Origin of the sequence: Paenibacillus praedii (genome assembly GCF_049725345.1) — a bacterium.
In the GTDB taxonomy this organism is placed as follows: domain Bacteria; phylum Bacillota; class Bacilli; order Paenibacillales; family Paenibacillaceae; genus Pristimantibacillus.
In genome coordinates this window covers 1-57,454 of sequence record NZ_JBMWAM010000028.1, presented here as the reverse complement: position 1 = coordinate 57,454, position 57,454 = coordinate 1, and the positions used below count along the sequence as shown (strand labels likewise).

At 47.6% G+C, this 57,454-nt stretch carries 53 protein-coding genes and 2 pseudogenes; 42 read left to right on the top strand and 13 right to left on the bottom strand.

What is annotated here, in order from left to right; translation table 11 throughout:
• Positions 1-366: 366 nt before the first annotated feature.
• The 12 genes from ACO9K6_RS19655 (at position 367) to ACO9K6_RS19600 (ending at position 13,650) form a co-directional block, all read left to right on the top strand.
• Positions 367-2,109, top strand: coding sequence for a sensor histidine kinase (locus tag ACO9K6_RS19655; protein WP_424769236.1), 1,743 nt, complete (start codon positions 367-369; stop codon positions 2,107-2,109).
• Complete coding sequence (locus tag ACO9K6_RS19650; protein ID WP_424769235.1) at positions 2,102-3,700, top strand: response regulator; 1,599 nt, start codon at positions 2,102-2,104, stop codon at positions 3,698-3,700. Before ACO9K6_RS19655 ends, ACO9K6_RS19650 begins: the two co-directional genes overlap by 8 nt.
• A 29-nt stretch (positions 3,701-3,729) precedes the next feature.
• Positions 3,730-5,082 (top strand): extracellular solute-binding protein, encoded by a 1,353-nt coding sequence (locus ACO9K6_RS19645; protein ID WP_424769234.1) that lies wholly within the window; start codon positions 3,730-3,732, stop codon positions 5,080-5,082.
• A gap of 305 nt (positions 5,083-5,387) precedes the next feature.
• Positions 5,388-7,229 carry an ABC transporter substrate-binding protein gene (locus ACO9K6_RS19640; protein ID WP_424769233.1) on the top strand — a complete coding sequence of 614 codons (1,842 nt, stop codon included), beginning with the start codon at positions 5,388-5,390 and terminating at the stop codon, positions 7,227-7,229.
• A 92-nt stretch (positions 7,230-7,321) separates the two neighbouring features.
• Positions 7,322-8,332: an ABC transporter permease gene (locus ACO9K6_RS19635; RefSeq protein ID WP_424769232.1), complete on the top strand. Its 1,011-nt coding sequence runs from the start codon at positions 7,322-7,324 to the stop codon at positions 8,330-8,332.
• Position 8,333: 1 nt separating this feature from the next.
• The gene (locus ACO9K6_RS19630) at positions 8,334-9,170 is read left to right on the top strand and encodes an ABC transporter permease (RefSeq protein ID WP_424769231.1); all 837 of its coding nucleotides are present in this window, start codon (positions 8,334-8,336) and stop codon (positions 9,168-9,170) included.
• A gap of 4 nt (positions 9,171-9,174) precedes the next feature.
• A complete protein-coding gene (locus ACO9K6_RS19625) occupies positions 9,175-10,230 on the top strand; it encodes an ABC transporter ATP-binding protein (RefSeq protein ID WP_424769230.1) in 1,056 nt (351 codons plus the stop codon).
• Positions 10,217-11,017 carry an ABC transporter ATP-binding protein gene (locus ACO9K6_RS19620; protein WP_424769229.1) on the top strand — a complete coding sequence of 267 codons (801 nt, stop codon included), beginning with the start codon at positions 10,217-10,219 and terminating at the stop codon, positions 11,015-11,017. Before ACO9K6_RS19625 ends, ACO9K6_RS19620 begins: the two co-directional genes overlap by 14 nt.
• Positions 11,018-11,195: 178 nt before the next feature.
• Positions 11,196-12,092: a hypothetical protein gene (locus tag ACO9K6_RS19615; RefSeq protein WP_424769228.1), complete on the top strand. Its 897-nt coding sequence runs from the start codon at positions 11,196-11,198 to the stop codon at positions 12,090-12,092.
• Between the two features lie 189 nt (positions 12,093-12,281).
• A complete protein-coding gene (locus ACO9K6_RS19610; RefSeq protein ID WP_424769227.1) occupies positions 12,282-12,578 on the top strand; it encodes a hypothetical protein in 297 nt (98 codons plus the stop codon).
• Positions 12,579-12,613: 35 nt separating this feature from the next.
• Positions 12,614-12,925, top strand: a complete 312-nt coding sequence (locus tag ACO9K6_RS19605; protein WP_424769226.1) for a DUF1806 family protein — start codon at positions 12,614-12,616, stop codon at positions 12,923-12,925.
• Positions 12,922-13,650 (top strand): PIG-L family deacetylase, encoded by a 729-nt coding sequence (locus ACO9K6_RS19600; RefSeq protein WP_424769225.1) that lies wholly within the window; start codon positions 12,922-12,924, stop codon positions 13,648-13,650. Before ACO9K6_RS19605 ends, ACO9K6_RS19600 begins: the two co-directional genes overlap by 4 nt.
• A 3-nt stretch (positions 13,651-13,653) precedes the next feature.
• Here ACO9K6_RS19600 and ACO9K6_RS19595 read toward each other — a convergent pair whose 3' ends face one another.
• Both ACO9K6_RS19595 and ACO9K6_RS19590 read right to left on the bottom strand, forming a co-directional pair.
• Positions 13,654-14,811, bottom strand: a complete 1,158-nt coding sequence (locus tag ACO9K6_RS19595; protein WP_424769224.1) for an acyl-CoA dehydrogenase family protein — start codon at positions 14,809-14,811, stop codon at positions 13,654-13,656.
• A 172-nt stretch (positions 14,812-14,983) separates the two neighbouring features.
• Entirely contained in the window at positions 14,984-15,247 is a 264-nt protein-coding gene (locus tag ACO9K6_RS19590) for a late competence development ComFB family protein (protein WP_424769223.1), read from the bottom strand.
• A gap of 228 nt (positions 15,248-15,475) precedes the next feature.
• Between ACO9K6_RS19590 and ACO9K6_RS19585 the strand changes: the two genes are divergently transcribed.
• The 7 genes from ACO9K6_RS19585 (at position 15,476) to ACO9K6_RS19555 (ending at position 24,955) form a co-directional block, all read left to right on the top strand.
• Positions 15,476-17,662, top strand: coding sequence for a hypothetical protein (locus ACO9K6_RS19585; protein ID WP_424769222.1), 2,187 nt, complete (start codon positions 15,476-15,478; stop codon positions 17,660-17,662).
• 103 nt (positions 17,663-17,765) lie between these two features.
• Positions 17,766-19,067 carry an ABC transporter substrate-binding protein gene (locus ACO9K6_RS19580; protein WP_424769221.1) on the top strand — a complete coding sequence of 434 codons (1,302 nt, stop codon included), beginning with the start codon at positions 17,766-17,768 and terminating at the stop codon, positions 19,065-19,067.
• 54 nt (positions 19,068-19,121) lie between these two features.
• On the top strand, positions 19,122-19,991 hold the full coding sequence (locus ACO9K6_RS19575) for a carbohydrate ABC transporter permease (RefSeq protein WP_424769220.1): 870 nt from the start codon (positions 19,122-19,124) through the stop codon (positions 19,989-19,991).
• Positions 19,988-20,791: a carbohydrate ABC transporter permease gene (locus tag ACO9K6_RS19570; RefSeq protein WP_424769219.1), complete on the top strand. Its 804-nt coding sequence runs from the start codon at positions 19,988-19,990 to the stop codon at positions 20,789-20,791. Before ACO9K6_RS19575 ends, ACO9K6_RS19570 begins: the two co-directional genes overlap by 4 nt.
• A 35-nt stretch (positions 20,792-20,826) precedes the next feature.
• On the top strand, positions 20,827-22,413 hold the full coding sequence (locus ACO9K6_RS19565) for a response regulator transcription factor (protein WP_424769218.1): 1,587 nt from the start codon (positions 20,827-20,829) through the stop codon (positions 22,411-22,413).
• The gene (locus ACO9K6_RS19560) at positions 22,410-24,134 is read left to right on the top strand and encodes a cache domain-containing sensor histidine kinase (RefSeq protein ID WP_424769217.1); all 1,725 of its coding nucleotides are present in this window, start codon (positions 22,410-22,412) and stop codon (positions 24,132-24,134) included. Before ACO9K6_RS19565 ends, ACO9K6_RS19560 begins: the two co-directional genes overlap by 4 nt.
• 119 nt (positions 24,135-24,253) lie before the next feature.
• The gene (locus ACO9K6_RS19555) at positions 24,254-24,955 is read left to right on the top strand and encodes a metal-dependent hydrolase (protein WP_424769216.1); all 702 of its coding nucleotides are present in this window, start codon (positions 24,254-24,256) and stop codon (positions 24,953-24,955) included.
• A gap of 130 nt (positions 24,956-25,085) precedes the next feature.
• On the opposite strand, the pseudogene ACO9K6_RS19550 reads toward ACO9K6_RS19555, so the two are convergent.
• Positions 25,086-25,177, bottom strand: a pseudogene (locus ACO9K6_RS19550) (hypothetical protein); the annotation flags it as partial.
• Between the two features lie 99 nt (positions 25,178-25,276).
• Here ACO9K6_RS19550 and ACO9K6_RS19545 point away from each other — a divergent pair.
• Positions 25,277-26,419, top strand: a complete 1,143-nt coding sequence (locus tag ACO9K6_RS19545; protein WP_424769215.1) for an MFS transporter — start codon at positions 25,277-25,279, stop codon at positions 26,417-26,419.
• Between the two features lie 109 nt (positions 26,420-26,528).
• On the opposite strand, the gene ACO9K6_RS19540 is transcribed toward ACO9K6_RS19545, so the two are convergent.
• From ACO9K6_RS19540 to pdxR, 5 genes are all read right to left on the bottom strand, one after another.
• A complete protein-coding gene (locus tag ACO9K6_RS19540) occupies positions 26,529-27,569 on the bottom strand; it encodes an LLM class flavin-dependent oxidoreductase (RefSeq protein ID WP_424769214.1) in 1,041 nt (346 codons plus the stop codon).
• 53 nt (positions 27,570-27,622) lie between these two features.
• Entirely contained in the window at positions 27,623-28,588 is a 966-nt protein-coding gene (locus ACO9K6_RS19535; protein ID WP_424769213.1) for a TIGR03571 family LLM class oxidoreductase, read from the bottom strand.
• Positions 28,585-29,688, bottom strand: a complete 1,104-nt coding sequence (locus ACO9K6_RS19530) for an NADH:flavin oxidoreductase (protein ID WP_424769212.1) — start codon at positions 29,686-29,688, stop codon at positions 28,585-28,587. Before ACO9K6_RS19530 ends, ACO9K6_RS19535 begins: the two co-directional genes overlap by 4 nt.
• Before the next feature lie 224 nt (positions 29,689-29,912).
• Positions 29,913-30,215: an ArsR/SmtB family transcription factor gene (locus ACO9K6_RS19525; RefSeq protein WP_424769241.1), complete on the bottom strand. Its 303-nt coding sequence runs from the start codon at positions 30,213-30,215 to the stop codon at positions 29,913-29,915.
• Positions 30,216-30,256: 41 nt separating this feature from the next.
• Positions 30,257-31,693: a MocR-like pyridoxine biosynthesis transcription factor PdxR gene (pdxR, locus tag ACO9K6_RS19520; protein WP_424769211.1), complete on the bottom strand. Its 1,437-nt coding sequence runs from the start codon at positions 31,691-31,693 to the stop codon at positions 30,257-30,259.
• 255 nt (positions 31,694-31,948) lie between these two features.
• On the opposite strand from pdxR, the gene ACO9K6_RS19515 reads away from it, so the two are divergent.
• From ACO9K6_RS19515 to ACO9K6_RS19470, 10 genes are read left to right on the top strand one after another with little or no spacing between them, the layout of a single operon-like run.
• Entirely contained in the window at positions 31,949-33,073 is a 1,125-nt protein-coding gene (locus tag ACO9K6_RS19515; protein WP_424769210.1) for an MSMEG_0568 family radical SAM protein, read from the top strand.
• A 14-nt stretch (positions 33,074-33,087) separates the two neighbouring features.
• Positions 33,088-33,573, top strand: a complete 486-nt coding sequence (locus ACO9K6_RS19510; protein WP_424769209.1) for an MSMEG_0567/Sll0786 family nitrogen starvation N-acetyltransferase — start codon at positions 33,088-33,090, stop codon at positions 33,571-33,573.
• The gene (locus ACO9K6_RS19505; protein WP_424769208.1) at positions 33,530-34,486 is read left to right on the top strand and encodes an amidohydrolase family protein; all 957 of its coding nucleotides are present in this window, start codon (positions 33,530-33,532) and stop codon (positions 34,484-34,486) included. Before ACO9K6_RS19510 ends, ACO9K6_RS19505 begins: the two co-directional genes overlap by 44 nt.
• Before the next feature lie 55 nt (positions 34,487-34,541).
• On the top strand, positions 34,542-35,054 hold the full coding sequence (locus ACO9K6_RS19500) for an MSMEG_0572/Sll0783 family nitrogen starvation response protein (protein WP_424769207.1): 513 nt from the start codon (positions 34,542-34,544) through the stop codon (positions 35,052-35,054).
• Positions 35,055-35,094: 40 nt separating this feature from the next.
• Complete coding sequence (locus ACO9K6_RS19495; RefSeq protein ID WP_424769206.1) at positions 35,095-36,018, top strand: methylenetetrahydrofolate reductase; 924 nt, start codon at positions 35,095-35,097, stop codon at positions 36,016-36,018.
• Positions 36,019-36,048: 30 nt separating this feature from the next.
• The gene (locus ACO9K6_RS19490) at positions 36,049-37,215 is read left to right on the top strand and encodes an MSMEG_0565 family glycosyltransferase (RefSeq protein WP_424769205.1); all 1,167 of its coding nucleotides are present in this window, start codon (positions 36,049-36,051) and stop codon (positions 37,213-37,215) included.
• Complete coding sequence (locus ACO9K6_RS19485; RefSeq protein ID WP_424769204.1) at positions 37,190-38,152, top strand: sll0787 family AIR synthase-like protein; 963 nt, start codon at positions 37,190-37,192, stop codon at positions 38,150-38,152. Before ACO9K6_RS19490 ends, ACO9K6_RS19485 begins: the two co-directional genes overlap by 26 nt.
• Positions 38,109-39,755 carry a nitrilase-related carbon-nitrogen hydrolase gene (locus ACO9K6_RS19480; protein ID WP_424769240.1) on the top strand — a complete coding sequence of 549 codons (1,647 nt, stop codon included), beginning with the start codon at positions 38,109-38,111 and terminating at the stop codon, positions 39,753-39,755. Before ACO9K6_RS19485 ends, ACO9K6_RS19480 begins: the two co-directional genes overlap by 44 nt.
• 4 nt (positions 39,756-39,759) lie before the next feature.
• Positions 39,760-40,314 carry an NADPH-dependent FMN reductase gene (locus tag ACO9K6_RS19475; RefSeq protein ID WP_424769203.1) on the top strand — a complete coding sequence of 185 codons (555 nt, stop codon included), beginning with the start codon at positions 39,760-39,762 and terminating at the stop codon, positions 40,312-40,314.
• A 17-nt stretch (positions 40,315-40,331) separates the two neighbouring features.
• The gene (locus ACO9K6_RS19470) at positions 40,332-41,288 is read left to right on the top strand and encodes a sugar phosphate nucleotidyltransferase (protein WP_424769202.1); all 957 of its coding nucleotides are present in this window, start codon (positions 40,332-40,334) and stop codon (positions 41,286-41,288) included.
• 50 nt (positions 41,289-41,338) lie between these two features.
• Here ACO9K6_RS19470 and ACO9K6_RS19465 read toward each other — a convergent pair whose 3' ends face one another.
• Positions 41,339-42,442 (bottom strand): metallophosphoesterase, encoded by a 1,104-nt coding sequence (locus tag ACO9K6_RS19465; protein WP_424769201.1) that lies wholly within the window; start codon positions 42,440-42,442, stop codon positions 41,339-41,341.
• A 215-nt stretch (positions 42,443-42,657) separates the two neighbouring features.
• On the opposite strand from ACO9K6_RS19465, the gene ACO9K6_RS19460 reads away from it, so the two are divergent.
• Positions 42,658-44,214 (top strand): sensor domain-containing diguanylate cyclase, encoded by a 1,557-nt coding sequence (locus tag ACO9K6_RS19460; protein WP_424769200.1) that lies wholly within the window; start codon positions 42,658-42,660, stop codon positions 44,212-44,214.
• Between the two features lie 24 nt (positions 44,215-44,238).
• On the opposite strand, the gene ACO9K6_RS19455 is transcribed toward ACO9K6_RS19460, so the two are convergent.
• The 3 genes from ACO9K6_RS19455 to ACO9K6_RS19445 are packed head-to-tail and all read right to left on the bottom strand — an operon-like array spanning position 44,239 to position 48,003.
• The gene (locus ACO9K6_RS19455) at positions 44,239-45,336 is read right to left on the bottom strand and encodes a GerAB/ArcD/ProY family transporter (RefSeq protein ID WP_424769199.1); all 1,098 of its coding nucleotides are present in this window, start codon (positions 45,334-45,336) and stop codon (positions 44,239-44,241) included.
• Positions 45,337-45,362: 26 nt separating this feature from the next.
• Positions 45,363-46,439 carry a Ger(x)C family spore germination protein gene (locus ACO9K6_RS19450; protein ID WP_424769198.1) on the bottom strand — a complete coding sequence of 359 codons (1,077 nt, stop codon included), beginning with the start codon at positions 46,437-46,439 and terminating at the stop codon, positions 45,363-45,365.
• 25 nt (positions 46,440-46,464) lie between these two features.
• Positions 46,465-48,003, bottom strand: a complete 1,539-nt coding sequence (locus ACO9K6_RS19445; RefSeq protein ID WP_424769197.1) for a spore germination protein — start codon at positions 48,001-48,003, stop codon at positions 46,465-46,467.
• 174 nt (positions 48,004-48,177) lie between these two features.
• Between ACO9K6_RS19445 and ACO9K6_RS19440 the strand changes: the two genes are divergently transcribed.
• Positions 48,178-48,444, top strand: coding sequence for a hypothetical protein (locus ACO9K6_RS19440; protein ID WP_424769196.1), 267 nt, complete (start codon positions 48,178-48,180; stop codon positions 48,442-48,444).
• Between the two features lie 95 nt (positions 48,445-48,539).
• Here ACO9K6_RS19440 and ACO9K6_RS19435 read toward each other — a convergent pair whose 3' ends face one another.
• Complete coding sequence (locus ACO9K6_RS19435; protein ID WP_424769195.1) at positions 48,540-48,704, bottom strand: hypothetical protein; 165 nt, start codon at positions 48,702-48,704, stop codon at positions 48,540-48,542.
• A 231-nt stretch (positions 48,705-48,935) separates the two neighbouring features.
• On the opposite strand from ACO9K6_RS19435, the gene nikR reads away from it, so the two are divergent.
• The 10 genes and pseudogenes from nikR to ACO9K6_RS19385 all read left to right on the top strand — a co-directional run bounded on the left by nikR (position 48,936) and on the right by ACO9K6_RS19385 (position 57,191).
• Entirely contained in the window at positions 48,936-49,385 is a 450-nt protein-coding gene (gene nikR, locus ACO9K6_RS19430; RefSeq protein WP_424769239.1) for a nickel-responsive transcriptional regulator NikR, read from the top strand.
• Positions 49,386-49,573: 188 nt separating this feature from the next.
• Entirely contained in the window at positions 49,574-51,118 is a 1,545-nt protein-coding gene (locus ACO9K6_RS19425; RefSeq protein ID WP_424769238.1) for an ABC transporter substrate-binding protein, read from the top strand.
• 19 nt (positions 51,119-51,137) lie between these two features.
• Complete coding sequence (locus ACO9K6_RS19420) at positions 51,138-52,133, top strand: ABC transporter permease (protein ID WP_424769194.1); 996 nt, start codon at positions 51,138-51,140, stop codon at positions 52,131-52,133.
• Positions 52,130-52,990, top strand: coding sequence for an ABC transporter permease (locus ACO9K6_RS19415; protein WP_424769193.1), 861 nt, complete (start codon positions 52,130-52,132; stop codon positions 52,988-52,990). Before ACO9K6_RS19420 ends, ACO9K6_RS19415 begins: the two co-directional genes overlap by 4 nt.
• 43 nt (positions 52,991-53,033) lie before the next feature.
• Positions 53,034-53,957: an oligopeptide/dipeptide ABC transporter ATP-binding protein gene (locus ACO9K6_RS19410; RefSeq protein ID WP_424769192.1), complete on the top strand. Its 924-nt coding sequence runs from the start codon at positions 53,034-53,036 to the stop codon at positions 53,955-53,957.
• Positions 53,947-54,564, top strand: coding sequence for an ABC transporter ATP-binding protein (locus tag ACO9K6_RS19405; protein WP_424769191.1), 618 nt, complete (start codon positions 53,947-53,949; stop codon positions 54,562-54,564). The genes ACO9K6_RS19410 and ACO9K6_RS19405 overlap by 11 nt, the downstream gene beginning before the upstream one ends.
• Positions 54,565-54,738: 174 nt before the next feature.
• Positions 54,739-55,818: an AI-2E family transporter gene (locus tag ACO9K6_RS19400; protein WP_424769190.1), complete on the top strand. Its 1,080-nt coding sequence runs from the start codon at positions 54,739-54,741 to the stop codon at positions 55,816-55,818.
• A gap of 134 nt (positions 55,819-55,952) precedes the next feature.
• Positions 55,953-56,783: a uroporphyrinogen-III synthase gene (locus ACO9K6_RS19395; protein ID WP_424769189.1), complete on the top strand. Its 831-nt coding sequence runs from the start codon at positions 55,953-55,955 to the stop codon at positions 56,781-56,783.
• An 87-nt stretch (positions 56,784-56,870) separates the two neighbouring features.
• Positions 56,871-57,088 (top strand): annotated as a pseudogene (locus ACO9K6_RS19390) (spore germination protein); the annotation flags it as partial.
• On the top strand, positions 57,081-57,191 hold the full coding sequence (locus ACO9K6_RS19385; RefSeq protein ID WP_424769237.1) for a CLC_0170 family protein: 111 nt from the start codon (positions 57,081-57,083) through the stop codon (positions 57,189-57,191). The pseudogene ACO9K6_RS19390 and the gene ACO9K6_RS19385, both read left to right, overlap by 8 nt.
• The last annotated feature ends 263 nt before the right edge of the window (positions 57,192-57,454 follow it).

Here is a 57,454-nt window from a genome sequence, read left to right as displayed (position 1 = left end):
TAGTTCTAGATTGAATTTAGTCAAAAAAACTGCACCTCCAATCGTTAGATGGTGTCTAACAATTGGGGTGCAGTTCAGGCCATGTTGCTGCCAGCAGAGCTGTCTTTTCTCTTTACATTTGTTTTAGTGCGCATTAAACTAGGTTTTATTAAATTTGTGTTGTTCCGAGAACGAATCATGCGTTTGCTGCCGCAGGATTCTCTGATGTTTAGGTTCGATATCGCCTATACAGAGAGTATATATTAAGAATTAGCAGAAGGAGCTCAAGCCATAAGCGGCGAACTATATATTGAAAGCGTGTTCACGAGGATTGTAATCGCATATGCTCAGCTGTGAATCCCTTACCGAATTGGCGGAGTTGATCGCGTGGAAAATAAAAGGTTTTTCAGCATTCGATCCAAGGTTATGCTGTTCTCCGTTGTCTTAGCCATCTGCCCTTTATTAATCGTCAGCGGATTTTCGTATTTTGAATCCACTCGCGTAGTTCGCAATCAGGTTATCGATCTGAATCTGGTGAATGCGAAACAGATTGCGAATCATTTGGATATGATCATCAACGACGTCAACACCATTTCGTTAAACCTTATTCAGAATGACGAAGTGGCCGCCTATCTTCACTCTCCAAGCGCTGAATTCAAACAGCAAAACTACTCGCGAATGGTCTCCATTTTGAATGACCAAACCTTCAATAAAAAATATATATACTCCATTTACGTACAGGATCTTAGCGAAAAGGGCTTCGATAACAGAGGGGCGGTCAATCTTGTCCCAAGCGATAGGCTACTTCAGGCCAAAGCCTTAAAGGGCAAGGACAGCTGGTATGATGATACGGTCTTCGTGCAAAACAAAGAAGTAAAAGTGATTACCATGATTAGGGACATACGGGACATTCATCATGTCAGCCGATCCTTAGGCATATTGAAAATTAATGTGCTCGAAAGCAGCATAAGAGATTTATACCAAACCGATTCGCAGGAAAAGAGACTTTTTTATCTGATTAACGATGAAAATGTCATTTTATCGACGGTTTCTTCCGAGCTGATCGGCAGCCGTATCGCGCCTTCATTTATTCATCCGGACATGGATCGCCGACCGGAGGGGTATTTCAACACGGACATCGACGGAACGAAGCACTTAGCGGTGTTTCATCGAATGAAATCGCAAAATTGGCGTATCGTGGAATTGACTCCCAATGAATTGATATTGAAGCCGGGCAATGTGATCAAGAGAGCCACGTTTTTTTCGATAGTAGTCAGCTTCGCCATTTGTTTGGCCGTTATCCTCCTTTTTGCAGCAAGAGTGCTTACGCCATTAAAGCAAATCCGAGTGCTCATGAGGCGCGTGGAACGCGAAAACTTCGATACCGAAATGAAGGTGCGGGGAAATGACGAGATTACTTTATTGGCGATTGGCTTCAATCAAATGTCCCAGAAACTAGATGAGCTGATCAATGAGGTTCACGTTTCGAAAATGAAGCAAAAGGAGGCTCAATTAAAAGCGCTTCAGGAGCAAATCAATCCCCATTTTCTGTACAACACGCTCGATCTCATCTATTGGATGAGCAGGATGGAGAATGCCTTTGACACCTCGGTTATGATCAATTCCTTATCCCAGCTGTTCCGGATCGGGCTCAACAGCGGCAGCCGGTTCACAACGGTAAGAAAAGAAGTTGAACACCTTGAACATTACATCTTGATCCAGCAGAAACGGTATGAGGAATCGATCTCCTTCACGATGAATATTGAGACGGAGACGCTGGATTGCACGGTGACCAAAATGGTGCTGCAGCCGATTGTGGAAAATGCGATCCGGCACGGTATTGAAGCGGTGGACGGCAGCGGACGAATTGAGATTCGCATCTTCCAAGATGGAGATATGCTCGTCTATAGCGTCAGTGACGATGGGGGAGGGGCGGACGAGGATGCCATTCAGGAAATGCTAAGCCGTCCGGCAGAAGAAGCTCCGGGACTCGGCTTGAAGAACATTCATGACCGAATTAAGCTGAATTACGGGAGTCCTTACGGTGTGGAGTTTGTAAGCGTCCCTTCTAAGGGAACCACGGTGTCGGTTAGACAACCTTTCGTAAAAGGAGAGGCGCCGCATGTTTAAAGTGATGATCGTAGACGATGAAAGAATTGTCCGTAAAGGGATTATGACTTCCATTAATTGGTCTGCATATGGAATCGAGATTGCGGCCGAGGCCAAAAATGGCCAGGATGCTTTGGAGAAGCTGAAGCAGTGTCCCGTCGATTTGGTTCTAACGGATATTCGAATGCCCATTATGAATGGGATCGAGCTCGCCAGATCGGTAAGATGTAAATATCCGGATATAAAGCTGGTTTTGCTGAGCGGGTATGAGGATTTTCAGCATGCAAAAGAAGCGATGGCGATCGGTATCCAGCATTATTTGCTAAAGCCTGTCATTGCGGAGAAGCTGGTAGGTATTCTCTCCGGAATTCGGGATGAAGAACGGAGCCGGCGAATGATGAAGCAGGGTGAGTTTATTCGGAATAAATTGTTTAATGAAAATTTGCCGCATATCAAATCCATGCTCATGAACAGCCTAATCAACAAACAAACGGATATCAACGAGGTTATAGAAAAGGCCAAAACCTTGAAAATCAGTCTTGAGGGACCAGCCTATCAAATCATGATTATCGAGGTCGATGACTATTCCTTGTTTAAAGAACGTCTGTCGAGGAGAGAAAGAGAAGCTGGCATGTTCGCAATTCTCAATATAGCAGAAGAGGTTCTGGTCTCCCGCTTTCATTGCTTCGTAAGCTTCGGAGAGCTTGGTCAGTTGATCGGCCTGATCAACTTGCCGCTCGGAACGAACATAATAGATATTTGTGAAGAGCTGCAATTAAATCTTAAGCGATACTTGAAATTGTCCGTTTCAATCGGTCTAGGACAACCGGTCTGTCTATTGACGGATGTGAGCCGATGTTATGACCAGGCACTTAGCGCTATTCAAGAGAAAGCTTTTTATGGAAAAGGCGCCGTAATCGAATTTGAAACGGAGCACGCAGCTCCGTTGCCGGCTGCCAGTCGGTCACACTTGTTTCGGGAAGAAGAAAAACAATTGGCGCAATGCATGCTGACCTTAAACGTGGAAGGGCTTCGTGAGACCATTCAACGGTCTTTTGATCGTTTTAGGACGGAAATGACCTCCTTCGAACGTATTAAAAGCTGCGCTATCGGGTTGATTTTTACAATGGCACAGGTACTGGAAGAAATAGGAATAGATTCCGAACGCATATTTCCGTCTCCATTTCTTCCGCACATCGCAGTTGAAAAATTCGAGGTCGTTGCCGATCTGGAAATATGGATCAAGCAAATAACGGAGCAGTTGATCGTCTTGATCGAAGAGAGGGCAGCAGGAAACTGCAAAAAATTAGTGAAGGAAATGATGCGCTACGTCAGCCGCAATTACGATAAGCCAATCGGACTGTCCGAGGCGGCTGAGCATGTATCCATGACGCCTTCGTATTTGAGCAAGGTGTTCAAGGACGAAATGGGCATGACCTTCACGAAATGGTTAAATCAATTAAGAGTGGAGGAGGCCAAGCGTTTATTGAAGCATACTTGGCTCAAAACGTATGAGATCGCGGAGAAGGTCGGATACCACGACTATAAATATTTCTCCCTGGTGTTCAAAAGGCATACGGGCTATTCTCCGCGCGATTACCGGAATCATTAAGTGATTATCCTTGGAATTGGAGGACCCTTATGTCTAATCTTGTAAAGCTTCGAACGCTATTGCTAGTTGCGCTTATGCTTCTGTCCGGCTGCGCCAGTGCATCTTCAACCGACGATTTAACGGATATCAACGATGCGGAATACGGCCGAGCTTCTTCCAAAATCAAGCTTACACTGACCGATTCATGGACAACAACCTCGACAACAGCTGTCGACGTCGTGCATCGTGAGCTGGTCGAACAGTTCAAGCGGGAGCATCCGTATATCGAACTATCCGAGGACGTGCTGGATAATGCCTCGCTCAAAACCAAAGTGAAAACGCTTGCGGCAGCCAATGTGCTGCCGGACATCTTTATGCTGCTCGGATCAGATGCCGAAATGCTTCTGGAGAACGACTTAATCATGCCAATGGAAGGCTTTATGGCGGAGGACCCGGAATGGCGGCTAGGGTTTCGTCCGGAGGCGTTCGAGGACTTTATGTTTGACGGTGTGCTTGCTGGTATTCCGATGCAATTGACAGCTACCTCGATCGTTTATTATAACGCGGATATTTTTAGAAAGGCCGGTTATGAGAGTTTCCCGGTTACATGGAATGAATTTATCGATGCCGTAACAAAGATTAAAGCGCTGGGCTATACGCCAATTGCATTGGGAAACAGAGACCAGTGGGTAGCCGTCTCCTGCTTGTTCAGCTCGCTTGGAGACCGTTTTACGGGAACCGAGTGGTTTGCCAGTCTTGAGGATAACAGCGGAGCGAAGTTTACTGATCAGCCATTTGTCGATGCGCTTGCAGCATTGCTGCAGCTCAAGCAATTAGGCGCCTTCGGCGCCGACATCAACAAGCTGGATAATGTCCAGCAGCGGACTTCGTATTACATGGGTAACGCTGCCATGTTTTTAGAGGGCGGCTGGGCGGTTTCCTCCGTGGTGGCCGATGCGCCAAAGCCAATATTGGATCGAACGCATCTTGCTCTCCTGCCTGCCGTGAATGGGGGGAATGGCAAGGCTGCGGCAACGTCCGGAGGCTCTGGATGGGCGCTTGCCCTGAATTCCAATTTGGAAGGAGAGAAGCTGGAGGCTGCGTTAAAGTTCGTGAAGCTGTTGACCGGTAAAGAGGCGGCTGAACGGATGGCTGAACGCGGCGATATATCGGGCTCCTTCGCTGATCATAATAATATAGGGGATACTTCGGCACTATTTGAGGAATATTTGGAGCTTCTGCACAATATACAGCTAACCCCGGTTTACGACGTCAGGCTGGCACCCGAGGTTGTTCAGACGTTGAATAAGGGGCTGTATATGATACTCACTCCCGGTACTTCGCTAACACCTGAGATGCTGGCCCAAAATATACAGGCTGTGCACGAACGATCGGAAATGTAGTGCCAGCGCCAACGCTTGCGGCAGCAAGCGGTTGGCGCTTTTATTTATTCTTTTTTATACACCGCATAAGATTTCCCCGCGAAACGAGCTTATGTCCCTAAGGAAGGGACAGCCGTTTACGCTTACTATAAAAAAGTAGATAAAACAGCAAAAATTCATCAATTTACCGTAACGCAAACTAGACCTATACTATTTGTGAAAGCGCTTACTAAATAATATGAATCAAGAAGGAAGGGGATTCGGGAGATTTGCTGGCGTGCTTTTAAATTTGTGGCGAACATCATTTAAAGATTGGGGATGTAAACATGAGAAGGAAAGCGACTACGATCATGCTTATGGTAATTTTGATGGCCGTTTCACTCTTAGCAGCATGTACAAACTCACCAGAACCGCCGCCAATAACGAATCAGACTGAAAATAATGCAGACGCATCAGGTGACAACAATACAGCCGAGGCTACAGATGCTGATGATGCGGCGCAGCAGCCTAGCGGAAGCGCAACGGAAACACCAAGAAATGAAACCCTTTATATTAACGGCTTGCAGTGGGGGCCGCCAACCAATTTCAATTTATTAAGCGGGAATCCGGCTTTTCCGGTCAACTATGGAAATTCGCGCGAGCTCATTTATGAGACTCTGTTCATGATCAATATGAATGACGGGGCGCTGGAGCCGCTGCTCGGCAGCTCTTACGCCTGGATAGACGATGTGACACTGAAGATCGAATTAAACAAGGATTCCAAGTGGAGCGACGGAACGCCTTTCACGGCGGACGATGTCGTATACACCTACAAGCTGGGTCAAAAATACGAAATTAACTGGACCAGCTACTGGGATTATATTCAGGACGTTGTTGCAGACGGGCCCAATGCGGTCACGATTACGCTCAGACAGGACAATCCGAACAAGCTGACCGTGACAGAAAGTATTGAGCTGATTCCGATGCTGCCTAAGCATATCTGGGAAGCGATCGAGAGCAAAGCCAATAACGATCTGGCTGCGATTCGCAAAGAATTCAACGAATCTCCGATTGGCACCGGACCGTACAAGATGTTTTTCTACAATGATCAAAAAATAACGATCCAGCGCGACGACAATTACTGGGGCAAGGCGCTGTTCGGCAAGCTTCCGGCACCGAAGTACATTACGCACGTGATCTACAAGGATAACGCCTCCGGTGATTTAGCGTTCAAGAACGGCCAAGTTGACGTGTCGCAGCAGTTCACTCCTCAAGTATGGAAGATGTGGGAAGGAGGCGCGCCAATCAAGACCTATTTGAAGGAAGCGCCTTACTACCTGCCGGGTTCGATGCCGTCCATCTTCTTCAATATGGAGAGGAAGGGGCTTGATAATAAGGATGTAAGAAAAGCGATCGCGATGGCGATTGACTATAAGAAAATATCCGAGCTTGCGATGAGCGGTTATTCGGCTGACATGAAGCCATCCCTTACGCTCGATACGCCGGCTGAATCGAAATACGTGGATCAGGCGGCAATCAAATCCCTCCAATGGACCACTGACATCGAAGCCGCCAACGCGCTGCTCGACAGCATCGGCGCCGAGAAGGGCAAGGATGGCATTCGCGTTCTAAACGGGGAAAGGCTTGGTCCTTTTGAAATTGAATGTCCTTACGGCTGGTCGGACTGGAATGCCGCGCTGGAAATCGTTGCGCAGAGCGCAAAAGCGATCGGCATCGAGATTCGCACGAAATTCCCGGAAGCGCCAGTATGGACGAATGATCTGCAGACCGGTAAATTCGATATCATCATGAATACCCCTGCCGGCAACGTTACGCCTGCTAACCCATGGAACCGCGCAAGAACGATCATGTACTCCAAAGGCGTCGCACCGATGGGAGAAATGGCATTCTGGAACTGGGGACGCTACAAAAACGACAGAGCGGACGAAATCATCGATCAAATTCCAACGGCAAGCGAAGCGGATGCGAAGCAGCTGTATACGGAGCTTACGAAAATCTGGCTGACGGACGTTCCGTCCATTCCGCTGATGTATCGTCCTTGGGTATTCTATACGGTCAACGAATCCGTATGGAAGGGCTTCCCGGTTGACGGAGACGGCAGCAACATTCCACCGCAAATTGCGGTTGACGGAGCTGGCATTAAAGCGCTGTACCAAATTACGAACTAACCAGCGTACGTAGTAGAATCAGGCCTATATTGGGGCAGCCTCTGCCAAGTATAGGCCTTCCCTTACCTGCATATACCGGAGGTGGAATGTTATTGAATGCCTATACGAAATATTTTGTCAAAAAATCCGGATGGTATCTTCTTACGCTGTTCATTGCCCTTATCCTGAACTTCATGCTTCCAAGGCTGATCGAGGGCAACCCTGTCAGTACGATCGCTACCCAGGTAACGCAAGGGATGACAGACAGTGACTCTATTAAAAAGGTATACGATAATTTCATGAAGGAATTCGGCGTCGACAAGCCGCTTCTCGTCCAGTTTGGCATTTATTTAAAAAATCTCGCGTCCGGTGACCTCGGCACCTCGTTCGGCTTGTATCCCCGGCAGGTATCCGATATATTGGCATCCGCCGTCCCCTGGACCGTAGGACTGCAGCTTCCGGCGATACTTATCGGCTGGATTATTGGCAATGTGCTCGGGGCGGTTGCCGCCTATCGTAAGGGCGTTTTTGACAAAGTGCTGTTTCCCGTAGCCTTATTCGTAAACTCTATCCCGTTTTTTACATTGGCTATTATTATGCTGTACCTGCTGGCGATCACGATGAAGTGGTTCCCGATGGGAGGCGGCTATGATTACCAGATGGTTCCTCACTTTAGTCTGGACTTCATTCTTTCCGTTATACGGCATCATACGCTTCCTTTTCTTTCTATCGTGCTTGTAACCATCGGCGGTCAAGCGATCGGTATGAGAGAAATGTCCATCTATGAGCTGAACTCCGACTATGTCTTATACAGCAAGCTGCTAGGCATACGAGATTCGCGAGTAGCAAGGTATGTGTTCAAAAACGCGATGCTGCCGCAAATTACCGGACTGGCCTTGTCCATCGGCACGATGGTTGGCGGCTCGCTGATTTGCGAGATCGTCTTCAGCTACCCCGGCATCGGCACATGGCTGTTCTCCGCGATCAGGCAGCTCGATTATCCGTTAATATCCGGCTGCACGCTGCTTATCGCGCTGACCGTACTGCTTGCCAACTTTACGATTGAAATTGTCTATGGCCTCGTGGATCCGAGAATCAAGGCGGCACAAATGGAGGAAAACTGATATGGCCCATTCGATGAGCATTTTAGTAAGATCCCCCAAGTTTTTGATCGGCGCTGTTACATCCTTGCTGGTAGCCTTGCTTGTTATAATTTATCCGTTAATCAATACTAAAGATCCGCTGGAAATGATGGCACTCGCGTTTCAGCCGCCCAGCTCCGATTTGTGGCTTGGCTCAGATAACTTCGGCAGAGACTTGTTTCTGGAGTTAATTTACGGCATTAGGACCTCTGTTATGGTTGGCCTGGTTGCTGGCTTATGCGCTACCGCGATCGGTCTGGTCATTGGCCTCGCTTGCGGCTATTTGGGAGGAATAATCGACAATATACTTACCGCGGTCACGAACATGTTCATCGTTATCCCGTCATTTATCGTTTTGATCCTGGTTTCTGTAAGCCTTAATTCGCGAAGCTCCCTAATCGTCGCAATTATTATCGGGCTTACAAGCTGGCCTTGGACGGCAAGGGCTGTAAGGGCGCAGACGACATCCTTGCGCAACCGGGACCATGTGAATATTGCCAAAATTTCCGGGCACAGCACGCCAAGAATTATTTTGTTTGAGATTTTACCCTATATCGCGTCTTATGTGGTCATGGCATTTATTCTTCAGGTAGCATCGGGAATTTTGTCCGAGGCTTCGATCTCGATGCTTGGACTTGGACCCTACAATACGATTTCCCTTGGCATTATTATGAACTGGGCCTTAGTGTTTGAGGCGCCGGTGGCGGGAGCCTGGTGGGCATTCATTCCGGCGGCATTCGCCATTGCGCTCATAACGTTTTCCCTTTATATGATGAACACGGGCATGGATGAAATATTTAATCCTAAAATAAGGAGCTGACGTGATGAGCGCCAACCTGCTGGATATCGCCCAAGCCGTGAAGCCTGCCCCGCGGAAAAATATATTGGAGGTCCAAGCTTTAAAAACGTTCTATAAGACCCGGTTGAAGGAAAAAGTGTTTGCGGTCGACGGTGTCAGCTTCGCTCTTGAGGAAGGAAAGACACTCGGCATTGCCGGAGAATCCGGCTGCGGCAAGTCAACGTTGGCCTTAAGCCTGATGGGCTTCTATTTCCCGCCTCTCAATTACGGCAGCGGCTCTATTGCAATCAACGGCATTGATATTATGAAGCTTAATAAGGAGCAGCTTAGGAAGCAGATATTGGGGAAGGAAATCGCCTATATTCCTCAGGCTGCTATGAACGCCTTGAATCCGACGCTGAAGATCATTCGATTCATCGAGGATTTGATGAAGGAGCATCGTCCGGAAATGACCAAGAAGCAGGTGTGGGATATGGCTGCCGAACGCTTTCAGACGTTGAATCTGTCGCCTGAGGTGCTTCAAGCCTATCCGAACGAGCTGTCCGGAGGAATGAAGCAGCGGACCGTCATCGCGATTTCCACGATCCTTAATCCGAAGGTGCTCGTGGCAGACGAGCCTACCTCAGCCCTTGATGTCACTTCGCAGAAAGCCGTCATCAAGCTGATGAAGGATTTGCTTGACAAGGGTTTTATTAAATCACTTGTTTTTATCACCCACGAGCTTCCGCTGCTCTATCATGTCACGGACGATATTATGGTCATGTATGCTGGGGAAATCGTTGAGCGCGGCAGCGCGCATCAGATGATATTTGACCCTTTACATCCGTATACCAAAAAACTGATGGGCTCCATTATCGTACCCGAGGAAGGGATGAAGGAGCATAAGCTGACGGCTATTCCAGGTGCGCCGCCGAATTTGAAGAGCGTACCGGCGGGCTGTCGTTTTGCCGATCGCTGCTCCTATACCAGAGACGAGTGCAAGCAAGGCGAAATCGAAAATCGGCATCTCGGGGAACGAGTCTACAGGTGCAACTTCGATCCCGACACCTTGAAGGAGTGGTATGAACATGAGCAAAGCTGATGTGCTGTTAAGCGGTGCTGGCATTACGAAGGTTTTTGGATACGGAAAGAAAAAAATGACTGCCGTGAACGACGTGAGCTTTGCCTTCCACGAGGGCGAGATCATTTCTATCGTTGGCGAGAGCGGCAGCGGTAAAACGACTCTCGCGAAAATGCTGATGGGGCTGCTGAAGGAAACGAGCGGCGATATCCGCTACAAAGGGAAGCTGCGGCAGTTCAAAAACCATACCGATCGGAAAAATTACTGGAAGGACATCCAGGCGATCTTTCAGGATCCATTCTCGTCGTTCAATCTGTTTCATAAAGTCGATAAATTACTTCTTGATTGCATTAAGCTGCAAGGCCTGAAGCTATCGAAGGAGGAACAATTCCATAAGATGAAGGAAGCCTGCTCCTTCGTCAATTTGAAGTTTGAGGAATTGTATAACAAGTATCCCTTCGAGCTCTCTGGGGGACAGATGCAGCGGCTCATGATTGCCCGCATCTTCATGCTGCATCCTAAAATTTTGATCGCGGATGAGCCAACCTCTATGATTGACGCATGCTCTAGGTCTACCATTTTGGATATGCTGTTAAAGCTGCGGAATGAGAACAACATGACGATTATCTTCATTACCCATGACGTCGGATTGGCTTATTATATTAGCGATACATTATGTATTATGGAGAAGGGGAGGATCGTGGAGAGCGGACCGGCGGAGGACATCATTATTAACCCGCGGCACCGGTATACGCAGCAGCTCATATCCGATGTGCCGAAGATTCATGAGGAGTGGAATCTCGCCTAAAATACGAGGGGAGTCCAGGAGGTCTGAGCTGACCTGAGGGACGTCCCTTTTTTCAAAAGATATCAATTTCATAGAATGAGTTTCAGGTATGGATAGATTTGCTTGTCGGATTTCAAGCTCAAAACCCCTAATATTAGCTTAGGCTTGCGAATGATTAATATAGGGGTGATAAACGGCAATGAATAAAAAATTATGCTTGTTCTGTAATGAAATTGTTCCCATAAAAGCGGAAGGCGAATATGACAGGTTTGTAGGCTGTCACTGCTCGCCTGACGGGTACTACAGCCTATTGAGAGGAAGCTATGATCTGATCCAATCGTTAACTTATCATCGGAAACGTCAAATATTTCCTATCGTTTCAGCTTATATCCGAGAGCTTACAGATTGTGATGAGCGGGTCACACTGTCAATTGATGACTTAGATCGAATAGAAAATTCGCCAACCATTCCGGTAACAATGGAGGAAAAAGAAGGCCGTTTACTGCAATTTTTATTTAGACATTCGAATGGTCCGGGCGAGCCTGTGGCCATTCATCCGCTGTCGCACAGCTTTAATTTAACGTATTCTCCTAATTTGCAAGAGCTGGTTTATATCATCGAGAAGCTAAGAAGTGAGCAATCTATTATTAGGGAAGTCGCAACCCTGAGGCTTACGGACAAAGGCTGGAGCGAAGCGGCGGCAAGGGCTGGAGGAAAGAAGCTGAAGTCATGTATCGTTTTACTTCCGAACGGTAATGAAATCTGTGAAGAGTGGACGGAAAGCGTGTTTCCAAAAATCGAGCAATGCGGGTATATCCCGCTTTTATTTCATTATTCGGATAGGGAGAATCGTGATAAGCATACTACCCAGCTTATTTCTGAGAGTCAGATGGTCATCGCGGATTTGACCATCCCTTCGCCAGAGGTATATTTTGCAGCGGGTTATGCGCTCGGCTTGAATATTCCCGTCATATGGACGGTGAAACGAAGCGCTGCGGATAAGCTGCCTGTTCAATACCATCCGATCCGTCCTATTATCTGGGACACCTTAGAGGAGCTTGCAGCTATGCTGCAGCAAAAATGGGTTCATAGCTGAGAAATTCCATTAACGTAAACCTAATAAAGCGAAGGAGATGATCCCGGTTGGCGCGGGCTCATCTTCTTTTTATGAGAAGGTTGGAGGTACTATGGAAACATAGTACTATGTCGACGATACCTCCGGGTGTTATAGTTGACCAATCTGGTACAGTTATAAGCTTGAGGATAGTCGAGGTGAAAAGCACGGGTGGAGATGTCTGCGTTAAAGCGGGAAGAGCTGCTCAGAAAAGCCAATGTACTTAAGCGATACGAGGTTTACGGCTATCAAGTCGCCTATTTCTTACTTGAGAATGAAGCCCTTGCTGTTCAAGCGGTATCTCAAGCCCTAATAGAATTACTGCAGGATGAGGAGTTTTTTGGTCAACCCCCGCCTCTTCAAAAACAAAAAACGAAACAGGTTTTCATGAAGCAATCGCTGTTGGCCAAAAAATCCTCGTTACAAACTTCGGTTTATACGAAGCTTCCTGTGATAACATTTAGATGAACTTATTAATCTAATAGAATGGGAATGAATCGACCATGAATAATATCAATAGATTCGAATTGGAGAAGCTGCTTCGACACTTCTTAACCGAGGTCGTTTATATTCACAGTGAAGCGACATCCTTCGTTTTCGTCCGAAATTTCAAGGTACAACTTACAGAAGCCTTAACAGCAGGAGAGGGGCCGTATCGGGTTGCTCTCCGATTTGACGAGCTGGGCTGGCTGCGTATGGAAGGACTTACTCATTATGAATTAATGGGAGAAGGCAAGCTTCTTCTGGCCGGTTACGATGATAGAGGCAGGATGAACGTAGCTTTGCATATAGGAAGGGAGCCGTTTCCAGAATGAATGGACAAGCTGTTAGAAAAAAACGCCAGCTATTGGCTGTATTCGCACACCCGGACGATGAATCTTTTATTTGTGGAGGCACACTCGCGAAGTATGCAAGCGAGGGCGTTGAAATTACGCTTGTAAGTGCAACTCGCGGTGAAATGGGACGCCGGATGGGCAACCCTCCGTATGTGAATAGAGAGAGCATGCCGGCCATTCGAGAACAGGAGCTGCGGAAGGCGTGCGAGGAGCTGGGCATTCATCGACTGATATTTTTGGATATCCGTGACAAAATGGTTGAATTTATGGATCCGGATGCGTTAATTGAAAAAATATCCATACTCATGCAGGAGATTCGTCCTGACGTTGTTCTTACTTTTCATGAAACGTTAGGCGGGCATCCGGATCACTGTGCGATCGGAAAAGCAGCTGCCGCGGCTTTTCAGCGGAGCAGCCAGCAAGGCTCTCTTTTTTTCATCACCTTTGGCGATGCTATGGAAGCTCCCGAGTTATATGGCTATACGAAAAAGGATGTCGTCAAAATCGATATTCGTCATCATCTGAAGGCCAAGCTTGCTGCTTATCGGGCCCATCGCTGTCAAACGGAAATAGACGAATGGGTATGGGAGCCGGACAACAAGGCATTGGCGAGGTTTAGAGGTTATGAGTATTTTTTGGTTGGCAGCGAGACTGCCCGCCAGCTTCTCGTTAATGATTTATTTCAATCCAATTCTGCTCGTTAGCAGTCAATGCTTCTCGCTCAAAGCGTCCGCCGCGAGTGTGTGCAGCACCGTATTGTCCATCGGTGGGTTGTGCAGACCAGCACGAACATCGCGGTAATACCGCTCAAGCGGTAATGACTTGGATAAACTGGTGCCTCCCACGATACGCATAGCTAAATCCACCACTTTAATCGCGTTATTCGTCGCCATGTATTTGGCCAGGCCCAGCTCCGGCTTCAAGAGCGGCCGATTTTCCACTTCCTGATCCCAACGATCAGCGGCAGCATACAGAAGACAGCGCGCTGTGCGGAGCTCAGCTTCCATTTGTCCGATTGTTTGCTGAACAGAAGGAAGCTCGGCAATCGGCCCTTGAAGCTGGTTTGGGCGGTAGGTTTGGGCAAAATGTAGAGCGAAATCGCGCGCCGCCATAGCAATTCCGATGTAGCATGCAGGAATATGCAGCAGCCAGCCGCCGCCATCATCTGTTCCTTTTCCTGTGAGGATATGATTCTCGGCGGCGAATGCGCTGTTCAGCACCACATCATGGCTTCCCGTACCGCGCATGCCGATGGTATCCCACGTTTCTTCTATTGTAACGCGGTCTGTTTTAAAGATGAGAAAATCCGCAGTCCTTTCTTCCTCAGGGATATAGGCGGTCACGACAAAACGCTCGAGAATGGGGGAGAGCGTGCTGAAGGTTTTGCGCCCCGTAATCAACCAACCGCCGTCTGTCCGGACCGCGGTAGTTTCCGGTTTGCCGCCGCGGCTCGGACTTCCTGATGCCGCTTCACTGGCGAATGTATTGATCATTGCGCCTTCTTCGACAATCGCTCTGCACAGCTCACCGAACAGCTGATCCGGCCATTTTCCTGTCGTTCGAAGATGCATGACCTGACCAAGATGCCAGCCTACAGCTAACGCGGTTGAACCGTCGCCGTAAGCTAGTCGCTCCTGCAGCAATACGAAGTCGTAAAGCGACAGCTCCTCGCCCCCGAATGCCTTCGGAACCGTAAGCATGAAATAACCGGCTTCACGCAGCTCGGCAAAATTTTCGTGCGGAAAGGAGCCTTCCCGATCTTGTACAGCTGCTCTCTTGGCAAAGCGGATAGCCAGAGCCTCTATTTTTTCTGCAAGCGCCTTCTCCGCGTTATTGCGTATATATTGATCGATTAACCGCCCCATGGATAGGATTCTCCTTCAATGATGATGTGATTTACATAACCGCATTTTACCATAACCTTCGCAGAAAGATAGAAATCAATGGACATGACAGTTGAAAAACATGGAAATCCGTTTGGACAGAAACAAAAAAAATCCCTTCCGGGAATGCTGGAGGGGATTAAGCTGCTGCTGTTTAATGAAGAGGATTCTCTGCTATAACTGATACGGCCTTTGTAATTTCCTTTAGAACATCAGACTGGAGCTGCGGCTCCATAAATATAGCCTTCACGAGAGCTTCTCCAGACTGGCTGGAGGTGTATCTAGGCTGCAAATGATTTAGTGTTAGCAGAATGATATCAAGCCTGCATTTGTCACAATCACAATTTAGCGATATGGGCTTAAAATATTGCTCGAATAGATTAATCACAATCGGCTCCATGGCATTCATGATTTTCATGATCGTATAATTGCTCCCTTATCTTGCCTGATAAGGTGATGGTACCATAACTAATTTCGTTGTACAGTGAAAATAGTCGCAGGACTTTTGAACCTTAATGTATCAGCCTTCTAAAAAAGCATTATAAAGAAAGTATAGATTTTTATATGAAAAAGTGAAGTTTTTTGCATCGACCAGCCAGCCTCACTCAATTACATTAAATATATTCCTTCAGAATGAGGTGGCCGTATGATTAAGATTGTTTTTCTAAAAGATCAAGGATATATTCCACAAATTCAATGGGGCGACGGTGCTGTGGAGAAATTAACGATTCGACAGCCTATCATCGCTCATTATATGGATCAAACGACGATCCCTATGAAATATGGCTTTGCCAGTCAGGTTACGCATGAGGAGTGGCAGGCTGAGATGGAATGGATGCACGCCGGTTATCAATTTACCATCAAAGACCGCTGGATCGCTGAGGAGAATCGGGTCGTGCTTCATCGTCAACTCAAGGGCCTTGCCAGCCAATCGTATAGTGCTGGGGGAGGGCTGCAGCTCCAATTGCAGGGCAGCCTCTTGGATACATCGGGCGGCAAATGGAGATTTTGCTCGCCGGCTACACACTACTCAGAAGCGGGTACGCTCGATTCCTTCACAGAGGTGAAGGTATTTATGGAGGACCGTCTGACTTATCCGGTTATTGTGGGCTATCAGCAGGAAAACGAGCACTCGATCGCGCTTGGGCGTGTAAAGCTCCCAGAGACTTCGAGCGCGCCACGGCGTACAGCGGCTAAGGAAAGCAAGTACCTTCAGGAAACAGAGGTGGGCTCGCTCGGTTATGCGGTGGCTGAAGGCCGCGAGGTCATTCTTCAAGCGTTCTGGCCTTACCATGAGGGCGATCAAAGCGTTGCGCTTGATTCGAAGCGGTCTCCAGTTTCAGCCTTCTATCCGCTAGAAGGCGAATCGTTCGAGATGGAGCTGGCTTATGATTTCAGGATCGGAGACGGGGATACCTTCGCGGATGCAGTCTATTCAACATTCAAATCGTACGCAGAGCTAAATACGCCTAAGCCGGTCAAGCTGCCCTTTACGCTTGAGCAATCTATCGACTTCCGGAATGTTTCCTTGCGCAGCAGCTACCGAGAGCTTGCTAATGGCGGAGCAGGCTTTTTCTTCCATTTTGATCCGAGACATGGCTACTTGTCCGAGCCTTCTGGCTTTGGCACGTCCTTCAATAATATTCCGCATGAATCGTATACTCGAATTCTAGAGTACGGATTTACAGGACGGCAAATTAATACAGCCTATACGCTGGCAAAGTCAGATGGCGGCGAGTGGATCGGGAGGGGCAGAAGGGTCACTCAGTTTTTTGTTGATCGACTGTCTACGCCAACAGGATTTTTATATTCGTTGTTCGATATCGAGAAGGATGAGCCTTTTGCTTCATTTGGTCAAGCAGACGCGCCGAAGCTTCATTATATATCGCACGGAAATATTCCGGGCAATTACCTGCGTACAATGGTCGAGCCCGCGTATGACCTGCTGCTTAATTACCAGCTCTATGCATCGTTAGGCATGAGGGAGACTTCCTGGTGGGACACGACCTTGAGCTTTGCCAACTTTCTGCTCAAACATCAAAACAAAGACGGCTCCTGGTATCGGGCCTATGAACCGGACGGCACACCGCTCAAAAATGCCGAAGGCTTCGGGAATGATGAATTTTCCTCGAAATCGGCAAGCTCCATTCCCATTCTATATCTCATTGCGATTGGCAAAGCATGCGGGGAGGACGGACAGCGTTACTTTGATGCCGCTCGCCAGGCTGGTGATTATGTGCTCAGCACTTATGTTTCGAAGGATCATTACTTGGGAGGAACGCTTGATAACCCGAACGTTATCGACAAAGAAGCGGGACAGTATACGATGGCCGCCTTGTATGGCTTATACAAGCTGACGGGCGATGATCGATATTTGCAGGGAGCGGTGCGGGCGGGTAAAATATTCGTCACTTGGAACTATATTTGGAATGCTCCGCATCTTCCGGGTACAGATCTGGCACGCGTTCAATTCCAGACAGTTGGAATGGGCGGCATTAATTCCATTTGGGGCGGAGGCGTCGTGGACATCTATTCGTTGTTCCACATCGAGGAACTAGACCTGCTCGGTGCAGAAATTGGTGAAGATTTCTTCTGCTCTATGGCGGAATGGATCGCAATCGGTACACAGCAGATGCTGTCGCATCCGGGCGATTTGATGGGCTTCGTCGATCTAGGCATGCAGCCGGAAGGGTTCGGTATATGCAATCAAGGAATCGATGAAGGCATGATCGCCAAAGGAGATATCTGGGGCACGTTAGGCTGGATTTACTCGGCTGGCATTTATGGACTGGGAAAATATTTGGAAAATAGAAGCATTCATAAAAGTGTATAGATTTTCGAATGAAATTGGATAAATTCTTGCATGTTGTTCATTTGCCCGATTAGGTAAGATGTAGACGTAAATAGAAAAAACCATCCCAGGGAGGATCTTAGACATGAAGAGAAAGTGGTTAGGCGTTACAACATCGCTTATACTGGCAATAACCCTTGTCATTACAGGCTGCGGCTCAAGCAATGGAGAACAATCAGCAAACGGAGGTGAAGCAGCGGATCAGAAGCAAGTGGATTTGACTATGCTCAGCAGCTGGAGCACAGATACGGAGCGCGGCAGAGCGCTTGAAACGATCGTCGAGAAGTTCAACGAAGAGAATGTGAATAAAATTAAAGTAACGGTCGATATCAACCCGGATTGGCCGACGCTGCAGCAGAAAGTAAAAACGATGATTGCAGCGGGTCAAACACCGGATTTGTTCAATTATAATTTCAATCCCAATGACCTGTCCCGCCAGGAGTCAGGCAGACTGCTTGATTTGAATCCACATATGGATGAAGAGTGGAAAACCCGGTTTACCGAGCAGGACCTACAAGCGATGACGGTGAATGGTGAGCTAACCTCCATCCCATTTGAGAAAGCCGGCATTTTATTCTATTACAATAAAGAACTGTTTGCGAAAGCGGGCATCGTGTCCTTTCCTGCAACATGGGACGAGTTTTTCGAGGCTTGCGAGAAGTTGAAAGCTGCAGGCATTACACCGATTTCCTTAATGACGACGGATGATGCATGGCATACAACCAATGCGTTCACTTATTTAGCGGCAAGCATTGCAGGAACGGATGTGTTCGACCCAGGCCAATCACTTGATACACCGGAAGTGGTGAAAGCAGCCGGGTATTTGAAGCAACTCTTTGAATACACGACTCCCGACGCATTGGGCGGCAATTACTCCGTTAGTTCGAATAACTTCCTGATTGGCAGCACCGCTATGATTATTGACGGCCCATGGCTTATTGGATCGATTACGGAAGAAATGATTCCATCAATTGGAATTGCTTCAAGCCCGACATTCGGTGACGGCAAAGTGCAGCCTGGCTTTACGGTAACTGACGCGTATACGCCTTGGTCGGCCGCGAAGCAGTCATCCAAAGAAAAAGAAGAGGCTGTTGTTCAGTTCTTGAAGTTCATGACAAATGAGGAAAGCTCAAAAACGTTTACGTTGAATGGCCGTATCCTGCTCTCGATGAAGCTTGATCTTACCGAGGAAGAAACGGCTGGAGCAGGTCCCGTGCTGGGCCAATATATACAGACAAACAGCGAGGCTCCTGAGAGTATCGTTAACATTGTTCGAATACTCAAACCAGCTGCAAGCTCTAAGCTGCCATCGCTTATTGAAGGACTCATGTTTGACCGCTATACCCCTGAGCAATTCGCCAAAGAGCTGCAAGCAGCTAACCAATAAGAAGAGAGAGGGGAGGGAGACCTCCCCTCTCATGATGAAAGGAGCTTAAGCGGGATGACATCCAGACAGATTTATTTCTACCTGGCTCCGGCCTTGCTGTTCACCATCGTCTTTTTTATATTTCCGCTCCTCTTTGTACTGTACGTAGGCATGCAGGAATGGAATGGTATTGGCGATATGAAATTTGTTGGAATCGATAACTTCCTCTATCTGATGGAGGATCCGGCGTTTAAGACGGCCATGATCAATACGATCTATTGGATTATAGCCGGGGTGCTGCTCCATACTCCGCTAGGGCTATTACTGGCACTGATCTTATTCAAGAAGCCGAAGGGCTGGAAATGGTTTCGTACATTGTTCTTCCTGCCAAACGTCATATCGACGACTGCACTCGCCTTCTTGTGGTACTTTGTTCTGCACGTCAGCCTGGGGCTGGTTAACAACTCCTTCAAGGGACTTGGTCTGGAATCATTCATTCATCCATGGCTAAGCGATCCGAGCACCGCCATTTTTGCAAGTATGATTCCATTTATTTTGTATGTCGGTTTTACGATGGTTATTTTTCTAACGCAAATGTCGACGATTTCACCTGATCTGTATGAAGCAGCAGAAATCGATGGAGCATCGAAGCTGCAGCAGGACTGGCATATTACGATCCCCATGGTAAAAAGCGCGATCGCGATCAACGTGATTTTCAACACGGCTTTCTGCTTGCGAATGTTCGAGTATCCGCTTCTGATGACAGGCGGAGGGCCGGCAGATTCTTCGCTAAACATGTCGCTCTATATTTACCGGGAAATGATTACAGCTAACCGCTACGGCATCTCAATGGCGGCGGGATTAATGACGATTCTAATGGGGACGATCGCGATGCTGCTCGTATTTGGCATCTTGCGTTTATCAGAAAGGAGGGGGCTGCGATGAAACTGTTTCGCTGGATATTCATCGTATTATTCCTGCTCATTACGCTGGTGCCTTTCTTATGGCTGATTCTTGCGTCTTTCAAGACGAATCAAGAGCTGTTCTCTGCCCCCTTTAAGCTGCCGGAGCGGTGGATGTTTGAAAACTATGAGTCGGTGCTTTCCAGTCATCCGATTATTTATTATTTCTTTAATTCGATGTTCATTGCTCTTGCTTCAACGCTATTAGCCGTTATCGTAGCAACCTTGGTATCCTATGCCTTTATGTATTCGTTTAAGTTAAAATCAGGCTTATTGCTTTTAATAACGTTTGGTATTTTTATTCCGACGAATGCTTTCATTGTACCTTATTATTTTATCGTAAATGGGCTGGGACTGTATGATACGCTATTTGGCGTTGCTCTTGTGTATGCTGGCGTTTCGCTTCCGCTTAGCATATTAATCGTAAAAACGTACATGGATTCGATTCAGAAAGAAATACTGGAAGCATCATTTATCGATGGGGCAAGCGTGCATCGGACCTTCTTAAGTGTCATTCTGCCTGTTTCTTACCCCGGCATGACGACCGCAGGCATATTTCTAATGATCACAGCCTGGAATGAATTGCTGTTCGCCTCCCTGCTCACGCAAAGCGAGGGTACAAGAACACTGCAGGTTGCCATTCGATTCTTCTTAACGACATTTTCAGCCAATTATCCAGTCGCATTCGCGGCGATGGTAATTGCGATCATTCCGACAATAGTGATATATTCGCTGCTTAGTGAGAAAATAATAGGTGGACTAACGGCCGGCGCCGTGAAATAATCGATCTGAAGTCATGCTCGAGGAGGTTATACAGTATGAAGGTCTTAATTGTTGACGATGAAATGTTTATCCGAGATGGTCTTCGTACGTTAATCGACTGGAGTGAAGCCGGCTTTGACGAGGTGCGGGATGCGAAAAATGCGGCGGAGGCGATGGAGTTGATATCGCAATCACCGCCGGATATGGTGCTTACTGATATTTTTATGCCGGGTATATCCGGACTTGATTTTGCCAAAAGGATTCGCAGTCTTTATCCAAATATCCGCTTCGTTATCTTGACCGGCTATGAGAAATTTGAATATGCCAAAGAAGCGATTGAAATTGGTGTTGCGAAATATTTGGTCAAGCCTATTTTCCCAGATGAGCTGAAGGAAACGGTCGAAGAGTTGCGAGACGAAATGCTTCTTGAACACCGGAACCAAAATTGGAACGAGATGGCGCAAATGCGTCTTAACGAATACAAGCCGATCATTACCGAAAAGTTTTGGAGTGATGTGCTGTCCGGGGGCTTGGCTACCTCCTCGACGATTCATGATCGTGCGGAAATGGCTGATATTCAGTTGAAATATTCTGCTTTCTGCTGTCTTGCGGTTGAAACCTGTCACTTAGAGAACGTATTCGAGCGTTATGGCGAACGTGAGCTGCCACTTGTTCGGTTTGCCATTCGCAACATCATTGAGGAGCTCCATCTGAACACAATTGTGTATGTGTATGACCATTCAGATACTGTAATGCTCTGCATTTTGTCCGAGGCGACAAACATTGAGGTATGGAGAAGGTCGGTGGAGATGATCAAGGCCACGTTGAAGATCGATGTCAACGTTGGCGTTGGTCGGAGTTGTGAGAATATTTCCTCTGTCTGGACATCTTCGCTTGAAGCGCTTGACAGTGTGAAGTATTTAGCGATGCTGGAGCAAACAGGGGTTATTCGCTATGAAGACATTCCCGTATGGAAAAAGGATCGCGTCGAATATCCTTACGAGGAAGAAAAGATGCTGCTTGAGATACTCCGATACCGGGATCAGATTAGCGAACAAGCGATTGCCCCTTTTATGCAAAAGATTATGATTCAAAATCCATCGCCGCAGATCATTCAGCTAACTTGTGTTCAATTACTGGGAGCAGTCTATCGACTGGTTGATGAATATGGGATCCATTCAATTCCAACCTTTAACCAAAGTGTTTCCAAGCTGGATGAGCTGTCTTCCTATAGTCAGATCCAGAAGCTGTTCTTTGAGCTCTTCATGGAAATCATCGGGCGGAGAAGCAACCACCATGCGAGCTTTGTGAATCAATTGGTGGACGGAGCGAAGCAGATTATCCAAGCACGGTTTCACGATCCGGAGCTAAGCGTAGCCTCTATTGCGCAAATCTTATGCATATCGCCGAACTACCTCTCTCGTATCTTTCATCAGCAGATCGGTAAAACCTGCGTGGAATTTATTACGGAATGCCGATTAGAAGAGGCCAAGAAGCTGCTTCTTCTAACGAATTACAAAAACTATGAAATCGCGGAGAAGGTCGGTTACGCGAATGCGCACTATTTCAGCTCCATGTTCAAGAAAAATATCGGGCAAGCTCCCAGTGAATTCCGCGAACGCTCGAATGAGGAGCAATCATGATGCGCTCGATTCGTGCGCAGATCATGCTGTTCTTCTCGCTTCTTATTATCGTGCCGATCATCGTTAGCTGTATCCATGTTTATTATGCGCTGCAAAATTATTTGAAGGACAGCTATGTCAGACAACAGCAACAATCTATTGGTAACTTAGCCTCAGAGTTAATAGATTGGCGGTTTAATTTAGAGGATTTGTCGCTGCAGCTATTTGGAGACAGACGTGTGCAGGACTTTCTGCTTTACCCAAATTCACTTCGGACGGGTGAGCAAGTGCAGCGTGCGACCGATTTCCGCCAGGCGCTGCAAATGTATGGCGCGACAAGAAATGCTAGCGTTTCCATTTACGTTGTTCGTACGAATGGAACGGTGTACGGGGAAGAAATGAGTGTGAGAGAGCAGGATTTTATCCGCTCGCGACTGGCTTCAGCGGGGAAATATGTCGGTTTACCTGTATGGGAGTACGTCGAGGAGTTCGACTCGATCGCCCTGTACCGGCAAATTAATAATAATGAAACTGATTTGAATCGACCGATCGGTTATTTGTTTCTTCTGATCGACAAGAGCGAAATCAGCAAAATTATCGACAGGTATTCGGTTGATCCAGGCCAGCATTATGCCATTTTCAATAAGGAGTCGACGCTGAATATACGAACCGATGCAGGGGTGGCCAACGATTTCCTTCAGGAGATTGGCGAGAGATCGAACAAATCCAGCCAAGAGACGATTTATGGCGGCGAGCCTTATGTCACATTTGCTCAGACAAGCTCTGATTGGTCTCTCGTGTCATGGATAACGAAAAGGGAGATATTGCAGCCTGCGAGAGATCTGTTTTTCGGCATTCTCTTTATTGCGGTCGTGCTTCTGTTGTTTTGTTTGTTCATGGTCCTATTCTTATCTCATCGCATTACGAAGCCGTTAAATATGATTCAACGCAAAATGAAGCTGATCGGGGAGGGGCTCTTTGTTTTCAAGGTCCCTGTCGTACGCAATGACGAGGTTGGAGAGCTGGCGTCTGCCATGAACAGAATGTCGGATGAAATCGTAAGCCTTATCCAGAAAAACCGGGAAGAGGAGGCCAAACGCCGTCTTTTGCAATTGCAAACGCTTGAGTATCAGATCAATCCTCATTTTTTGTACAATACGCTTGACTCTGTCAACATGCTGGCCCGCAAGCATAAAGATCCAATTATCGCTGACATTGTGACGTATCTTTCTCGTTTATTTCGAATTGGTCTCAATCAGGGACGGGAATTAATGACGGTTGCGGACGAGGTTCGGCATGTCACTTATTATTTAAAAATACAAGAAATCCGATTCGCAGGCCAATTATTCTGGGACGTTCAGCTTGACAAAAGCATTGAGGATACTAAAATCATCAAATTTATCCTTCAGCCGCTCGTAGAGAACAGCATTAATCACGGTATTCGCAAGCGCGAAGAGTCAGGTCATATTCATATTCGAATATGGAAGGATACTCATGTATTCGTGCTGGAGGTAGAGGATGACGGGGTCGGGATCGAGCCTGATCAATTGGAGAGAGTCCGTCAGTCGTTGACCGTCGGCGATGACCACGAAGAGAAGGAGCATGGGTTCGGTTTGCGCAACGTACATCAGCGTATTCAGCTTCATTACGGCGAGCATTACGGCTTGCAGATCGATAGCGAAGAGGGACAAGGAACTACAGTATCCGTTAGATTGCCGATTTCGCAAGAATGCAGAAAATGAGGAAGTATCAAATATGAGCAAAAGCTGCGAAGCACCTGCTGTATTATTTGCAGAATGAGAAAATATTGGTCATAATAAAGCTGTTAGGTTTCATTATGAGAAGGAGGAATCAAGTATCCATGGAGATCATTTATCACGGTCATTCTTGTGTTCAAATTGTCAGCGGAGAGAAATCACTCATCATTGACCCTTTTCTTCGAGGAAATGAGCTAGCCGTTACGAAAGCGGAGGATATTAAGACAGACGCCGTTTTGCTTACGCATGCACATATCGACCATATCTTGGACGCGGATGCGATCGCTCAAAAAAATGATGCGCCGGTAGTGGCCATCGTTGAGCTGGCGACCTACATGTCGTGGAAGGGCGTCAATACGATTGGTATGAACATTGGCGGCACTGTTGATCTCGGCTTTGCCAAAGCCAAAATGATACAAGCGTTCCATTCCTCCGGTATCGTGCTTGAAGAAGAGAAAAACATTATGTACGCGGGTATGCCAGCAGGATTTATTATTCAAATAGAAGGACTTAATATTCTTCATGCGGGTGATACGGCTTTGTTCGGCGATATGAAAATGATCGGCGACCGCCATCCGATTGACATTGCTTTCATCCCGATCGGCGACCATTTTACGATGGGACCTGAGGATGCGCTGCAAGCAGCGGAGTGGTACAACGCGAAACTGGTTGTGCCTGTGCACTATGATACATTCCCGCCTATTCGCCAGGATTCAGAGCATTTCGTAGAGCTGCTTAGCGAAAAAGGTATTAAAGGCCAAGTGATGAAGCCAGGTGAGAAGCTGACTTTGCCTGCTAACCAATAAACGCAAGGACTTCACGCAAAAGCTCAAAAAATCCTCATCCGACAGTGATATTTTAAGCTGCCGGGTGGGGATTTTTTTAAATTAAGGATTCAAGACGAATTCGATGCATTCATCCCCATGCTGGCACTAAAAAGCATTGGCCGCAGGAAATATTAAACGGAATTACGACGCGGTTATCTTTTTTACTTTTGTTATCTCAGGACCGACCTCCTCGACTATACGGAGGAGCTGAAATGGTATAACATTATGAAGCGGCGCTGTGAAACCAGGAGCAAACGGCAGAGCATCCGCCTAGAAGCCAAGAGATAGAGGAGAACAGCTGTGAGAACATTAGCAGGCTATTATTTTTTGTTGTATCTGGGACTTTCCGTTTTTATGCCTTATACGAGTCTTTTTTTTAGCGATAAAGGCTTCAGCCATACGGTGGTCGGCCTCATTTTGTCCTTATGGTCACTTGTAACCGTTATTTCTCAGCCCGTCATGGGCATGCTGAACGACCGGCTGAGCAATCCAAGGCAAATACTGATGATTGCGGCCGTTGCGGCGCCTATATTTGGGCTTGGCTTTTATTACTTCGATAGTCTGACCGCCATTATCATATTATCTGTGTTCTTCGCATGGTTTCAATCCTCGGCTGCTCCGCTTAGCGATTCAATTGCCGTTGAGCTTGGAAAGAGAGAGGGCTTCTCATTCGGCAGCGTGCGGCTATGGGGTGCGTTAAGCTATGCGATCGGCGCATTTGCAACCGGATTTTTGTATGAAAAATACGGCTACGATCATATTTTCTTTTATTATCTTGCCGTTAATTTATGCTTGCTGCTGGTCATCCTGCTCTTTCCGAAAACAAAGCCTGCTTCCGCAAAAATTACCATTTTCGAGCAGATGAACGAGGTCATTCGGAATAAGCCATTTCTCATTTTTGTTGGTATCAGCATGCTGACGGTCATGACAACGTCGATCAATTTTACGTTCCTTCCGATCTATTTTAAAGAAATGGGCTTTGACAAGAGCTTTCTTGGAAGCGCATTTGCGGTTGCCGCTCTCATTGAGGTACCCATGTTCTGGGTTTCCGCGAAGCTAAGCAGAAAAATTGGACGCTACAATGTGCTTTGTATTGCGGCAGCAATCTACGCGGTGAAATATATGGTGTTATTTGCTTATGCGGATGTCTATCTGACCTTAGCAATGCAATTACTTGATGGGATTGCTTTTGCTTTCGTGGCCGGGACAGCTGTTGAAGTTGTCGAGAGCTATGCCAGCGACAGGACCAAAGCAACCTTTCAAACGGTTTTTGCGGCTGTCACTTGGGGGCTGGGCGGCATCATCGGCAATGCAGTGGGCGGTGTGATCGTCGATCATTTAGGCGCGCCTTTCCTTTATTGCATTTTAGGCATATGCTGTGCCGCAGCTTCGGCGCTTTATGCTCTTACCAGAAAACGTCAAAATCACCTCTCCTTTAGCTAATTAGCAATGCCTTTAATATACAGCAGGCAATAGGACAAAATAAAGGCTTCGCAGATGAACAAATCATGCTGCGAGGCCTTTGTTTTTCTTGCAAATAAAAGTGCCTTGATTATTTATTCGTCTTGTTGCGTTTTGTTATTTCCGCTAAAATTTCGTAGGATCTCAATCGTGCTTTATGGTCGAAAATTTGGGCAATAGCCATGATTTCATCGGCCTGTGTATTTTGTAAAAATTGGTGCAGTTTTTCTTCCACAGTCTTTGCACTGCCGATGATTGAGGTACCAAGCTGCTGCTGCAGCGCCACTTGCTCATAATCGCTCCAAAGCTCGTCCATGTTATCTACCGGCGGCTGGAGCTGAACCTCTACGCCGCGAATCAGGTTAAGAAACTGCTGCTGCAGAGTAGTTGCCAAATACTGGGCTTCTTCATCCGTATCTGCAGCGATGACATTGACTCCGACCATCGCATATGGCTTGTCAAGCACCTTTGACGGCTTGAAGGATTGGCGGTAAAGCTCCATCGCGGGAACCGTGTTGTTAGGCGAGAAGTGGCTGGCATAGGCAAACGGAAGTCCAAGCTGACCGGCCAGCTGTGCGCTGAAGCCGCTGGAGCCAAGCAGCCAAATGGGAATGTTCAAGCCTTCGCCGGGAACCGCCTTTACTTGCATTTTACCTGGCGCAAGGGATGGATCGAAATAGGCGCGAAGCTCATCCAGCTGATCCGGGAAGTCTTGGCCATCCGTTCTGCCCCCGCGCCGAAGAGCGCCGGCGGTACGCTGGTCGGTACCGGGCGCGCGGCCAAGCCCGAGATCGATGCGTCCGGGGAACAGAGATTCTAGCGTTCCGAATTGTTCCGCTATTAATAGGGGAGCGTGGTTAGGAAGCATGATACCGCCTGATCCTACCCGTATTTTGGACGTGCCGTTTGCAACATGAGCAATCACGATAGAAGTAGCGGAGCTTGCGATGAAGGGCATATTGTGATGCTCCGCCAGCCAGTAACGGTGATAACCCCAGTTTTCAACATGTTGAGCCAGATCCAATGTATTATGGAAGGACTCAGCGGGACTGCCCCCTTTAACGATCGGGGAAAGATCAAGCACTGAAAAAGGAATATCGCTTAATTTTTTTTCATTTATTTTGTCAGCCATGATGATAACCTCTTTCTAAAATAAGAATATTTGCTGCAGCGTATATAAAGCTTTTATGGTTTGGCTGCAAGCTGATGAGTGGGGAAGTGAGGCAATACCTCTTCCCCAAGCTCCTGGATGACTTCCTCTGCCGGTCGTTTAGAAAAGTATAGAACGAATGCCAAATGATTAACGCCAATCGACTCAAATCCATGAAGCAGCCGCACGAGCTGGTTGCGCCCCAAATGATAGCCTAATGGAATTTCGACCGGCAATTCATCGGGGTTTTCTGCCAAATCGATGAATAGCGTTTGGGAAAAGGGCTTAAATACGCCGGGATGTATTTTGTCCGTCAAGGACCGATAATCCGCTATGAGCCGTTCCTGCTTTTGAATACTGCGCGGATATTGGATCCAGCCGTCTCCATGCGCGGCAATCCATTCGAGAGATTGCTGGCTAAAGCCAGTCACCATTGTCGGGATCGACGTTACGGGTCGTGGAATCAAATTCATATCGTCGCCTTGAAATGTACCTAAATCAGATTCGTAGGAAACGTGATCTTCCTTTAGCAGCCGGTCCAGCAATCGAAAGGACTCCTCGAATAGTTCGCCTCTGCGGTGTCTTTCAACCCCAAGCGCCGTAAAGTCCAAATCCCGGTCCCCCGAAGCCACGCCCATCATTAATCGGTTGGGGAAAAGCCTGTCGATGGTGGCTGCTTCCTTCGCGATTCTAACGGGGTGACGAAGAGGGAGGACTACGCTCGCTGTTCCTAAAGCAATTTCTTTCGTATGCGCAGCGAGATAGGTTAAGTAAATCCATAAATCATACATTTGTCCATTGTCGTCAATGTGCAGATTTTGAACAGTTATATCCCGCAGCCATAGCGCCGCAAAACCAAAGTCCTCGATTTTGCGGGCGAGCTGAAGCTGATTTTCCATGATCGGCGTTTTTCTCATCGGTGCAGTCGGCAGCACAAAGCCGAGCGTCAGTTTATCCTTATGGTACATTTTTTGGTATGCGCCATGTTCGAGCAAGCTCATACCCTGATTTCTTCTTCTTTAATATTAGCCAATGGACCGAGAATGGATGGGTTAAACTCATTCAACGGTCTGCCGTCCGCAACGCGCTTCGGCCAGTCATGATTAGCGAGGGCTCCTTTGCCGAGCGTAATCAGGTCGGCTTCACCGCGCGCGAGCAGTTGCTCTGCTTTTTCCGGGTTCTCGAGATTGCCGTTTGCGATAACAGGGACGGTTCCGTATTTTTTTGCAAGTGCCGCCAGCGAAAGCGCTGAGCCTTCAAAAGCTGGTTTAGTCGCATCGTACTCCGTCACATGGATATAATCCAAGCCGGCTTTGGACAAGCTGCCGAAGATGATCTCGGCATCCTTCTCGGCCCCAGCCCATTTATGATGGTAGTCGCTCACTTTACCTTGAGAGATTCGCATGCCGACGACAAATCCATTGCCCACCTGTTCACGGACAGCTTTCGTTACTTCTACTAATAAACGAACGCGGTTGTCAGTAGAGCCGCCGTATTCATCGGTGCGCTTATTCAAATAGTCAGTCAAAAAATTATCCAGCAGATAGCCGTTGGCGCCATGGATTTCCACGCCGTCAAAGCCGGCTTCCTTTGCCCGCTTAGCTGATTCAGCAAAGCCGCGAATAACATCCTGGATATCCTTTTTAGTCATTTGATTCGGAATATCGTAAGGACCTTGTCCGTGATAGATTGGAAGCTGTTCCCCTTTTGCTCTAACGTCGGATGGACCGATGAGTTCTTTTTTGTGAATATTGCCTTGCCCTTGAGCACCCGAATGCATCAGTTGAACGATAATTTTCGATCCGGCTTGATGAACGGCAGAGGTCAGCTGTTTCCATGCGGCTGTATGCCGATCATTCGCAATTCCCGATTGATTAAAGTAGCTTTGGCTGTAGGCGTCATCGGGATATGCGCCTTCCGTGATCAGGAAGCCAAATCCGCCGTCAGCAAAGCTTTTATAATATTTCGACATGATTTCCGTTGCCTGACCGTCTTCGGTTGCGCTGATTCTGGTCATTGGCGCGAGGCCAATGCGGTTTTTAAGCTTCAGAGGACCGATTTGAAAATCGGACAGCAGAGTTGTGTGATTTGGAGTTGACAAGTTGATCTCTCCTTTGAGTGGGTTAAGCTATACATGAAATATAGGATATGCAGTTCGACTAGGCTCATCCTATTATGCTAAAAAATGATCTCATTTATCGCGGCAAATGGATACAATAATAGATAAATATCTACATATCTAATTTTATAGATATATAAAGCTGAAATAAATACATGAATGTTTTCAGAAACCTAAGAAATCATCCATGTATAGGGAAAGCTCTTCTAGAGCTCGGTTTTAATGTAATGTGCGAACGCTTGTATCGCTTGTTCGTTTCGTTTGTAATAGGTCCATTGACCATAACGATTCGCTTCCAAGAGACCTGCTCTTTGAAGCAGCAAAAGGTACTGGGAAACGGTCGATTGAGATAAACCGGCTTTTTCTTGAATATGACTTACGCAAACCCCGATTTTATTACTGTCACCGCCTTCCTGAACGGGGAAATGCTTCTCCGGTTCCTTCAGCCAATCGAGAATATTTACGCGTGTTTCGTTCGATAATGCTTTGAAAATTAATAGTGGATTCATGTCCTTCATTATATCGAGAATTATCGATATGTCAACTGCGACTATAGACATTTCACTGCCGCTTCGGCTAGTCTTTGGATGCCTTCCTCGATTCGATTATCGTTAGCGCGGCTGAAAGTTAGCCGGATCCGGCCCGGAGCAGAACCTAGTGTGCTTCCTGGGGCAAACACGACACCATGCTGAATCGCTTCCTTGAACAGCTGCTGTTCATTCGTCATCTGGTTGATTTTGCACCATAAATGAATGCCGCCCTCGGGCACTAAATATTCGACAGATCCTTTTAGATATCGCTCAAGCGCCTGAACGGTCATGTCCCTTTTGTTTTTAAGCCCTTGTCTTAGCTTCACGATATGCGAATCAAATTGTGCGGAAGAGAGAAGATTCTCGGCGATCCATTGCGGATAATTAGGGTGGCCGAAATCGATCTGCTGCTTGGCATCGGCCAAGCGGTTGATAATCGGCTGCGGGCCAAGTATCCATCCGATCCGAAGACCGGAAGCGATGATTTTGGATAACGAGCTGATATAGATAACGGTACCGTCCTTATCCATCGATTTTAACGTATGGACTTTGCGATCTTCGTAATCCGTCAAGCTGTAAGGGTCGTCCTCGACAATGGGAATACCGTACTTGGTTGATATTTCGATTATTTTTAGTCGTTTTTCTTCGCTTAGCGAGGTGCCGGTCGGATTCTGGAAGCTGGGATTTAGAAAAATCATTTTAAGTCGGTGCTTCTTATGAAGGGAGATGATTTCGTCGGGGTCAATGCCTTGATCGGATACGGGCAGCTGAAACGTTTTTAAGCCCGCGGATTGAAAAATGGGCAGAGAATAAGCATAGGAGGGGTCCTCAATGACAACGGCATCCCCTGGGTTCAGCAAGCTTTGAATGATGAGATGCAGCGCCTGTTGGGCGCCGGATGTGATGAGTAGCGAGGAAGCCGTTGAATTGATGCTCCGATAGCTTTTTAGATGAGAGCTAATCGTCTCGCGCAGCCTGATATTGCCTTGTATATGCTCATAGCCCAAGTAGTTGTTAATCTCCATCGTTCGATGAGCGTCCTGCATTAACTGGAACGGCAGTAAATCCTGGCTAAGCTCGCCAACCGCTAAATTAATAATGTCGTTTTCGGATTGCATCACCTCATAAATTTGCCGATTAATCGGATTGTTCAGCTGAAAAAAACCGTTTTTTGCATACTGCTCCCAATCGGGTAGACGCCGGTTCTCATCGAGCCAGCCTTCCGTGTTGACGAGCGTTCCTATGCCTTTTACCCGTTTAACCAGATTTGCGGCATGCAGCTCGTCATAGGCCGCTATAACCGTGCTTCGATTCACCTGCAGCTCTTCGGCCAATAAACGTTCGGAAGGCAGCCAGCTGCCGGACGGAAATTCACCGTTCATTATTCGCTGCTCGATATAATTGGCAATTTGCTTATACACCGCAATGCCAGCAGTCTTCGTTGGCTTCCACGACATAATCTGCACCCCCATAGCCGCAATCTTTCAGAAGCATCTACAATGCCATTATAAATCAATGTTAGGAAACATACCACAAAAGGTTGTAAAAGAACAATAAAACCGTAAAAAAACGCATTTTACTCTGGATGGTCAAAATAAATGAGAGGTGGATGGTCCGTATTATCCGATTTTCGTTTAAAGTATGTCATATAAGCTTACACGTTCTGGAAAGGCATTGCTATTCGAGTAAACCAAACGAAAGGTGGTCTTTCGATGAGAGAGTCCTTGGACCAGGCAAATACAGGCAAGGTTCGACCTGAGGAGACAAGCTGGCTGGTTGACTTGCAAAACAAAGGGCTCCGCACAAGCGGATTGACGAACACGGGCCGCCGGGGTGGAGCGGGCCCTTCGGATGACGCGGCATTTCGTTTAGGAGACCAGACGGTTATGCTGCCAACCTACAACAGTCCTGCAAGCAGTTCACCCTATGAAATTGTAAAAAAAGAAGGCGGCTATTCGCTTCAATATGAAGGGAAATCGCTTATGTATATCGATCCCATAGCGAGGCCGAAATTTTATGACTTTTCCACCGAGGAAGGGATTCCCTATCAGAAGATCGCTGTGCTTCACGGCTCGGACGTGCTTGCCAGCACCGTTATACAAAGCTGTATCCGCTGGAGTCCGGACGATCGCTGCAAATTTTGCGCGATCGGCCATTCGCTCGAGGCAGGGGCTACAGTAGCCAAAAAATCACCTGAGCAGCTGGCCGAAGTCGTCCAGGCGGCGGAGCGATTGGATGGCATTAAACAAATTACGTTGACGACAGGAACACCGAATGAAACCGATCGCGGTGCGCTTCACCTTGCAGCCTGTGTTAAGGCCATTCGCAAGGTCAGCCAGATTCCTATCCAGGTGCAGTGCGAGCCGCCAAGCGACGACAGGCTGTATCAGGTTTTAAAGGATTCCGGCGCGAATACCATTGGGCTCCATGTGGAGTCATTCGATGAGCGCGTGAGGCAGGAAATGATGCCCTCCAAGTCTGCCATTTCGCTCGAGACGTACTTCGAGGCCTTTCGTAAAGCGGTTGCTGTATTCGGAAGAAACCAGGTAACGACCTACGTGATCTTAGGCATGGGCGAGGATCCGGAAATTACGCTTGCCGGCTGCTCCCGGGCCGCCAGCATGGGTGTTTATCCGTTCGTTGTACCGTTGCGGCCGCTCAAAGGAACGATGCTGGAGCATGCTGAGCCTCCATCCACTGCCTATATGGAACGGATGTACGGCAAGGTGGCCGGCATTTTAGCGGAGGCGAGCCTATCCTCCGCAAGCAGTATGGCAGGATGTGCGAAATGCGGCGCTTGCTCTGCGCTGCCTTCGTTCGAGAAACGAATCGTGTAAAGGAGCGGATAACGATGAAAAACTGTGAAATCAGGCTGGCTGCAGATCCACATGAGGTGCAAGCGGCGCTGTCGCTAAGGCGGGAAGTTTTTGTCGCGGAGCAAGGGTTGTTCGAGCAGTCCGATACTGACGAGTATGATCCTGCCTCGATTTACCTCAATGCTTGGCGCAATGGAGCTGAGCTCATGGGAACCGTCCGTTGTTTTTACGATGGGAAGGGAAGCGGAGTGTGGTGGGGAGGACGGCTCGCGGTCGGGCAAAAGTATAGACTTAGAGGCATTGGGGTGTACTTGATCGAAGCGGCTGTCCAAGAGATGGAGAGGCGCGGAGCGGAACGTTTCTTGGCCAAGGTGCAGGTGCAGAACGTCAAGCTGTTTGAGAAGCTGGGCTGGAAGAGTCTTGGTGAGCCCTTCCGCATCGGGCAGCATACACATCAACTTATGGAGGCTGATTTATATGTGCATGATGCACAGTCACGCAAGTGCCGGGAATTTGGCTAGCGGTGAGGGATTATCATCAGAATCCTTCAATTACAATGAGCAAAAACCGCTCACGATGGGAATCGGCCGGAGAGTGTTTAGTGTACACAATCATGTCGGTCACCTGGATCCATGGGCCTTCTATGAATCGGAAGAGCCGATCTCGCCAGCCGATCCGGGTCCTGAAACGCCGGAGGAGTTAGATTTTTTTATGAAATGCCGGGGAATCGAGAAAACGCTGATTATTCCGAATTACGGCATTCCTGTGCAAGCACAGCCATTCTCACATAATGAGCTTGTCGCAAATCTATGCAAGCAAGGCGGAGGAAAGGTGGCGGGAGCGCTATGGGTATCGGGATTGCCGCAAAATCGCGAGCGAACCGAAGAGGCATTGAAGCTGCTGGACCAGCCAGGCATTAAAGCTTTGAAGATGAGCTATCTGCTCGGGGGCACGGCTGATCCGAACAAGTGGGATGAGCAAACGCTGCTGCTGCATGAAACCATTTTTCAAGCTGCGATTGAGAGGGACATTGCTATTCATTTTCACACTAGTCCTGGAGCTGGCTCTGATATAACCGGTTTTTTTGAGCTCATAAAGCGCTGGGGGAAGGATTTGAAAATTCATTTGGTGCATATGGGCGGGGGCGTAAGCGGACATATCCGGCTGCTGTCCCATTGGAAGGAGCTGATCGAAGGCGGCTACCGTGTTTATCTTGATACAAGCTGGGCGATCGGGTTCGCGGTCCGCAAGCTGCTGCAGGATTTGGATCGTACCGGAATTGGTGTCGATCGGGTAATGTTTGGCTGTGATGAGCCGTGGAGTGATTTCGAAAGCGAGTTTTGGAAAATTCAGGGCGTTAAAGTATCCGATGAGATTAAGGAACGCATCTTCTGGGCGAATGCCGAGGATATGTATTTCAGCAAGCAGGCATAGGAGCATCCCGCTCTTTACCATATAAAAAATATAATTTGTGGAGGATGATGTTGAAATGGCAAACTTTACTGAACTGGAATTGAAATCGATGAATGAAATTTCCCACCCTTCGATGCCGGTCGGCGCGAAGCTTTACGGTGAGACGAAAGTATTTCCGGATTATAAAGCGAACGAAGGCGATAAGTTTCTGGCACTTGTGCACGGTATCGCGCATGAATCTTCCCTCTCCTACGTTGCCATTCTTCAAGCGATCCGCGCGCAGCGAAAAGGGTTCGAGACCGCTATTTATTTCTATGGAACAGGCGCAATGAACGCGATCGCCACCCGCGGATTTCCTTCAGTCGGAAACGCTGCTTTTGCAGGACAAATGAACCATAACGAGAGTCTGGCGACCTTTATCAAGGAAGGCGGCAAGGTGTATGTCTGCCGCTTCGGCCTAGGGCTGCACGGTCATCGGGAGGAAGATTTGATCGAAGGCTCCATTCCATGCCATCCGCTTGATCTGCAGGATTGCCTGATTGAATATTCCCGCGCCGGCGCATTTATTTTAAGCACATTTCAAATTTAAATCATGCCGCGCAGCATGACAGAAAGCGAAGGTGGGTTGAATGACATTATGGCTGGGTAAAGAGCGGCTTGGGGACGATCATTTTATTGTCACGGCGGAGCTCATTCCGCCCCGCAGCTGGAACCCGCAGCCGCTTGTAGATCAGGCGGTAAGATACCGGGATTCGGTGGATGCGGTAGATTTAAGCGACAACCTTCTCGCCATCGCCCGATTGTCTCCATTGGTGGGCGCCCACTTTGTACGTCAAGCCGGCGTTGAGCCGATCGTGCAAATCAATTTGCGCGATCGCAACCGGATGGCTATTCAAAGTGATTTGCTGGGGCTAGCTGCGTTAGGCGTTCGCAATATCGCGATTCTTGGCGGTTATCCGGCAAAAGTGGGAACGGAGCCGGACGCGAAAGAGGTTTATGACCTGCAGACAATGGAGCTTGTCAGCTATGTGCGTAGGTTTGCAGATGAAGGCAAGCTGTTTGATGGTACGATGATGCATGATAAGCCGACGTTTACGATCGGAACTGTGGAAAATATCGCCGGAAAGCCGATCAAAGAGCTGATCGACCGATTGGAAGCGAAGGTAGAGGGCGGAACCAATTTCGTTCGAACGCAGCTTGTGTTCGACATGGATTTAATCGGTGAATGGATGGAGGAGGCGAGAAGCCGGGAGCTGCATAAACGAATTACGATCATGGCCAGCATTTTGCCGCTTCGCGATGCGGAGCATGTCGATACGGCGCTGCGCATTCCCGGAATCGTCATTCCGGAAGCGTTTAAGGCCCGGCTTACCGAGTCGGAATCGCAGGAAGAGGGCTTGACGATTGCGGCTGAGTTGATATACAGGCTGAGAGAAATCGAGGGAATGAAGGGCATTCATATCCGTCCGATTGGCGGAGCGGAGGACAGCGTGAACAAGGTGGTTCAATTGGCAGGCCTGCATAAGGCCGGGACGGTTAAGGTCGGCGCTTAATATCCAGCTGTCCGGAAAAGGAGCTTTCCCATGAAAATTGCTCTTTATACGTATAATACAAAGCCGCGGGGCGGCGTGATTCACACGCTTGCCTTAGCGGAGGAGCTGGAAAAATACGGATGCAACGTAACGGTTTATGCGCTGGGCTTAGGCGGAGCGCAGCAATTCTATCGTCCTGTAAAGGCGGGTACGCAGGTTTTCCCATACTTATCGCGGCCTGGAGAATCGTTCGAATCCCGTATTGCCAGCTATATTGAGACGTACACGGAGGGACTCGCTTCCGAGGAGCTGGAGCAATACGACATTCATCATGTGCAGGATTGCATAAGCGCCAATTGTCTCAATCGGCTGATGGAGAGGGGGCGTGTCCCCTTCTTCCTGCGGACGGTGCATCATCTGGATGATTTTACGACACCAGCTCTCGTAAGCTGCCAGCAGAAGTCCGTAACAGCACCCGAGCAATTAATCACCGTAAGCGAATATTGGCGCTATCGTCTCCGCATAGAGCACGGCCGAGCAGCAGAGGTCATCCATAATGGAGTGGAAAATCGTTATTTCGAGCCGCGAGGCAGCAAGGCTGAGCTGAAAGACAAGTACAGCTTGTCGGGGAAAACAGTATTTCTGACTATAGGCGGTATTGAGCCGCGCAAAAATACCATTCGTACGCTGCGCGCATTCGAAATTGTGCAACGCTCCATTCCAGATGCGGTGCTAGTCATTGCCGGCGGTGCAACGCTGTTCGATTATCGTTATTATTATGACGATTTTATGAATGAATGGAACGGCATGGACAATGAGGTCCGCACTGCTGTCCGTATAGTGGGAGCGCCCAGCGATGCGGTTATACAAGATTATTACCAGCTGGCGGATTGTTATCTTCAGCCTTCTATTAAAGAAGGCTGGGGGCTGGCTATTATGGAAGCGATGGCGGGTGGTACCCCTGTCGTCGCTTCAACGATAGAAGTGTTCCGTGAATTTCTCAGCCATGAACATAATGCGCTGCTTGCCGATCCGGAAGACGAGCGGTCTATCGCCCATGGCATGCTGCGAGTCGCAAGTGATATGGCGCTTCGAGATAGACTTTCTACAGAAGGGAAAAAAACAGCTTATAAATATCACTGGAGTGCAACTGCCCAGAAACATGTCACACTATACAGGAGGCTGATGCTTAGTGGGCGAATTGACGGCACTGGTTGAAGGATTGGCGAGCTCCCCGGGACTTTTGCGCAAAAAGAATATTCAAGCGCCGCTTCGCGCCTTTCGCTGGGATCGCGACAAGATGCTCGATCCGATTGGAGACGACGCGGCCGTGCTGCCCGTCTCGGATGGCTATTTATTGATGTCCTGCGACGGCATCTTGCCGGAGCTTGTCAGGGAGGAGCCGTATTGGGCCGGCTATTGCGCTGTTCTTGTCAGCATCAGCGACATCTATGCGATGGGAGGGAGACCGACGGCTATCGTTAATCTGTTAAGCGCGCCTGATGATGATACAGCGGCGCTTATTGCAGAAGGGATGGCTGAGGGATCACGAAAATTCGAGGTTCCGATGGTCGGTGGACATTTTCTGCCGGGAGAAGCCGCAGGGGTAGGCACCGCTATTATTGGAAAGGCTAATCAATTGCTTCGCGGAACACAAGGGAAGCCGAGACAGTCGCTCCTCGTCGCCATTGACCTCGAAGGCAGACCGTTCAAGCATTACGCGCAGTGGGATTGTACCAGCCAAGCCACTCCTCAGGCTTTGCGAGCTAAGCTGGAGCTGCTGCCTCTGCTGGCGGAGCGTAAGCTAGCTTCGGCAGCAAGAGATATTAGCAATGCGGGTATTTTAGGTACGATCGCGATGCTGGCAGAGAACGCCGGGTGCGGGGCGAATGTGGAGCTTAACCTTATTCCGAAGCCTGAATCGGTCGAATGGGAACGCTGGCTGCGGATGTTTCCCGGCTACGGGTTTGTTTTATCAGCTGATTCCGAGAGCTGTATGGAGATCGTCTCCTTGTTTGAGGCTGAAGGGATTGTGGCCTGCGTAGTCGGTGAATTAACTGATGATACGCGGGTAGTCATCAGCAAAGGTGTGGAGGAAGCGGTGTTAATCGATTGGAGTAAGGAAGCATTGGTGGTGGGCAAAGCTGAAAACTAATCGGAAATCAGACAATGACAGCATAGTTGCGGCGGCCGTTCAATTCAATAGTGAGCATGGCAACACGGAAGGCAATCGTGCCCGCATAACGGAGCTGTTCATGGAAGCGGCAGCAAAAGGGGCAAAGCTCGTCGTCTTTCCCGAAATGGCGTCTAGCGGGTACGTATGGGAAAGCCGCGAAGAGATTAAGCCATGCGTGGAGACTATACCCGGACCAACCACGAATTCGCTGCTTGACGTTGCGAAGAAATATGGCAGCTATGCTGTAATTGGGCTGCCAGAGGTTGATGCTTCAACCGGTATCTATTATAACAGTGCCGCATTGATCGGACCTGAGGGCGTAATAGGCGTTTACCGCAAAACGCATCTATATGCGGCGGATCCGAGATGGGCCAGAGAGGGATCTGGAGAAATTCCGGTTTTTGAAACGGCAATCGGGCGAGTTGGCATCCTGATTTGCATGGATGCGATGTACTTCGAGCCAGCGAGGCTAGCTGCGCTGAAGCATGCCGATATCATTGCTTTTCCAACCAATTGGGTTGGCGGCGGCAACAATCCTCCCAGCAAGACCTGGTGCTTGCGGGCCAAGGAAAACGGCGTGAGCTGGGTCGCTGCCAACCGCTCGGATCAGGAAAGAGGCGCGCAATTTACAGGGGGCAGCTCGATCATCGATGCAGAAGGTAATATCCAATCGATGCTTGTTGCCGGAGAAGGCATTGTCTATGGCGAAATTCGAAATAGCAGGGATAAACGGCAGAGCAGGTTGGCAGCGCGGCGTCCCCGCGCTTATCAGGAGCTGCTGCTTCAGCCCTATTTATGGGAGGAAGGGGAGACCCGCAGTCTGACGGGGTCTGGTGGTTATCAAACTGTGATCGTTCCTTATCCCGAGGCGACAGGGGATCTTGTTACGATTGTGGGACTGACCGAGGCTTTCCGCGTATTGGAGCTGCAGCTTTCAGCTGATGAAGCGATGAGGCAATTATTCGTATTGCCCACGCTGAAGACGGATAGCCGTTTAGTATCTCATGCATTGCTTTTTAATAAATTGCGTACCATTGCCGGCCGCTGTCATGGATATATTGTGTTCGGCTTGACCGAGAAGGGATCGGCAGAAGAGGAAAGTACGGTCTATCTTATTGGCCCTGAAGGGCTGTTGGGGAGCGCTTCACCCATTCACCATAATGGAGAAATTGCAACGAGTGAGAATCGTCGGAAATTCCAGACCGTGGAGCTTCCTTTTGCGAGAGTCGGTCTTCTGCCGGAAGCGGATGCCCATTATCCCGAGTCTTATCGGGTATTAGCGAAGCAGGGTGCCGACATTATAGCCGTCTGCTCCTCGGGTGAACAGCCCGATACGGCTTGGATGAAACGCATCTGGGCATTTGAGAATGATGCGGTCATCGCTGTGGCGGCTCCTAGCGGCAGTCCGGAAAGCTTGCTGTTTCTGCACCGTCAGATTCATGATGAGGGAGACTTGATCGCTGGTCCGTTCGTTCGGACGCTTGAGACACAAATGACGGAAACGGTTAGACGACGTCCCTTCATGAAACGTTTGAAGACGCATTTGTACGAGCGATTGGTTATCGACGAAGGAAAAGGGTGATCATTTGAAGCTATTGGGAATTTCGGGCACGCTAATCGGGGCCAAAACCTTGTCCGTCGTGCAAAGTGTGGTTGATTGCGCTGCGATGCTGGATGACGAATTGGAAGTAGACGTATTGGATTTAAAAAACTGCAAATTGGAGTTTTGCGATGGCCGCGATCTGATTCTTTACAATGAAGATACCAGGCGGGCGGTTGAGGCTGTCCTGACAGCGGATTGCTTCGTCATCGGTACGCCGATCTTTCAAGCGTCGCTCTCAGGTGCTCTCAAAAACTTATTTGATCTGCTGCCGGCAACGGCTTTTCGCAATAAAGTCATTGGTTTTATCGGTACGGGAGGCACCTATCAGCATTTTCTGGTCATTGAGAATCAGTTGAAGCCGATTGCCGGTTATTTTAGAGCCTACACGGCTCCCGATTATGTCTACGCCCATCGTGAGCATTTCAATGAACGCAATGAAATAACGGATCCAAACGTACAGGAGCGTATCGAACATTTGGCCGCTCAAATTGTCGGCATGTCAAAGGCGCTTCAGACTTTGGAACCTTCAGCGGGCTAAATCGGGGAGGAAGCGTCATGCGGATTGTATTGCTTTGCGGCGGAGAGGGCAAGAGGCTGTGGCCATTGTCTTATCCCAATCGAACGAAACCGTTTATTCCGTTATTTGAGGAAGCGGACGGCAAGCAGTCGATTATCCAGCGCATATGGGGCCAGCTTCAAAGCAGCGGGCTGTCGCATCTGGTCCATTTTGTCATCGGGACGAACCAAGCTGCTCTGCTGGTTGAACAGTTAGGCCGCTCAGCCGCTTATATTATTGAACCCGCGAGCAGAGGGACTTACCCGGCAGTCGTTTATGCGGCTGCTTATTTGCGCTCCCATGAATTATTGCATGACGATGAGGCATTGCTCATTATGCCTGGCGATCTTTATGCTGACGATTCTTTTTTTGAAGCCATGAAGCAGTTGGAGCCTGCGCTCTCGAAGTCTGCCTCGCAATTAGCAATGATAGGCGTCACACCGGATTGTCCATCCGATCAATACGGCTACATCGTTCCTGAGCGTTTAGCGTTTGGGGATGACAGGAGCTATATGCATGTAAAGCATTTTTGTGAAAAGCCAGACTTGAGAGCCGCTGCCGAACTCTTGGAGCAAGGAGCTTACTGGAACTCCGGCGTTGCCGCATTTCCGCTCTCCTTCCTCCTAACGAGGATGAAAGTTAAAGGCACGAGCCTGGACTATAAATCCGTTCATGATCGTTTTTATGAGCTGGAGCCAACCAGCTTCGATTATGAAATCTTAGAAAATGTTCAGCATGCGGTCGTTTTGCCGTATGAAGGGCGTTGGAAGGATCTGGGCAGTTGGGGTGCCGTGAAGGAGGTATGGACTATTGCAGGAAGTGATCGCGTGAATAGGGATGAAGCCTGCCGAAATATATCGCTCCTTAACGAAACAGAGATCCCGGTGCGGATCAGCGGTGCAGAGAACCTGCTTATTGTTGTCAGTAAAGAGGGAATCTTAATCAAAGCCCAATGAAAAAAGGCTGTCAGGTTGAAAACAACCTTGGGACAGCCTTTTCGTTTCTTTTATTTTCCAAAAGAAACATGAATCTGAACAATTTCCGACTGACTCCCAATCCGAATTGGCGGTCCCCAGAACCCATAACCGGAGGAGACGATGGAGTGGAGCTGACCTTTTTGCAAATAACCCCAGTCGTTCTCGAACATGAGACCAGTTATCAGGTTGGCGGGAGCGACCTGCCCATAATGGGTGTGACCAGAGAGGATCAGATCGATGCCATTCTGCTGAGCGATATCGAGCTCATTTGGCTGATGATCCAGCAAAATGAACGGTTTTGATGTATCCAAGCCTGCCATTAATTCAGAAAGCGCCGCACGATCGGAATCACTGTAATCCTTGCGTCCTATAAGCGTGAATTTGTTGTCAATGGTGAGCGATTCGTCATACAGCACCTGAATACCGCTGTTTTCAAGGACACCGATCAGCTCATCGGTATGGCCTTTGTACTTGTCATGATTGCCGAGGGAAGCATATACGCCGTAAGGCGCCTCTATTTTCTCTAATAGCTTGTCAATCCCTTGATCCAAGTAAGGTTCAATTTGATCATCGAGAATATCACCAGGGAATAGAACGATATCCGGCTTGAGTGCATTGATCTCCTCAACCATTCGTTCTGCATGCTTTTTCCCGGAGAGCAGGCTGAAATGCATATCAGAAGCCATCACAATGTTTAACTGCTCAGTTGCCGGCACTTCCTTTGCAATGCTGACGTCATAAGTACGCACGGTAGGGGTATAGGCGTTGTAGGAACCGTATGCAATTAGCGAGATGAGCAATAGAAGCGTAACAAATCCGGACCACTTCACAACAGTGTGTTTCGGAAGCCGAGTCAGCCTTGACAGCCATAAAACGAGATGCACCAGCGGCAGCAGAAGAACGAGCAAGCTGAATACCGCAAGCCAATAAGAGCCGATATAGGTTATAAAATGAATATTTTGAAACACTTGTCCAAATATAAAGGAGGTAGCCAGCATGATTAGGAGGACGATATAGGCAATTCTGAAATTTTTTGAAAGCATCGGCTTCATCCACTTCCAACCGCTCCAGCCGATGAAGAAAACAAGAAATGCATAGAGAGCAATAAATAGTAATCCGATTAAAATAAACATAAAATCCTCCCTTCACTAACTTAATTATAGCAGGCGTGACCAGTGCATTTCTTCGACTTTGAAACCAACATGTGAACGCTTGTTGACATCTGCGCAGTGCTTTCGGTATTTCCTGCAACCATTTGCGTGATTCCGCAATATATTTTCGTTACGTGTAATGTCTCAATCTGCTATAATTATGTTAATCTTTGATTTTGACTATAGGGGAAATTTATATGATAAAGAGAACTTTGACTCTGCGATTCCTCATCGTAGGGCTTATTTTAATTTGTATAATGACTTTATTCTTTGGTGCGATCTTTGTTTTCCGTCAACTGAATAGACAGTATGTTATCAATGATACCTTGAAAATAAACAGGGTGTATGCGGATAAACTTGCGGATACAACCGATTTTTTGTTTGGGATGATGCATCAAAATTTAGAAGCTCAAGCAAGCGAAATAACAAAATTTTTAGGTGAGAAAAATAAGCTAAGGGCCGCTCTCGATTTAAATTTAAGTTCTTCCAGGTTCTTTAACTCATTGCTTGTCGTTTCGAAGGAAGGCGAAATACTCGTTTCATCCCCAAATCAAAACGTTGAAGGGATTATGTTAAACACGGTAGGCTCTCAACAAGCGATTAAGGAGAAACGGTTTTTGATTTCGGCGCCTTATATAGCAACCACGGGTCGTTTGCTTATACTCATTTCGCAACCGATTTGGGATGATGACGGAAATTATATGGGCTTCATAGGAGGCACTATCTATTTACAAGAAGCAAGTGTTTTGCAAAACGTATTGGGAAATCATTTCTACCAAGATGGTTCATACCTGTACGTAGTTGACCAGAGGGGCCGAATTATCTATCACCCAGATAAAGATAGAATAGGTGACGTTTCATTGAATAACCTGGTTATTAATGAAGTGATGCATGCTCATGAGGGGAGTACTCGAGTTGTAAACTCACAGGGTGTGGAGATGTTGGCGGGATACGCCTACATTAACTCAAGCCGATGGGGAATTATATCACAAACACCTTTAAAACAGGCGCTTGAACCAAATGATAATATAATTAGGAAAGTAATTCTCTATGCATTGCCTATCTTATTAGCCACAATCCTATTGTCTCTATACTTATCCAATAAAATAGCGATGCCATTAAGAACGCTTGCTAACATTTCGAGAAAGCTAATAGACAAAGAAGAAGAAAATATTGCATTTCCCAAAAATCAATCTTGGTATTACGAGGCGGATTATTTGAATAAAGCGATGGTTCACATGTTCGAAGTACTTCAACATCGTGCCAATATTTTTAAAAATGAGTCTTTGACAGACCCCTTAACAGGCCTAATGAATCGTAGAGCAATGGACATCATTATACGACAGTATGTAGAAAAAAATAAACAATTTGCAGTAGCATTAGTGGATATCGACCGATTTAAAAATGTGAACGATATATTCGGACATCAAGTTGGGGATGCCGTTCTACAATATGCAGGGAAAATGTTGAAAGATACTGTCCGAAGAGAAGATTTATGCTGCCGTTATGGTGGTGAAGAGCTAATGGTGCTTCTACCGAGCACTGATGATCAGGGAGCGTTTTCGATTATGGAAAAATATCGAAAAAAACTAAGTGAAACAATAAGTCCTTCCGGCGAAAACATCACGATTTCATGTGGAATCAGCTCATTTCCTCATCATGCGGCCTCAGCTGAAGACGTTATTCGTCTGGCAGACCAAGCCTTGTATAAGGCTAAGTCAGAGGGCCGAAATAATATAATCGTTAATACATGAAGCTGCAACAGCAGCCTGCGATATTCATGGCATTGATTTCGAGAATTTTTTTCTCACAATCGTTATGCCAAAGATGATGGGGATATATAAATAGATAAAGTAGAGAGCAAAATAAGAGAAGAGCTTTTGAGATTGTTGGATGGCGTTATGGTCCTTTAAGAGCTGGCATGCAGCAAACATTAATATTAAGATGATAATAAGGCTCACGCGCTGTTTTATTTTTGCAAGCTTCTTTAGACTGCGGCAGGCCGCCCATAAGCTGATGCTGATATTGGGGAGTACCGTTAAGCAGCATAAGGAAACGACGATATATTCGAAGCGCTCGATGAAGGGCAGTTCAACGATCTTCAACATAGACAATGTCGGCCATATATGATGCTTAAGATGGGGCTCACTATAGAATAGAAATGTAATGATGGTGATGATTAGATACAAGCAGGTCGAGAATAGAACGCCGAAGTGGGCCCATTTTTGCGATTTACCTCCATTTTTGATGAATGGGTAATAGAGGAGAAGGTACTCGAACCCAAGGAATTGAAAGAGCATTGATTTGGATGATCTGACCATTTCAATAAACGAGTGATTGAATAGAGGAAGCAGATTATTCAATTGTGCAAACTCCAACGGGAAGAATACAAGCGGGAATAGAAATAGGAAGGGGAGGCTTAGGCACCAGAAGCAAATCCCGACAATAACCCGAAAGCCGCCCGTTACAATATAATAAAGCAGAACTAGGAAGATGGTGCTGATTTGCCATGTCTTTATTAAGGGAAACATCCACACCTGGACAACCTCAATATAGGAACGGAGAATAAGAACGGCCTGCAGCAGAACATAAGCGATCACGATAACATTTACGGCACCGCCCAGCCATTTACCAAAGCAAAATTGGTTAATGTAAAAGACTTCGTTATTCATCATTTTGAGCATGCGATAGATCATCCACAATATGATTTGAATGCTGATTCCCGATAGGATGACAGCTACCCATGCATCGTAGCCGGCCCCCTCCGCAATATCCTTCTGGAATTTAGTTATACCAATGCCGATTTGACTTCCGGCGATTAAGAAGAATACTAAAAATGGAGAAACTTGAAATCGTTCATCTATGTTGGCGTTCATCTTAGCTCTCCTTCCTAAATATTATCTTACTCCGCAATTCCGGATTGCGTTATCGTTACATGTGAGCTTACTGCCGTTTTCAAATGAGGATAGTTATGCAGAAAATCCTCCTTGCTCCATTCTTTTGATTTTGCTTTCATTATTATCCCGATTCCAAGGGGATCGACCTTTAGCTTACGGAACCTTGAAATTAGTTGCTGAATTTCTTTATTAAAATGCTCTTCTACGATCTTTTCCACTATTCGATAGTCCTTATTTTTAGCGATAGGAATATTTGTTGGGACATCTAAAAGCTGAGCCGTCAAATCCAAATGGATCGATAGCTCGGGTACAGGCTTTATTTGTTTAACCGTGTATTTTACGTTTGCTTTCAGGTTTCGAAGAGAAATAAAGTCACGCTCGTTTCCTCCCGCCGGTTTGAACTGATAGCTCCCATTCTTGGTTTCATCCACTAATATTTTGAATAAGAAGGATTGATTCATATTGATGTGGGTCACATATTTATCTTTCTTGAAAATAGCCAATCCATCGATTTTGACCTCGTTTTTCTCCATTATGAAGTAAGGCATGTAAGGGTCGCTGCCCTCGTTGTAATAATTCATTAAAAATAAATGCAAATTCGTTTTCGGTAAATTGCCCAGCTTAATATTCTGTTCGATTTTATTGGTAATGTGAAAGGGGATATTTACATTTTTACTCGATTGTAAAATGGTTTTGGCGGTTGTCTCGCATATCCCCAGCTGAAGGCGGCTGCTCGTGCGCGGATCCCTACTAAACGTTTCAAGCACATGGTCAATCCCGCTTTCAGCAAAAGTTTTTCCGAATAATATGGTGCTTAGCTTTCCTATTTCAATCACGAATGCTGATTTCGTATTCATTCTCGGTATAATGTCTTCATAGGAATCGGATTCGGTTTCATGAACATGTAATTTCACCTTGCCTTTTTCCTCGAAGCTAGGATAGATAAGGGTCCCCAAATATTTATGATCCTGCATATCGTAACCAAGGGATTGGATAATTTGAATTTTGTCAATAATTCTTTGATTCGTGCAGGCGCTTAAGGTGAACACAGCGCAAATAAGCAGAAGAAAGCATCGTTTCATGTCACACCTCAATTTTCCGTTTTACTTATTCGTCAAAATCATTTTTATCCTTTTTTTCTTCATGAGGATGATATCTCCAAAGTGATTTAGGTCTCAAATGCGCCGGTCTTTTGGATGTGACACTATAGGATAACCGTACAAAGCTATCCATTAAATCCTTATACCTCAGCGGATATAAGGGAACGGTGTACGGAGAGCCAAGCGATTTTAGACGTGTAAGATGAACAATCAGAAAGCAAATGCCAAGCGCTATGCCTAATCCGCCCCAAATCGATGCGAACAGGATGAGAGGAAACCGCAAAAAACGAATCGTGTTCGACATTTTATAGATAGGTGTGGTAAAGGAAGCTAGTGCGGATAAGGCAACAATAATAAGCAGTACGTTACTGGTAAGCGCTGCTTCGACCGATGCTTGACCGATGACAATACCGCCTACTATACCCAGTGTTTGTCCGACCTTTGAAGGCAGCCGCGCTCCAGCTTCACGAAGCAGCTCGATCGTGAACTCTAGAAAAAGCACCTCTAACACAGGTGGAAAAGGCACGTTATGACGCGAATAGCTGAGCGGCCCTAATAGCACCTTCGGAATCATTTCGTAATGATAGGTTAGAACGACGATGTAGATGGAGGTCGCGAAAATAGAAAACAAAACGCCAAAGATACGGATCATGCGAAGAAATGACGCGATAACCCATGGCAAATAATAATCTTCAGGCGATATAAAAAAGTCGATCAGCGTGGAAGGAGCCGTAATGGCATACGGTGATCCATCGCTTAGAACCGCTACCTGCCCATTAATGAGAGACCAAACAGCCCGATCGACACGCTCTGTGGAAAGAGACAGCGGGAAGGGCGTTTTGGAATTATCGGATATCATTTGATGAAGCTGCGAGGAATCGAAGACCACATCAAAGTCAAGTGCTTCCAGTCGTTCCGTCATCGTACGAACATATTGTTCATTGGTAATTCCATCTATGTAGGCGATGATGACCTTTGTACGCGATACGGAGCCTATCGTCATTTCCTTCAAAATTAAATCATGCGTATTAATTTGCAGCCTTAATAAATGGATATTAATAGCTATATTTTCGACAAAACCAACCTTGGGACCGACAACGCTAAATTCGTTTTCGGCATCATTTTGTTCGCGAAGTCCAAGCTTATTGCTGGATAAAGGAATTAATGCACAGCGTTTTTCATTTTTGTTGATCTGGAGGACGACATACCCCTTCAATAATTTGAATTCGATTTCTTCGATGCTGTCCGTAACGATTATTTCTTCGATTGGAATGATATGATGAAGCTCTTCAAGACCAATTGAACGGTCATTAGCAGCATTCTGCTCCTGCAAGGCCAGCAGCAGCTTGCATTGCAGCTGTTGCTGATCGACGAGGGAAGTATAGTAGGATAGGATAAAGGTTTCTGATCCGCATGAAATGGCTGCTTGAGTAAAATCAACTGATTTATGGGCTTTTTGAAGCAGCTCCTCCAAACTGGCTGTATGTGATGTTCTTAATTGCTGCAGCTTTTTCTTATCCGCTTTAAACCGTCGCTTCAATAACATGTGCTCACCTCTTGACTTATTATCTTAAGAATGGAGTTTTTTATTCCATTTGGGAGCATCTTGGCGCTTTTTCGTGAAAAATAATTTTATTCGACTTCTTGCTTCGACAGTGTTTTAACGGGAGGAGGAATATACTTATCAGGGTAATAGTTCATTGACATCGGAGGGCTTGTAATGAAGATGAAGAATTCAAATCTTAGAAAAAGAGTGGTATGGTTCATCAATGCTGAAATTGATCGTATCCTGTTGAACCTGAAAAGCGGTGCAGTAAACAAAGAGCATGCTTTAGGGAGTCTAAATACGCTTTATCAGGTCGCATCAACAACGAAGGATTCAGATTCCATGACCCATTTATGCAAAATTATCGAAAAAATACGATATGCAGATCATAAATTGGGAATTTATCAATTGCCTGAAATGCGCAGGGAGTCAAGCTATTGAGGTTTATGTGATCCCCTGCATCTAAAGAGAAAAAGAAGGCTTTCCGGAAGCAGTTCCTGGAGAGCCTTCTTTTCGTTTGTTATCGTGCGGGTCTTCTATGCAGCACTCGGAAAATCATCTTTAATATTGGAGGAACCAGAAGTAATATAAACAAAATACGAAATAGCTGGTATGCCCATTTGGTCCATTCCGCCCGGCGCCAGGCTTAGCAGGGCGGTGGTTGGACAATCTTCGTGCAGCCTTGACAGCAGAAAGCTCATGAAGAAAGCCCCCCAAAACGTATAGCCGACAATAATCACTCCCGTATTGCGGATGCGGCTTTGAAAAGCAATCCTACAAGTAGAGAGAAGGCTAGCGTAATTGCGAATCTAGTGAAACGATTGGATGTAAGCTTTTTTTTTTGCATGAAATTCCTTCTCTACGTGGTTTTTGATAGAATAAAGCTAATTCTATCATTAAAGGACAAACCGAGGATCTGGATGGGTGAGCGCATGGGCGAGAAGGATGGGCTGGTTCGGTTCGGGGTGTCGTTCCCGGCACCGTTGATTGATCAATTTGATAAATATATTGAAGAGCTGGGCTATACGAATCGCTCGGAAGCGTTCAGGGATCTGGCGCGGAGTTCGCTGCTGGAGCCGAGGCGAATGAATGGGCAGGAGCAGGTGGCGGGTACGATTGTGCTCGTCTATGATCATCATGCAAGAGACCTTCCTGTCTTGCTGATGGATGTGCAGCACCAGTATCACCACGATATTATATCAAATATGCATGTTCATTTGAATCACGATCAATGCTTGGAGGTCATTGTAGTTAGAGGGCAGCTGTCCCGTCTGCGAGCGCTGCATCAACAGCTGCAGACGCAAAAGGGCGTCTCTTACGCTGAGCTTTCTGTTACATTTGCAGATCTGCACCATCATGATGCTAATCATGATCATAGCTGAAAAAAGTAGCTTCTTGCTCAGAGAAGCTGCTTTTTTTAATTTGCAGTTGTAGATATAGGATAAAAGTGGTGAAAGCTATTGACTATCGTGTCACAATATAACATAATCGTGTTACTAAAGCTAACACAATGGAGTGGTTGGATTTGAAGAGCAGCATTCGTTTTCTTATTTTGTTTTTTGCACTCCTAATGATACTTTCCGGCTGTGCAACGCCAAAATCGATTAACGGTTACGAATCAAGAGAGGACCTGGTTGTAGCGATTGGCTCTGAACCGGACATAGGCTTCGATCCGACAAGGGGCTGGGGACGATATGGTTCACCGTTATTTCAAAGCACGCTGCTGAAGCGCAATGATCAGCTTCAAATTGAAAATGATTTGGCGACGGGGTACGACATTAGTGAGAATGGAAAAGTTTGGACGGTCAAGCTTAGGAGCGATGTTACGTTTTCCGACAGCAAGCCGCTAACGGCTGAAGACGTAAAGTTTACCTTCGAGACGGCGGCCAGTAATGGCTCCTCGATTGATCTGACCAATCTGGCGAGCGTTGAAGCAGGCGAAGATGAAGTTAAATTTACTTTGCATCAGCCGCAGTCGACCTTCGTATATCATTTGATTGCGACCGGAATCGTGCCTAGGCACGCCTATTCAAGCACCTATGCAGAGAACCCGATCGGCTCGGGGCCTTACCTATTCGTACAATGGGATCGAGGGCAGCAGCTCATTGTGGAGGCGAATCCAGCTTATTATGGCAGCACCCCTTATTTCCAAAAGCTGACCTTCGTTTTTCTAAACGAGGATTCGGCTTTCGCGGCCGCCAAGGCGGGGAGGGTGGACATCGCTTCTGTTCCTTCTGCTTTCAGCAAGCAGCAGATAGCCGGTATGCGGCTTGAAGCGGTGAAAACGGTCGATAATCGCGGTATCGCCTTCCCTTATGTTTTAAGCGGCGGTGTAACGGAGGAGGGCTATCCGATCGGTAACGACGTAACGGCAGATCCGGCAATACGCAAAGCGATTAATATGGCAATCGATCGTCAGAAGCTAGTCGACGGGATATTGGAGGGCTATGGCACACCGGCCTTTACCGCAGTTGACGGACTTCCGTGGTGGAATGAAGAGGCAAGCATCAAGGACAATGAAGCGGACGGAGCGGCGAAGCTGCTGGCTGAAGCGGGGTGGAGCGACAAGGACATGGACGGCATTGTTGAGAAGGGTCCTTTGCCGGCCGAGTTCTCGCTTCTCTACCCGTCGGGAGATGTGACGCGGCAATCGTTAGCGCTGGCAACGGCGGAGATGGCCTTGGACATTGGCATCCGAATGAACGTTGAGGGCAAGAGCTGGGATGAAATCGAGAAGCTTATGCATGCCAATGCGGTAATGCTAGGCTGGGGAAGCCATGATCCGCTGGAAATGTATAACCTATACAGCAGTGCATATGGCGGCGTCGATTATTATAATACGGGCTATTACGGCAATCCGGCCGTTGACAACTGGTTTGAGCAGGCGCTAAACGCGAGGACGGAGGACGAGGCGATTGATTATTGGAAGAAAGCGCAGTGGGACGGACAAACGGGATTAAGCGTCAAGGGAGATGCGCCATGGGCTTGGCTTGTGAATATCGATCATTTGTACTTCGTTCATGAGGATCTGGATATTGGGATCCAGCGCATACAGCCGCATGGACATGGCTGGCCGTTAACGGATAATATTTTATCCTGGAAATGGAATGAGTAAGCGAGATGAGGATTTGGCGATGATACAGGGAATTACATTATTTATAGGAAAAAAGGCGGTTCGACTGTTTGCGCTTTTGGCTTCAGTCAGCATCGTGACCTTCGCGCTTATGAGTCTGTCGCCCATTGACCCGGTAAATTCTTATATTGGTGCAGATCTCATGCGCGTCGGACCAGAGCAAAGGGAGCAGATTACGGCCTATTGGGGGCTTGATCGGCCTTTCCCGGAGCGGTTCATGAAATGGGCGGGGGCTTTGCTGCAAGGGGATATGGGAACGTCGATGATCTATCGAGAGCCAGTGTCTGAGGTCATATCCGAGCGTTTTTTGAATTCAGCGATACTGATGGCGGCAGCTTGGCTGCTCTCAGGCATGATCGGCTTTACAGCAGGAGTAATCGCGGCGATGCACAGAGATTTGTGGCTTGATCGTATCATTAAAGGCTATTGCTATACGCTTGCTTCGACTCCCGCATTTTGGATCGCTTTATTAATAATGATGGTATTTGCCGTGTGGCTGGGCTGGTTTCCGTTCGGACTCGGCGTACCGGCTGGCGTCCTTGCAGAAAACGTGACGGCTGCAGATCATATTCGGCATATGATTTTGCCTGTTATGACGCTGAGTGTAGTTGGCATCGCGCCGATTGCGCTTCATACGCGTGAGAAGCTGATCGATGTTATGGCTAGCGACTACGTTTTGTTTGCTAGAGCAAGAGGGGAGAGAGGGCTTGGACTGTTAAGGAGGCATGGTCTTCGTAATATTGCTCTGCCTGCGATTACGCTGCAGTTCGCCGCATTCGGGGAGCTGTTCGGCGGGGCCGTTCTGGTGGAGCAGGTTTTCTCGTATCCGGGTCTTGGGCAAGCGACCGTTGATGCGGGTATTCGGGGGGATGTGCCGCTGCTGATGGGACTCGTCTTATGCAGCACGCTCTTTGTATTTGCGGGAAATGCAATTGCGGACTTTCTCTATCGAGTCATTGATCCGCGAATGCGCCTGTCGAAGGAGGTGCGCGGATGAATGCTTTGGAGCAGCGATATAGAGCCGGCAAGTCTATTCGCCGGAATGAGCGGCAGCGAACACTGCTTTCCGCCGTGGGAGCGGCGCTTCTGCTGGCTGGTATTAGTGCAGGAGCAATGCTGCTTGGTACGAAAGGCTTAGCTGTTCAACTGGACATCCGTCAATTATCTCCCTCCTTGTCTCATCCATTTGGAACGGATTGGCTTGGCAGAGATATGTTTTCGAGGACTATTAAAGGTCTTGCTTTAAGTATTCAGGTTGGCTTGCTCGGGGCGGCATGCAGCACGGTCATAGCGACCGTCATGGGGTTGTCGGCTGCTGTGCTTGGAAAATCAGCGGATCGTATCATAAGCTGGCTCATCGACGTTAGCTTAAGCGTGCCCCACCTGGTCATGCTCATTCTCATCGCATACGTAAGTGGAGGCGGCATGAAGGGAATCGCCATAGGCATAATGCTGACTCACTGGCCGAGCCTTGCCCGGGTTATTCGCGCAGAGGCGCTCCAGCTTATGTCAGCAGACTATGTACAGGTTTCAAGAAGAATGGGCAGATCGCGATACTGGATAGCGACGCGTCACTTAGCACCGCATTTACTGCCTCAGGTAATGGTGGGTTTTCTTATCCTGTTTCCGCATGCTGTGCTGCATGAGGCGGCTATTACATTTATTGGCCTTGGCATGTCGCCGCATCAGCCGGCAATCGGAATAATTTTATCGGAATCGATGCGTTATCTGTCGACGGGCATGTGGTGGCTGGCCGTATTCCCAGGCTTAGGACTATTGATTACAGTTCGTGCTTTCGATCGATTGGGTAGTCATTTGCGCCTCTTAATAGATCCGCGCAGTGCTCAATTGTAGTTTGGGAATGAAACACAGCTTCAATGTGAGGAGTGTGAGGCAAATGCCGCTATTAGAGGTTAAGAAATTATCCATATCCTTTATTCAATATGATAAAGGCAGCCGCCAACGAGAGGTTAAGGCGGTAGAGGAGCTTGATCTCTCGATTAACGAGGGTGAAATTGTGGCTGTCGTCGGGGCGAGCGGATCTGGGAAGAGCCTGCTGGCACATGCGATTATGGGGATCCTCCCGGCAAATGTCGTCATGACGGGAGATATTCAATATAATGGGAAGCCATTGGATGAAGCGGAGCTTCTAGCGTATCGCGGCAAGGATATTGCACTCGTTCCGCAATCGGTGAGCTTTCTTGATCCCCTTATTCGAGTCGGTGCGCAGCTGGGATCGAGTTCGGACACCAAATTGCAGCACGCAGAACGCCGAGGTTTGCTGAAGCGTTTCCGCTTGGAGAAGACTGTGGAGCGGCTGTTTCCGTTTCAGCTCTCGGGCGGTATGGCGCGCAAGGTGCTGGTGTCTACGGCTGCTCTGGGCAGGGCGCGTCTCATCATAGCCGATGAGCCTACGCCGGGCATGCATTCGTCAGATGTCGAGGATGCGCTGCAGCTGTTCAAGGAGCTTGCGGCTGGAGGCTGCGCAGTGCTTTTCATTACGCATGATATTGAGGCGGCGATTCGTATCGCAGATAAAGTGGCTGTATTATACGCAGGTGAAGCGGTTGAGATCGCACCCGCCAGCGATTTCAGCGGGAGCGGCGAGCAGCTCAGACATCCATACAGCCAAGCATTGTGGCGTGCGTTGCCGCAAAACGGATTTAAACCGCTGCTGGGTGCGCAGCCTCAGGCAAGCTCTCGCAAGCAAGGCTGCCTATTCTCAGATCGATGTGCTGCAGCTACGGTGAAATGTTCAGAAGAGAGGCCGAAGCCTCGTGAACTACGCGGCGGAATGACGAGGTGCTGCCATGCTTCTTGAAGCTAGAGGGCTTAGTTGGCGTTATTCTGAAGGCCAATGGCTGTTTAAAGATTTCAGCCTCACGATTCGGCCAGGAGAAATAGTCGGTTTAATCGGTCCGAGCGGATGCGGGAAAACCTCCTTGGGACGGCTTTTAGCGGGCTATGCGAAGCCGGTGGAGGGCGAGGTTTTGGTCCAAGGGCGAAAATCGGCTGACGGCGGTTATGACCCTGTTCAAATGATTTTTCAGCATCCGGAGCGCGCCGTAAATCCGCGCTGGCGGATCGGCAGAACATTAATGGAGGGTTGGTCTCCTGATGTCGAGATACTTGACTCGCTCGGAATCAGAAGGGAATGGCTGACGCGATATCCCAATGAATTGTCCGGAGGGGAACTGCAGCGCTGCTGCATCGCAAGAGCACTCGGCCCGCAAACCAGATTTCTTATTGCGGATGAAATGACGACGATGCTGGACGCCGTCACGCAGGCGCAAATCTGGCATGCTTTGTTGGAGGTTGTCCATAATCGTCAGCTTGGCATGCTAGTTATTAGCCACGACTATCCGTTAGTGAAAAAGATATGCAGTCGAACCGTCGAATTAGAAAAACAAATTCAGCCGCAAGGGTAAGCGCTATTTTTTGATGTAGCTTTTGAATAATCATACAACTCCAAGGCTGAGAGGCGTTTCAACTTGCCATGCTGTGGGTATTTAGGGCTTAACTGCTCTGGTCCCGCCGTGTGGTTTTTTTATTGGTTGTGCGGATGAACTGCAGCAGCAATAATTGTACAAGAAGGTGAAATCATGAGCAAATTAACGAGGTTCACCCGCTGGTGCGTGGCTATTATTTTGGTTCTTATTATCATTTATTTAGCCTCGCGCGTCGATTTTATATTTAAGCCCGTGCTCTCGTTGTTCAGCATGATTATTATTCCGCTCATGATTGCGGGTTTTTTCCACTATTTGCTTCGGCCGCTCGTCAATGTCATGGAAAAACGAAATATTAATCGCACGTTCTCGATATTACTTATCTATTTATCGTTTTTGCTCATACTCGTAGGCTTTAGCATGTGGGTATGGCCTTCCTTAAGAACCCAATTGCTTAATTTGGTCGAAAATGCTCCTGACCTGTTCGCTACCTTAAGCGAGCAAGTGGCGGAGCTAGAGCGGAGCGGCTTTTTGTCAAGCTTCTTACCTGAAAATGTGAACCCCCTCTCCCGCTTAACGGAGTATTTGAACAAAGGTTTTACGCTGCTTACGGAATACATGACCGGCTTGCTTACTTTCTTTTCTAATTTTGCGATTGCACTGATTACCTTCCCGGTTCTGCTCTTCTACATGCTGAAGGAAGGCGGAAAGCTGGGCGACAGATTTGTAAGCTTTATGCCCGCGCGATTCCGCCCGGATGCGGCCGAGGTCATGGACGATATCGATAAGGCGCTAAGCAGCTTTATTGTAAGCAGAGTCGTCATTAATTTAGCGCTCGGTGTATTGATGTATATCGGCTTCTTGGTTATCGATCTGCCATACGCGCTGCTGCTTACGGTTGTGGCGGTTATCTTGAACTTCATTCCGTTTATCGGCTCCTTCCTGTCTTCCATACCGATTGTCATAATCGGATTTATCGAATCACCCTCGATTGCAATATGGTCCATTATCGTCATTACAATCGCGCAGCAAATACAGGATAATGTGATTGCGCCATTGGTATTTGGCAAACAGCTTGATATTCATCCGGTTACGATTATCGTTCTTGTATTGGTCGGTGGGGATATCGCAGGTATTCTGGGCATCCTGCTTATCATTCCCGTATATATGATATTGAAAATTGTTTGGATCAAAATATATAATCTATTTATTAAGCGCAGTTGGGAAAATGCGTAGCTTCATATGGACATATGAGCTGAACAATCGAGTTTTCACGTTGCTTAACCTCCCCTTTTCTCCTAAAATGAATGAATATCATGAACGTCATGCTGCATGAAAAATATTACTGAAAGTACGGTGGTTGAACGACTATGGGGATAGAGGCTTTGAGGGGCAAACAAATTGTTATTGCCGGATCGCGCAAAACGGATGAAATGAGCTTGATTGTGGAGAAACAGGGCGGAACGCCAATCATACGCTCGCTGCAAGGACTGACGATGTTTGAGGAGACCTTATTGGAGAATCCGCTGCGCGCATTCGTTGAGCAAGGAGCCGATTGGGTTATTTTGACGACGGGTATGGGCTCTGAAAGTCTGGTAAGCGCAGCTGAGAAGCTGGGCATCGGACAAGCGTTCATCGATCGACTGAGCCATGCGAATATCGCGACAAGGGGCTACAAAACGTCTGCCTTTGTCAAACGGAGCGGACTTATAGCGGTTGTGAGCGATGCTGACGGAACGATGCAGGGGCTAATTGATAATTTAAGCTCTTATGATTTTGAAGGTCAGCGTGTCTGGATTCAGCTCCATGGGGAGCCTGCTCCCGAGCTGGTACGCTTTCTCGAGGAGAAGGGAGCGGCGCAGGTCGAATCGGTATTGCCCTACCGGCATGTGCCTCCGGAAACGGGCGTTATGGATACGCTGCTGTTCGAGCTCGAGGAGAGCGCGGTGGATGCGGTCTGCTTCACGACGGCGGTGCAGGTTCATTACTTGTTCAACTACGCTCGGCGGACAGGACGCGAAGGCAAGCTTATGAAGGCTTTAGAGCAGCGGGTTCTAGCAGGCGCAGTAGGCAAGGTGACAGCGCATGCGCTTAAGGAATACGGCGTTGAACGGGTTATTGTGCCGGAGCTGGAGCGTATGGGCGCGCTTATCGTTGAGCTTGGCCGCTATTATGAGAACGCTGAAAGCGTTGAATCTTAAAATAAAGCAATACAGGGGCTATCCTAGAGGCTGAAGCTATCCCTCGGGAAGGCTCCATTATATATCCTCCAAGCGGACGCCATGGGCCTCGTGTTCAGGACAATAGGCTCCTTTGCAACGCCGGCATATAATGCCGCATTGGCTTTACGCCTGCTGCGTTTCCCGCTCATTATTATGGCAGGCATTTTCGGGTTGTATGGCGTAATGATCGGTTTGATCGTGATTGCGAATCATCTGTTATTGCTTAGCGTGCCTTATCTGAGCCCGCTTGTTCCAGGAAACTTGAAGGCATGAAGGATCTTCTTAAGAGCAGCCAAAAACAAGGAGTGGAAGCTGTCGCGCTTCCTGGGCTGGTTTAATATTATAGCTGGCATCGCGCTGTATATTGCGAAATGGCTGCTGCAGTAATTTTTATTCGGACAATGTCCGCGCAGTTTCCGCCCACATACAATAGGGTATAGCCTACTTGGTGCGGGAAGGGGAGCGGCGTAGTGAAAAAGCGATCATTAATGATTTTATCGCTAGTCGTTTACGCTTTGATGGCCATTGTGTTTTTAATCGTCTCACTCACAGAATAAAGGGATAACATAGCAAGGGGCTGTCCAATAAGTCTCTAAAACAAAAAAAGTTGTGCGGAAAAACGTAATGTTTTCCGTCCAACTTTTTTTTGC

Coding starts and splice junctions, on each gene's coding strand:
- ACO9K6_RS19565 (WP_424769218.1), top strand. CDS start 20,827: ATGAAGGTCTTAATTGTTGACGATGAAATGTTTATCCGAGATGGTCTT.
- ACO9K6_RS19580 (WP_424769221.1), top strand. CDS start 17,766: ATGAAGAGAAAGTGGTTAGGCGTTACAACATCGCTTATACTGGCAATA.
- ACO9K6_RS19560 (WP_424769217.1), top strand. CDS start 22,410: ATGATGCGCTCGATTCGTGCGCAGATCATGCTGTTCTTCTCGCTTCTT.
- ACO9K6_RS19590 (WP_424769223.1), bottom strand. CDS start 15,247: ATGAAAATCATGAATGCCATGGAGCCGATTGTGATTAATCTATTCGAG.
- ACO9K6_RS19495 (WP_424769206.1), top strand. CDS start 35,095: ATGACATTATGGCTGGGTAAAGAGCGGCTTGGGGACGATCATTTTATT.
- ACO9K6_RS19570 (WP_424769219.1), top strand. CDS start 19,988: ATGAAACTGTTTCGCTGGATATTCATCGTATTATTCCTGCTCATTACG.
- ACO9K6_RS19630 (WP_424769231.1), top strand. CDS start 8,334: ATGGCCCATTCGATGAGCATTTTAGTAAGATCCCCCAAGTTTTTGATC.
- ACO9K6_RS19605 (WP_424769226.1), top strand. CDS start 12,614: ATGAATAATATCAATAGATTCGAATTGGAGAAGCTGCTTCGACACTTC.
- ACO9K6_RS19515 (WP_424769210.1), top strand. CDS start 31,949: ATGAGAGAGTCCTTGGACCAGGCAAATACAGGCAAGGTTCGACCTGAG.
- ACO9K6_RS19410 (WP_424769192.1), top strand. CDS start 53,034: ATGCCGCTATTAGAGGTTAAGAAATTATCCATATCCTTTATTCAATAT.
- ACO9K6_RS19615 (WP_424769228.1), top strand. CDS start 11,196: ATGAATAAAAAATTATGCTTGTTCTGTAATGAAATTGTTCCCATAAAA.
- ACO9K6_RS19510 (WP_424769209.1), top strand. CDS start 33,088: ATGAAAAACTGTGAAATCAGGCTGGCTGCAGATCCACATGAGGTGCAA.
- ACO9K6_RS19645 (WP_424769234.1), top strand. CDS start 3,730: ATGTCTAATCTTGTAAAGCTTCGAACGCTATTGCTAGTTGCGCTTATG.
- ACO9K6_RS19425 (WP_424769238.1), top strand. CDS start 49,574: ATGATACTTTCCGGCTGTGCAACGCCAAAATCGATTAACGGTTACGAA.
- nikR (WP_424769239.1), top strand. CDS start 48,936: ATGGGCGAGAAGGATGGGCTGGTTCGGTTCGGGGTGTCGTTCCCGGCA.
- ACO9K6_RS19465 (WP_424769201.1), bottom strand. CDS start 42,442: ATGTTTATTTTAATCGGATTACTATTTATTGCTCTCTATGCATTTCTT.
- ACO9K6_RS19600 (WP_424769225.1), top strand. CDS start 12,922: ATGAATGGACAAGCTGTTAGAAAAAAACGCCAGCTATTGGCTGTATTC.
- ACO9K6_RS19505 (WP_424769208.1), top strand. CDS start 33,530: ATGTGCATGATGCACAGTCACGCAAGTGCCGGGAATTTGGCTAGCGGT.
- ACO9K6_RS19585 (WP_424769222.1), top strand. CDS start 15,476: ATGATTAAGATTGTTTTTCTAAAAGATCAAGGATATATTCCACAAATT.
- ACO9K6_RS19650 (WP_424769235.1), top strand. CDS start 2,102: ATGTTTAAAGTGATGATCGTAGACGATGAAAGAATTGTCCGTAAAGGG.
- ACO9K6_RS19400 (WP_424769190.1), top strand. CDS start 54,739: ATGAGCAAATTAACGAGGTTCACCCGCTGGTGCGTGGCTATTATTTTG.
- pdxR (WP_424769211.1), bottom strand. CDS start 31,693: ATGTCGTGGAAGCCAACGAAGACTGCTGGCATTGCGGTGTATAAGCAA.
- ACO9K6_RS19460 (WP_424769200.1), top strand. CDS start 42,658: ATGATAAAGAGAACTTTGACTCTGCGATTCCTCATCGTAGGGCTTATT.
- ACO9K6_RS19490 (WP_424769205.1), top strand. CDS start 36,049: ATGAAAATTGCTCTTTATACGTATAATACAAAGCCGCGGGGCGGCGTG.
- ACO9K6_RS19420 (WP_424769194.1), top strand. CDS start 51,138: ATGATACAGGGAATTACATTATTTATAGGAAAAAAGGCGGTTCGACTG.
- ACO9K6_RS19555 (WP_424769216.1), top strand. CDS start 24,254: ATGGAGATCATTTATCACGGTCATTCTTGTGTTCAAATTGTCAGCGGA.
- ACO9K6_RS19625 (WP_424769230.1), top strand. CDS start 9,175: ATGAGCGCCAACCTGCTGGATATCGCCCAAGCCGTGAAGCCTGCCCCG.
- ACO9K6_RS19450 (WP_424769198.1), bottom strand. CDS start 46,439: ATGAAACGATGCTTTCTTCTGCTTATTTGCGCTGTGTTCACCTTAAGC.
- ACO9K6_RS19535 (WP_424769213.1), bottom strand. CDS start 28,588: ATGAGCTTGCTCGAACATGGCGCATACCAAAAAATGTACCATAAGGAT.
- ACO9K6_RS19415 (WP_424769193.1), top strand. CDS start 52,130: ATGAATGCTTTGGAGCAGCGATATAGAGCCGGCAAGTCTATTCGCCGG.
- ACO9K6_RS19440 (WP_424769196.1), top strand. CDS start 48,178: ATGAAGATGAAGAATTCAAATCTTAGAAAAAGAGTGGTATGGTTCATC.
- ACO9K6_RS19620 (WP_424769229.1), top strand. CDS start 10,217: ATGAGCAAAGCTGATGTGCTGTTAAGCGGTGCTGGCATTACGAAGGTT.
- ACO9K6_RS19405 (WP_424769191.1), top strand. CDS start 53,947: ATGCTTCTTGAAGCTAGAGGGCTTAGTTGGCGTTATTCTGAAGGCCAA.
- ACO9K6_RS19575 (WP_424769220.1), top strand. CDS start 19,122: ATGACATCCAGACAGATTTATTTCTACCTGGCTCCGGCCTTGCTGTTC.
- ACO9K6_RS19595 (WP_424769224.1), bottom strand. CDS start 14,811: ATGGGGCGGTTAATCGATCAATATATACGCAATAACGCGGAGAAGGCG.
- ACO9K6_RS19445 (WP_424769197.1), bottom strand. CDS start 48,003: ATGTTATTGAAGCGACGGTTTAAAGCGGATAAGAAAAAGCTGCAGCAA.
- ACO9K6_RS19525 (WP_424769241.1), bottom strand. CDS start 30,215: ATGAATCCACTATTAATTTTCAAAGCATTATCGAACGAAACACGCGTA.
- ACO9K6_RS19640 (WP_424769233.1), top strand. CDS start 5,388: ATGAGAAGGAAAGCGACTACGATCATGCTTATGGTAATTTTGATGGCC.
- ACO9K6_RS19455 (WP_424769199.1), bottom strand. CDS start 45,336: ATGAACGCCAACATAGATGAACGATTTCAAGTTTCTCCATTTTTAGTA.
- ACO9K6_RS19470 (WP_424769202.1), top strand. CDS start 40,332: ATGCGGATTGTATTGCTTTGCGGCGGAGAGGGCAAGAGGCTGTGGCCA.
- ACO9K6_RS19500 (WP_424769207.1), top strand. CDS start 34,542: ATGGCAAACTTTACTGAACTGGAATTGAAATCGATGAATGAAATTTCC.
- ACO9K6_RS19395 (WP_424769189.1), top strand. CDS start 55,953: ATGGGGATAGAGGCTTTGAGGGGCAAACAAATTGTTATTGCCGGATCG.
- ACO9K6_RS19435 (WP_424769195.1), bottom strand. CDS start 48,704: ATGAGCTTTCTGCTGTCAAGGCTGCACGAAGATTGTCCAACCACCGCC.
- ACO9K6_RS19540 (WP_424769214.1), bottom strand. CDS start 27,569: ATGGCTGACAAAATAAATGAAAAAAAATTAAGCGATATTCCTTTTTCA.